At 71.3% G+C, this 57671-nt stretch carries 51 protein-coding genes and 1 riboswitch (1 of these 52 running past the window's edge); of the genes, 25 read left to right on the plus strand and 26 right to left on the minus strand.

Translation table 11 applies throughout. The features are described from left to right. Both F1721_RS17645 and F1721_RS17650 read left to right on the plus strand, forming a co-directional pair. Positions 1–142: the final stretch of a TetR/AcrR family transcriptional regulator gene (locus tag F1721_RS17645; protein WP_150067780.1), read on the plus strand. Its footprint begins 473 nt before the window's first position; the window shows 142 of its 615 coding nt (coding positions 474–615); the start codon falls outside the window, past its left edge; its stop codon occupies positions 140–142. Positions 143–295: 153 nt separating this feature from the next. Further along, the gene (locus F1721_RS17650) at positions 296–1096 is read left to right on the plus strand and encodes a hypothetical protein (RefSeq protein ID WP_150067781.1); all 801 of its coding nucleotides are present in this window, start codon (positions 296–298) and stop codon (positions 1094–1096) included. Between the two features lie 518 nt (positions 1097–1614). Here F1721_RS17650 and F1721_RS17655 read toward each other — a convergent pair. Then, positions 1615–3831, minus strand: a complete 2217-nt coding sequence (locus tag F1721_RS17655) for a 3-hydroxyacyl-CoA dehydrogenase NAD-binding domain-containing protein (protein ID WP_150067782.1) — start codon at positions 3829–3831, stop codon at positions 1615–1617. Positions 3832–3845: 14 nt separating this feature from the next. Then, entirely contained in the window at positions 3846–5060 is a 1215-nt protein-coding gene (locus F1721_RS17660; RefSeq protein WP_150067783.1) for an acetyl-CoA C-acetyltransferase, read from the minus strand. Between the two features lie 422 nt (positions 5061–5482). Here F1721_RS17660 and F1721_RS17665 point away from each other — a divergent pair, with 422 nt between their 5' ends. Next, the gene (locus F1721_RS17665) at positions 5483–6370 is read left to right on the plus strand and encodes a DUF2268 domain-containing putative Zn-dependent protease (protein ID WP_150067784.1); all 888 of its coding nucleotides are present in this window, start codon (positions 5483–5485) and stop codon (positions 6368–6370) included. Between the two features lie 170 nt (positions 6371–6540). Beyond that, entirely contained in the window at positions 6541–6990 is a 450-nt protein-coding gene (locus tag F1721_RS17670) for a hypothetical protein (protein ID WP_150067785.1), read from the plus strand. A 38-nt stretch (positions 6991–7028) separates the two neighbouring features. Here the strand turns inward: F1721_RS17670 and F1721_RS17675 are convergent, their stop codons facing one another. The 8 genes from F1721_RS17675 to F1721_RS17710 form a co-directional block, all read right to left on the minus strand. Further along, a complete protein-coding gene (locus tag F1721_RS17675; protein WP_150067786.1) occupies positions 7029–7499 on the minus strand; it encodes an HIT family protein in 471 nt (156 codons plus the stop codon). A 148-nt stretch (positions 7500–7647) separates the two neighbouring features. Continuing rightward, positions 7648–8967, minus strand: coding sequence for a (Fe-S)-binding protein (locus tag F1721_RS17680; RefSeq protein ID WP_150067787.1), 1320 nt, complete (start codon positions 8965–8967; stop codon positions 7648–7650). Beyond that, positions 8967–10208 (minus strand): FAD-binding oxidoreductase, encoded by a 1242-nt coding sequence (locus F1721_RS17685; RefSeq protein ID WP_150067788.1) that lies wholly within the window; start codon positions 10206–10208, stop codon positions 8967–8969. Before F1721_RS17685 ends, F1721_RS17680 begins: the two co-directional genes overlap by 1 nt. Further along, entirely contained in the window at positions 10208–11695 is a 1488-nt protein-coding gene (locus tag F1721_RS17690; protein WP_150067789.1) for an FAD-linked oxidase C-terminal domain-containing protein, read from the minus strand. Before F1721_RS17690 ends, F1721_RS17685 begins: the two co-directional genes overlap by 1 nt. 366 nt (positions 11696–12061) lie before the next feature. After that, positions 12062–12904, minus strand: a complete 843-nt coding sequence (locus F1721_RS17695) for an oxygenase MpaB family protein (protein ID WP_150067790.1) — start codon at positions 12902–12904, stop codon at positions 12062–12064. A gap of 3 nt (positions 12905–12907) precedes the next feature. Continuing rightward, on the minus strand, positions 12908–14050 hold the full coding sequence (locus tag F1721_RS17700) for an alkaline phosphatase family protein (protein ID WP_150067791.1): 1143 nt from the start codon (positions 14048–14050) through the stop codon (positions 12908–12910). A gap of 60 nt (positions 14051–14110) precedes the next feature. Next, positions 14111–15253, minus strand: a complete 1143-nt coding sequence (locus F1721_RS17705; RefSeq protein ID WP_150067792.1) for an acyl-CoA dehydrogenase family protein — start codon at positions 15251–15253, stop codon at positions 14111–14113. 162 nt (positions 15254–15415) lie between these two features. Then, on the minus strand, positions 15416–16546 hold the full coding sequence (locus F1721_RS17710) for a CaiB/BaiF CoA transferase family protein (RefSeq protein WP_150067793.1): 1131 nt from the start codon (positions 16544–16546) through the stop codon (positions 15416–15418). A 315-nt stretch (positions 16547–16861) separates the two neighbouring features. On the opposite strand from F1721_RS17710, the gene F1721_RS17715 reads away from it, so the two are divergent. Together F1721_RS17715 and F1721_RS17720 are read left to right on the plus strand one after the other, a co-directional pair. Continuing rightward, positions 16862–17578, plus strand: a complete 717-nt coding sequence (locus F1721_RS17715) for a MerR family transcriptional regulator (RefSeq protein WP_150067794.1) — start codon at positions 16862–16864, stop codon at positions 17576–17578. Positions 17579–17693: 115 nt separating this feature from the next. Then, positions 17694–19400, plus strand: a complete 1707-nt coding sequence (locus F1721_RS17720) for an AMP-dependent synthetase/ligase (RefSeq protein ID WP_150067795.1) — start codon at positions 17694–17696, stop codon at positions 19398–19400. A gap of 82 nt (positions 19401–19482) precedes the next feature. Here the strand turns inward: F1721_RS17720 and F1721_RS17725 are convergent, their stop codons facing one another. Further along, positions 19483–20139 carry a class I SAM-dependent methyltransferase gene (locus tag F1721_RS17725; protein ID WP_150067796.1) on the minus strand — a complete coding sequence of 219 codons (657 nt, stop codon included), beginning with the start codon at positions 20137–20139 and terminating at the stop codon, positions 19483–19485. Between the two features lie 230 nt (positions 20140–20369). Here F1721_RS17725 and F1721_RS17730 point away from each other — a divergent pair, with 230 nt between their 5' ends. Next, entirely contained in the window at positions 20370–20726 is a 357-nt protein-coding gene (locus F1721_RS17730) for a VOC family protein (protein WP_150067797.1), read from the plus strand. A 40-nt stretch (positions 20727–20766) separates the two neighbouring features. Here F1721_RS17730 and F1721_RS17735 read toward each other — a convergent pair whose 3' ends face one another. Next, positions 20767–22083 (minus strand): MFS transporter, encoded by a 1317-nt coding sequence (locus F1721_RS17735; protein WP_150067798.1) that lies wholly within the window; start codon positions 22081–22083, stop codon positions 20767–20769. Positions 22084–22383: 300 nt separating this feature from the next. On the opposite strand from F1721_RS17735, the gene F1721_RS17740 reads away from it, so the two are divergent. From F1721_RS17740 to F1721_RS17750, 3 genes are all read left to right on the plus strand, one after another. Beyond that, positions 22384–22794 carry an SSI family serine proteinase inhibitor gene (locus tag F1721_RS17740; protein ID WP_150067799.1) on the plus strand — a complete coding sequence of 137 codons (411 nt, stop codon included), beginning with the start codon at positions 22384–22386 and terminating at the stop codon, positions 22792–22794. A gap of 74 nt (positions 22795–22868) precedes the next feature. Next, positions 22869–23261 (plus strand): YidH family protein, encoded by a 393-nt coding sequence (locus F1721_RS17745; protein ID WP_150067800.1) that lies wholly within the window; start codon positions 22869–22871, stop codon positions 23259–23261. Between the two features lie 2 nt (positions 23262–23263). After that, positions 23264–23596 (plus strand): DUF202 domain-containing protein, encoded by a 333-nt coding sequence (locus tag F1721_RS17750; RefSeq protein ID WP_211840505.1) that lies wholly within the window; start codon positions 23264–23266, stop codon positions 23594–23596. Between the two features lie 2 nt (positions 23597–23598). On the opposite strand, the gene F1721_RS17755 is transcribed toward F1721_RS17750, so the two are convergent. The 4 genes from F1721_RS17755 to gcvH all read right to left on the minus strand — a co-directional run bounded on the left by F1721_RS17755 (position 23599) and on the right by gcvH (position 26498). Further along, positions 23599–24018 (minus strand): organic hydroperoxide resistance protein, encoded by a 420-nt coding sequence (locus F1721_RS17755; protein ID WP_150067801.1) that lies wholly within the window; start codon positions 24016–24018, stop codon positions 23599–23601. Next, positions 24015–24494 (minus strand): MarR family winged helix-turn-helix transcriptional regulator, encoded by a 480-nt coding sequence (locus F1721_RS17760; RefSeq protein WP_150067802.1) that lies wholly within the window; start codon positions 24492–24494, stop codon positions 24015–24017. The genes F1721_RS17755 and F1721_RS17760 overlap by 4 nt, the downstream gene beginning before the upstream one ends. Before the next feature lie 251 nt (positions 24495–24745). Further along, entirely contained in the window at positions 24746–26098 is a 1353-nt protein-coding gene (locus F1721_RS17765; RefSeq protein ID WP_150067803.1) for an L-serine ammonia-lyase, read from the minus strand. A gap of 28 nt (positions 26099–26126) precedes the next feature. After that, entirely contained in the window at positions 26127–26498 is a 372-nt protein-coding gene (gene gcvH, locus F1721_RS17770) for a glycine cleavage system protein GcvH (protein ID WP_150067804.1), read from the minus strand. A 152-nt stretch (positions 26499–26650) separates the two neighbouring features. Continuing rightward, a riboswitch (glycine riboswitch) is annotated at positions 26651–26745 on the minus strand. Between the two features lie 196 nt (positions 26746–26941). On the opposite strand from gcvH, the gene F1721_RS17775 reads away from it, so the two are divergent. From F1721_RS17775 to F1721_RS17810, 9 genes are all read left to right on the plus strand, one after another. Beyond that, the gene (locus F1721_RS17775) at positions 26942–28495 is read left to right on the plus strand and encodes a PucR family transcriptional regulator (protein ID WP_150067805.1); all 1554 of its coding nucleotides are present in this window, start codon (positions 26942–26944) and stop codon (positions 28493–28495) included. A gap of 389 nt (positions 28496–28884) precedes the next feature. Continuing rightward, entirely contained in the window at positions 28885–30000 is a 1116-nt protein-coding gene (gene ald, locus F1721_RS17780) for an alanine dehydrogenase (RefSeq protein WP_150067806.1), read from the plus strand. A gap of 590 nt (positions 30001–30590) precedes the next feature. Next, the gene (locus F1721_RS17785) at positions 30591–31121 is read left to right on the plus strand and encodes a hypothetical protein (protein ID WP_150067807.1); all 531 of its coding nucleotides are present in this window, start codon (positions 30591–30593) and stop codon (positions 31119–31121) included. A gap of 101 nt (positions 31122–31222) precedes the next feature. Next, complete coding sequence (locus tag F1721_RS17790) at positions 31223–32218, plus strand: ABC transporter ATP-binding protein (protein ID WP_150067808.1); 996 nt, start codon at positions 31223–31225, stop codon at positions 32216–32218. After that, on the plus strand, positions 32218–33072 hold the full coding sequence (locus F1721_RS17795; protein ID WP_150067809.1) for an ABC transporter permease subunit: 855 nt from the start codon (positions 32218–32220) through the stop codon (positions 33070–33072). Before F1721_RS17790 ends, F1721_RS17795 begins: the two co-directional genes overlap by 1 nt. Positions 33073–33389: 317 nt before the next feature. Next, positions 33390–37049, plus strand: a complete 3660-nt coding sequence (locus F1721_RS17800) for an ABC transporter ATP-binding protein (protein WP_150067810.1) — start codon at positions 33390–33392, stop codon at positions 37047–37049. Between the two features lie 689 nt (positions 37050–37738). After that, complete coding sequence (locus tag F1721_RS17805) at positions 37739–41353, plus strand: multifunctional oxoglutarate decarboxylase/oxoglutarate dehydrogenase thiamine pyrophosphate-binding subunit/dihydrolipoyllysine-residue succinyltransferase subunit (RefSeq protein WP_246155108.1); 3615 nt, start codon at positions 37739–37741, stop codon at positions 41351–41353. A 171-nt stretch (positions 41354–41524) separates the two neighbouring features. Beyond that, positions 41525–41701, plus strand: coding sequence for a DUF6104 family protein (locus F1721_RS34465; RefSeq protein ID WP_093157878.1), 177 nt, complete (start codon positions 41525–41527; stop codon positions 41699–41701). Positions 41702–41928: 227 nt separating this feature from the next. Further along, positions 41929–42480 (plus strand): dihydrofolate reductase family protein, encoded by a 552-nt coding sequence (locus F1721_RS17810; RefSeq protein ID WP_170301519.1) that lies wholly within the window; start codon positions 41929–41931, stop codon positions 42478–42480. Between the two features lie 183 nt (positions 42481–42663). Here F1721_RS17810 and F1721_RS34470 read toward each other — a convergent pair whose 3' ends face one another. The 3 genes from F1721_RS34470 to F1721_RS17825 form a co-directional block, all read right to left on the minus strand. Continuing rightward, positions 42664–43302: an antibiotic biosynthesis monooxygenase gene (locus tag F1721_RS34470; RefSeq protein WP_170301520.1), complete on the minus strand. Its 639-nt coding sequence runs from the start codon at positions 43300–43302 to the stop codon at positions 42664–42666. An 84-nt stretch (positions 43303–43386) separates the two neighbouring features. Further along, positions 43387–44349 carry a threonine/serine dehydratase gene (locus F1721_RS17820; RefSeq protein WP_150067813.1) on the minus strand — a complete coding sequence of 321 codons (963 nt, stop codon included), beginning with the start codon at positions 44347–44349 and terminating at the stop codon, positions 43387–43389. Between the two features lie 25 nt (positions 44350–44374). Then, positions 44375–45178: a 2OG-Fe(II)-dependent halogenase WelO5 family protein gene (locus F1721_RS17825; protein WP_150067814.1), complete on the minus strand. Its 804-nt coding sequence runs from the start codon at positions 45176–45178 to the stop codon at positions 44375–44377. A gap of 317 nt (positions 45179–45495) precedes the next feature. Here F1721_RS17825 and tdh point away from each other — a divergent pair, with 317 nt between their 5' ends. The 3 genes from tdh to F1721_RS17840 are packed head-to-tail and all read left to right on the plus strand — an operon-like array spanning position 45496 to position 48619. Continuing rightward, on the plus strand, positions 45496–46536 hold the full coding sequence (gene tdh / locus F1721_RS17830) for an L-threonine 3-dehydrogenase (RefSeq protein WP_150067815.1): 1041 nt from the start codon (positions 45496–45498) through the stop codon (positions 46534–46536). Beyond that, positions 46536–47723 (plus strand): glycine C-acetyltransferase, encoded by a 1188-nt coding sequence (locus F1721_RS17835; protein WP_150067816.1) that lies wholly within the window; start codon positions 46536–46538, stop codon positions 47721–47723. The genes tdh and F1721_RS17835 overlap by 1 nt, the downstream gene beginning before the upstream one ends. Beyond that, positions 47720–48619, plus strand: a complete 900-nt coding sequence (locus tag F1721_RS17840; protein ID WP_150067817.1) for a LysR family transcriptional regulator — start codon at positions 47720–47722, stop codon at positions 48617–48619. The genes F1721_RS17835 and F1721_RS17840 overlap by 4 nt, the downstream gene beginning before the upstream one ends. A gap of 1 nt (position 48620) precedes the next feature. On the opposite strand, the gene F1721_RS17845 is transcribed toward F1721_RS17840, so the two are convergent. From F1721_RS17845 to F1721_RS17855, 3 genes are all read right to left on the minus strand, one after another. Continuing rightward, the gene (locus F1721_RS17845; RefSeq protein ID WP_150067818.1) at positions 48621–49304 is read right to left on the minus strand and encodes a DUF1028 domain-containing protein; all 684 of its coding nucleotides are present in this window, start codon (positions 49302–49304) and stop codon (positions 48621–48623) included. Beyond that, a complete protein-coding gene (locus F1721_RS17850) occupies positions 49301–49729 on the minus strand; it encodes a GreA/GreB family elongation factor (RefSeq protein ID WP_150067819.1) in 429 nt (142 codons plus the stop codon). Before F1721_RS17850 ends, F1721_RS17845 begins: the two co-directional genes overlap by 4 nt. Before the next feature lie 400 nt (positions 49730–50129). Next, positions 50130–50474 (minus strand): DoxX family protein, encoded by a 345-nt coding sequence (locus F1721_RS17855; RefSeq protein WP_150067820.1) that lies wholly within the window; start codon positions 50472–50474, stop codon positions 50130–50132. A gap of 81 nt (positions 50475–50555) precedes the next feature. Here F1721_RS17855 and F1721_RS17860 point away from each other — a divergent pair, with 81 nt between their 5' ends. Then, positions 50556–51455, plus strand: coding sequence for a LysR family transcriptional regulator (locus tag F1721_RS17860; RefSeq protein ID WP_150067821.1), 900 nt, complete (start codon positions 50556–50558; stop codon positions 51453–51455). A gap of 155 nt (positions 51456–51610) precedes the next feature. On the opposite strand, the gene F1721_RS17865 is transcribed toward F1721_RS17860, so the two are convergent. The 3 genes from F1721_RS17865 to F1721_RS17875 are packed head-to-tail and all read right to left on the minus strand — an operon-like array spanning position 51611 to position 54599. Then, complete coding sequence (locus F1721_RS17865) at positions 51611–52570, minus strand: zinc-binding dehydrogenase (RefSeq protein WP_150067822.1); 960 nt, start codon at positions 52568–52570, stop codon at positions 51611–51613. Positions 52571–52626: 56 nt separating this feature from the next. Then, positions 52627–53178, minus strand: a complete 552-nt coding sequence (locus F1721_RS17870) for a hypothetical protein (protein WP_150067823.1) — start codon at positions 53176–53178, stop codon at positions 52627–52629. After that, entirely contained in the window at positions 53175–54599 is a 1425-nt protein-coding gene (locus F1721_RS17875) for an FAD-dependent monooxygenase (protein ID WP_150067824.1), read from the minus strand. The genes F1721_RS17870 and F1721_RS17875 overlap by 4 nt, the downstream gene beginning before the upstream one ends. Before the next feature lie 73 nt (positions 54600–54672). On the opposite strand from F1721_RS17875, the gene F1721_RS17880 reads away from it, so the two are divergent. Further along, the gene (locus F1721_RS17880; RefSeq protein WP_150067825.1) at positions 54673–55296 is read left to right on the plus strand and encodes a TetR family transcriptional regulator; all 624 of its coding nucleotides are present in this window, start codon (positions 54673–54675) and stop codon (positions 55294–55296) included. A gap of 155 nt (positions 55297–55451) precedes the next feature. Next, entirely contained in the window at positions 55452–56444 is a 993-nt protein-coding gene (locus tag F1721_RS17885) for a type IV toxin-antitoxin system AbiEi family antitoxin domain-containing protein (protein ID WP_150067826.1), read from the plus strand. A 57-nt stretch (positions 56445–56501) separates the two neighbouring features. Here the strand turns inward: F1721_RS17885 and hutI are convergent, their stop codons facing one another. Next, the gene (gene hutI, locus F1721_RS17890; RefSeq protein WP_150067827.1) at positions 56502–57659 is read right to left on the minus strand and encodes an imidazolonepropionase; all 1158 of its coding nucleotides are present in this window, start codon (positions 57657–57659) and stop codon (positions 56502–56504) included. Positions 57660–57671: the final 12 nt, after the last annotated feature.

Here is a 57671-nt window from a genome sequence, read left to right on the forward strand (position 1 = left end):
GGAGGCCTTCGCGGAGGCGATCATCGGCGCCTGCGAGCGGCTGGCCCTGTGGCGGGAGCAGCGTCCGGAGGTCACCCCGGAGAAGGCAACCGAGCACCTGATGGCGCTGCTCGCGCCGAGCCTGACCCAGAACCTCTGGTGACCACCTGAATTCACTCGTTCAGGTTGTCCCTGGCGCGCCGGGGTCAAGATCTTCTCAGGGTCCTCCGATACCGAGTCAGCCGTACCAACGCATCCGACCCTAGGAGAACAGACCTTGCGCCCCTGGACCACGCGCACAGTACAGGCAGCCGTTGTGGCCGCGGGGTTCGCCGCAGTCGGTACCGGTGCCGCCTCCGCCGCGGAGACCACCGACCTGCCGAAGCCGGACCTGTCGTCGATTCCGGACCAGGTCGGGTTCACCGCCCCGGTCAACGCCTGCCAGGTGCAGAAGGGGGCCGGGTTCAGCCCGGTCAAGGCCCCGTGCGCGGACGCGCAGCTGCACGCGAACTCCCCGAACCTGATCAAGCAGGTCGGCGTGGACATCACCACCACCGGCCACGGGGTGGCCGACGAGCTGCGGGACGGCCGCCCGCTGCTGGCGCCCGGCAAGCCGAACCGGGTGCTGGGCCACGTCTTCGCCGAGGGCAACCGGCTGACCGGGATGACCAAGACCCGCCCGACCATCGGCGCTTCGGCCACCCCCGAGCACCTCGGCGTGCTCCACGAGCGGACCCCGGACGCCACCCTGCTCGACGCCGAGATCGGGCCCCGCAAGCCCGACCACCAGGGCGTCTCCGCGGTGGACACCGCGTTCGACGTGACCGCCGCGCAGGGCTTCGAGGCGGAGCCGGTGGCCAGCCCGGTCGGCGTGGTCGCGCCGACGCTGGCGCGCAACCCGCTCAACGCCCCGGGCCAGCCGATGCCGCTGCCCAAGCCGGAGAAGCTGGTGCCCGCGGTGGGCAAGATCCCGCCGCTGGCCGAGCTCGACAAGGGCCTGGGCGGTGGCGCCGACGAGCTGTCGAACCAGCTCACCAGCCGCGTCCCGGCGAAGCCGGTGCACCAGATCACCGGTGTGCTGCACCCGGCGGTCGAGAAGGTCAAGGACACCCTCTGAGACCGAACCTGCTGCGCGAAGCGGCCCCGGATCTTCGGATCCGGGGCCGCTTTCTTTGTGTCCAGGAGCAATTCCGCGGGCGACGGTTCGGGGTGTCTCGGACTCTCCCGGAAGTTCCGGTGGGGCCGTTTCCGGCGGACGAGATCCGCGATCCCCCGGCTTCCGAACCTTCCGGTGCCCGGCACGGCGCTGACGTGAGGAAGGGAACCTTCCTGTCACCCCACCCGCCTCGCCTCGGGCCGATCGGTGGAGGAAGGGAACCTTCCTGTCAGCCGAAACCCCTCACGGGGCCGGGGGTGAACCGCGGGCTGGGACTTTTCGCGAATGCGGGCAGCCGCGCCACGCGCGTGCACAGCTGCACCACCGCGCTGACCTTCGGCTTCGGCATCCTCGCCGCTGCCGCGCTCATCGCCGCTCCGCTGACGGCTCTCCGCAGCCAGCGACCAGCCCGGCCTTGAGCACCGGCGGAGAACGCCGTGCTCTGCCGGGTGGGCGCCGGAGCGCCCACCCGGCGCAGGTCACGCCGCGGTGGCGGAGACGATCCCCTCGTCCGGCTCGCCGATGTCGAACGGTTCGCCCGCTTCCGCGCGCTTCACCAGGGAGGCGGGCGGGTCGAAGCGGGAGCCGTAGTGCTCGGCCAGCTCCCGGGCGCGGGCCACGAATCCGGCCAGGCCGCCGGGGTATCCGTTCATGTACTGCACGACACCGCCGGTCCAGGCGGGGAAGCCGATGCCGAAGATCGAGCCGATGTTGGCGTCCGGCACCGACCGCAGCACCCCCTCGTCGAAGCACTTGACGGTTTCCAGCGCCTCCACGAACAGCATCCGCTCCCGCAGGTCGGTCAGGTCCACTTCGGACTGGTCGCGGTCGCCGCTGCCGAAGTGCTCGACCAGGCCCGGCCACAGGCCGGTGCGCTTGCCGTCGGCGTAGTCGTAGAAACCAGCGCCGCTGGAACGGCCCTTGCGGTCGAACTCGTCGATCATCCGGTCCAGCACCTGCTCGGCCGGGTGCGGCGTCCAGGTGCCGCCTGCCTCCTCGACCGCGCGCCGCGTCTCGTCGCGGATCTTGCGCGGCAGGGTGAAGGTGAGCTCGTCGAACAGCTGCAGCACCGGTGCCGGGAACCCGGCCTGGGACGAGGCCTGCTCGATCGAGGCCGGGTGGATGCCCTCGGCGAGCATCGACACGCCCTCGTTGAGGAAGGTGCCGATGACCCGGCTGGTGAAGAAGCCGCGGCTGTCGTTGACCACGATCGGCGTCTTCTTGATCTGCTGCACCACGTCGAAGGCGCGGGCCAGCGCCTTGTCGCTGGTGTGCTCGCCGCAGATGATCTCCACCAGCGGCATCTTGTCCACCGGCGAGAAGAAGTGCAGGCCGATGAAGTCCTCGCGGCGGCGCACTCCCTCGGCCAGCCCGGTGATCGGCAGCGTGGAGGTGTTGGAGGCGATCAGCGCGTCGCCGTCGACGATGTCCTGGACCTCGCCGTAGACCTGGTGCTTGAGCTTGGTGTCCTCGAAGACCGCCTCGATCACCAGGTCGCAGCCGGACAGCGGTTCCAGCTGGTCGGTGGGGGTGATGCGGGCCAGCAGCTCGTCGGACTTCTCCCGGGTGGAGCGGCCCTTGGCGATGGCCTTCTCCTCCAGCTTCACCGAGTAGGCCTTGCCCTTCTCCGCCGCTTCGAGGGAGATGTCCTTGAGCACCACCTGCATCCCGGCCTTGGCGCAGACGTAGGCGATGCCTGCGCCCATCATGCCGCCGCCGAGCACCGCGACCTTCTTCGCCCGCCAGGTCGGCTCACCGGACGGGCGGCTGCCGCCGGAGTTGATGTGCTGCAGGTCGAAGAAGAACGCCTTGCTCATGTTCTTGGCGGTCTGCCCGCACACGAGCTCCACGAAGTAGCGGCCCTCGATGGTCAGCGCGGTGTCGAAGTCGACCTGCGCGCCCTCCACCGCGGCGGCCATGATGTTCTTCGGCGCGGGCAGCGGGGCGCCCTTCAGCTGCTTGCGCAGGTTCGCGGGGAACGCGGGGAGGTTGGCGGCGAACTTCGGGTTCGACGGGGTGCCGCCGGGGATCTTGTGGCCGGGCTTGTCCCACGGCTGGGCCGATTCGGGGTTGGCCTTGATCCACTCCTTGGCGCGGGCCAGCAGCTCCTCGGGCGTGTCGACGAGCTCGTCGACGATGCCGACCTGCACGGCCTTCTCCGGGCGCAGCCGCTGCCCCTGCAGCAGCACGTTGAGCAGCGCGTCGGCGATGCCCAGCAGCCGCACCGAGCGGACCACGCCGCCCGCACCGGGCAGCAGTCCGAGGGTGACCTCGGGGAACCCGAAGCGGGCCTTGGGGTCGTTGAGCGCGATGCGGTGGTGGCAGGCCAGCGCGATCTCCAGGCCGCCGCCGAGCGCGGTGCCGTTGAGCGCGGCCACGACGGGTACGCCGAGGGTCTCCAGGCGGCGCAGCTGCTTCTTGACCGCGGTGGTGGTCTCGGTGACCCGCGCGGCGTCGCCCCGGCGTGCCTGGACGAGTTCGCGCAGGTCACCACCGGCGAAGAAGGTGCTCTTCGCGGAGGTGATGACGACCCCGGTGATGTTCTCGCGCTCGTCCTCCAGGCGCTGCAGGGCTTCGTCCATGCTGCGCTGGTAGCGCTCGTTCATGGTGTTGGCCTGCTGCTGCGGGTCGTCCAGGGTCAGCACGACGATGCCGTCGGCGTCGGACTCCCAGCGGATGGTGTTCTGCTCGCTCATGTGTGATGTGTCCTTCAGCCGATGCGTTCCACGATCGTCGCGATCCCCATGCCGCCGCCGATGCACAGCGTGGCCAGGCCGTAGCGCAGGTTGCGGCGCTCCAGCTCGTCGATCAGGGTGCCCAGGATCATCGCCCCGGTGGCGCCCAGCGGGTGCCCCATCGCGATGGCGCCGCCGTTGACGTTGACCTTGTCGTGGCTGACGCCGAACTCCTTCATGAACTTCAGCGGGACGGCGGCGAACGCCTCGTTGATCTCCACCAGGTCGATCTGGTCGATGCTCAGGTCGGCCTTGGCCAGGGCCTTGCGCACGGCCGGGCCGGGGCCGGTCAGCATGATCGTCGGGTCCGCTCCGGAGAGCGCGGCGGAGACGATGCGGGCGCGCGGGCGCAGACCGGTGCGCTCGCCGAGCGCTTCGCCGCCGATCAGGGCCAGGGCCGCGCCGTCGACGATGCCGGAGGAGTTGCCAGCGGTGTGCACGTGGTCGATGCGCTCGACCCAGTGGTACTTCTGCAGCGCCACGGCGTCGAACCCGCCGAGCTCGCCGATGTCGGCGAAGGACGACTTCAGGCCGCCGAGGCTGTCCACCGTGGTGTTCGCGCGGATGTGCTCGTCGCGGTCCAGGACGACCTGGCCGTTGCGGTCGACCACCGGCACCACGGAGCGGGCGAAGCGGCCGTCGGCCCAGGCCTTGGCGGCGCGGGTCTGCGACTCCGCGGCGTAGGTGTCCACAGTGGTCCGGTCGAAGCCCTCGAGGGTGGCGATGAGGTCGGCACCGATGCCCTGCGGCACGAAGGAGGTGTCGAAGTTCGTCTCGGGGTCCATCGCCCAGGCGCCGCCGTCGGAGCCCATCGGCACCCGCGACATGGACTCGACGCCACCGGCCAGCACGGCGTCCTCCCAGCCGGAGCGCACCTTCTGCGCGGCGATGTTGACGGCCTCCAGCCCCGAGGCGCAGAAGCGGTTGAGCTGCACGCCGCTGACCGTCTCCGGCAGCCCGGCGGCCAGCGCGGCGGTCTTGGCGATGTCGCCGCCCTGGTCGGACACCGGCGAGACCACGCCGAGCACGACGTCGTCGATCAGCGCGGGATCCAACTGGGGATGGCGGCGCTGCAGCTCCTGGATGAGGCCCACGACCAGGCTGATCGGTTTGACCCCGTGCAGCGACCCGGTTTTCTTGCCGCGACCGCGCGGTGTGCGGATCGCGTCGTAGACGAACGCCTCGGACATGTGCGGCGTGCCTCCTCGTTGCGGCAGGTACTCCACCCAGAGTGTGACACCAACGCTGTCACAGTCAAGGTGCTCGTGACCTGCCAGTAGGACCCCACTTGCGGGGCAGATGTGGGGCAAACGTGCTCTACCAGCAGCTGAGCAGGTCTCCAGCCGCCTGCATCAAGTCCTACCACCTTGGTGATCCGGTGACCGCTCAGATCCGATCCCGGCCGACGCCCCAGATGAAGCCGCGGTGATCCAGGCCGCGTCGGCGAGCGCGCTGGAGCTCGAACGCTGACCAAGGCTCAGGGGCACGTCCGCGAGCGAGTCCACTGTGGTCGCGCGGGTTCGGTGACAGGAAGGTTCCCATGCTCGCACCGCGCCAGTGACCGCACAGCGGACTTGAGTCTCCAGCCAGGGGAGGCTTTAGCTTCGCGGGCATGACGTTCACCGTTCTCGACACGTACACCGCGATGCGGGAGATCCTGCGGGCACCGGCCGCGGACCGGCCATCGCTGCTGAAGGCGATGCTGGAGCCCGCCGCGGGCATGTACCGGTACTTCCCGGGCGAGGTGGATCTCGTCTCGATGCACCTGATGGCCTCCGGGTTCCCGATCGACCGCGACGAAGACCGGTGCTTGGAGGCGCTGGAGACGTTGCGCGAGGCCGACGCGTGGGGGCGGATCGAGCGGGCGCTCGACGAGGCGCTCGCCGTGCAGCTCGCGGCGACCCCCGACATCGAGGTTCCGGACATCACCGTCCTGTTCACCCTCGGCGACCCCGGGGACGCGCACTTCATGGGGCCGAGCCTGGGCATGACGGCCAACGGCAGCGTGTCCGGGTACCTGGTGGTGAACTTCTGGCCCTTCCCGGAGAACCTGGCCCGGCTGGAGGCGACGGTGGTCCACGAGCTCAACCACAATCTCCGCTACAGCCCTGGTGGCGTCGTGTGGGATCCGGCGACGGTCGCGGTGGGCGAGCAGGTGGTGTCGGAGGGGCTGGCCGACGCGTTCGCCCGCCAGCTCTACGGCGACGAGCTCGGCCGCGCCCGGATCGGTGTTCCGCACCTGCACGACGACGCGGTGTTCGACAAGGTCGTCTCCGGTCTCGAGGTGACCGGCATGGAGAACTTCACCGTGTGGGTGCTCGGTGACGAGATCGCCACCCGGTTCGGGGCGACTCCGGTCGGGCTGCCGACCGGTGCCGGTTACGCCGTCGGCAACCGGCTCGTCGACGCCTACCTGGCCGCCACCGGCCGCACCGCGGCGGAGGCGCTGCTGGCGGACAGCCGGGAGGTCATCGACACCGCGCTTGAGCAGCTCCGGTAGCGGCGGCCGAGCCCGTCGCCGGGTGACAGGAAGGTTCCCATGCTCGCGCGTCGGTGACAGGAAGGTTCCCATGCTCGCACCGGCGTGGACGCGGAGCGGGTCGCGTTCGAGGGCTGGCCGCGGGTGCGGGGTATCGTTCGGGGCGATCCGCCGATCCGGGGAGGTGCGACATGACCAGGGCCAGCTCCCGGAAGCGCGCCTCGTCGAAGTTCTGGTTCGGGGTCCTGATCGTGATCATCGCCGGGTGGCTCACCTTCATCTCGGTGCAGATCTACGCCGACCCGAACAACTTCGACCGCGGCGGGTCCACCCCCGAAGATCTCCGCGACAAGGTGGCCCGGGCGCTCGCCGACTCGGATTCCGAGAAGTTCCTCGCTGCCTTCGCCAAGGGTTCGGACGCGGACGACGAGTACGCGAACGCCTACCTCGGCAAGTGGAAGGCGTTCGAGAAGCGCAGCACCACCGTCGACCTCGTCAGTTCAGGGGACGTGCAGGCCGTCGTCGCGAAGTTCTCCACCGCGGACAACACCGCGCTCTGCTCGGGGTGGAACGTCGTGCGGGATGGTGAGCGGTTCGTCCTGGACCCGGCCCCCGCCATCCTGCCGAGCTCCTGCAGCTGACCCACCGGGCGGTCGAGCACGGGAACCTTCCTGTCACATCAGCAGGCGTCCAGGACGGCTCGGTACCGGTCGCACACCGCCGCCACCGCCGCTTCTCCCGGCCTCTCGCCTTCGGTGAACATCGCCACCTGCAGCGCCGGGCCGTACGCGTTGAAGCGGTCCATCAGCTCGCGGGTGGCGGGCTGAACGACGAAGTGGATGTGCCCCGGCACGCCGCCGGAGTGCGACCACAAGCACGTGTAGACCTGCTCGGGGCGCACGACTTCCTCCACCGCAGCGGTCACCCGCTGCAGGAGCGGCCCGAGCTCGGCGCTCTCCCCCGCGGTCAGGTCCGCGACGTGCAGGACGTGGCGGAACGGCTTGACCAGCAGCGTGCCGATCCCGAGCGGACCGACGCAGTGCTCGACCACCCAGGACCGGGTCTCGTGCACGCGCCCGCCCGGGAGGTGGACCGCGCCGGAGGAAAGGTCGCAGACCAAGCAGCCGGGCTGCCCCTCCTGGTCGGTCAAGGGTCGCTCCTCGTCGCTCGAATCCGCTCCCGCCGCGTGACAGGAAGGTTCCCATGCTCGCACCCGGATGACAGGAAGGTTCCCATGCTCACTTCGGCGCACGCGGCGAAGGCGGGGCCGGTGAGCCGGCCCCGCCTTCGGGGATGGGTCAGTCGCGCAGCAGGGTCTCCACGCCGAGACCGCGGATCGAGGCGTCCAGCACCTGGACCGTGTGCGCCATCGCCATGTGCTCGCCGCGGCGTTCCAGCGCGGTGCGGATTTGCATGGAGCAGCCGGGGTTGGCCGTGACCAGCAGGCGCGCTCCGGTGGCCAGGACGTTGTCCGCCTTGCGGTCGCCCAGCTCTCGGGCCGGTTCCGGCTGGAGCAGGTTGTAGACGCCTGCCGAACCGCAGCACAGTTCGCCGCGGCTGATCTCGCGGAGCTCCAGGCCGGGGATCGCGCGCAGGAGTTCTCGCGGTTGCGAGCGGATGCCCTGGCCGTGCGCGAGGTGGCAGGCGTCGTGGTAGGCCACCTCCACCGGGAGCGGGTGGCGTTCGGCGACCGGGCCGAGCTCGACCAGCAGCTCGGCGATGTCGCGGACCCGAGCCGAGAACTTCTCGGCCTTCGCCGCGTACTCGGGGTCGTCCTGCAGCAGCCGCGGGTACTCCTTCAGCGTCGAGCCGCAGCCCGCCGAGTTGATGACCACGTAGTCCACGCTGGACCGCTCGAACACGTCGAGGAGGTTGCGCGCGAACTTCACCGCTTCGGCCTCCCGGCCGGAGTGCTCGCTGAGCGCGCCGCAGCAGCCCTGCGACTGGGGGATCACGACGTCGCAGCCCTCGGCGGAGAGGATGCGCGCCGTCGCGGCGTTGACGTCGGGGAAGAACGCGCTCTGCACGCAGCCGGTGATCATCCCGACGGTCGCCCGCCGCTTTCCCCGCGCCGGGACGCGGTGACCGAGCTTGGGTGCGCGCTTGATCGGCGGGGCCAGGGATTCCATCGTCTGCAGGCCTTCGGGCAGCTTCGCCATCAGCCCGGACTTCTTCGCCAGCTTGCCGAGGCCGAGCCACTGGTAGAGGGCGAGGGGTCCGCGCAGCGCGTTGAGCCGCCGCGGGTACGGGAACAGCGTGAAGATCGCGGTGCGCATGAGGCGTTCCCAGCGGCTGCGTTCGTGCCGCCGCTCCACCTGGGCGCGCGTTTCGGTGATCAGCGTGCCGTACTGCACACCGGACGGGCAGGCGGTCACGCAGGCCATGCAGCCCAGGCAGGCGTCGAAGTGCCCGACCATGGTGTCGGTCATGGGCTCGCCTTCCAGGCCTTCCTTCATCAGGTAGATGCGCCCGCGCGGCGAGTCCATCTCCTCGCCCCACAGGTCGTAGGTGGGGCAGGTCGGCAGGCAGAACCCGCAGTGCACGCAGTCGTCGACGAGTTCGCGCTGCGGCGGGTGGTGGGCGTCGAAGGCCCCCGGGCGGGACGGGGTCTCGGTCATCAGATTCCTCCCACGAACCGGCCCGGGGCGAGCCGGTGATCCGGGTCGAACTGGTCCTTGGTCCGGCGCATCAGGGTCAGCAGTCCCGGCGCGACCGGCCCCCACGGGTCGATCGCGGCGAGAACGGGTTGCGGTGCGCGCTCCACCACCGCGTACTCGCAGCGGGAGCGCAGCGCGGCGACGAACTCGGCGACCGCGCTCGGATCGCTGTCGCCGGGCAGGCCTGCGTGCAGCACGCCGAGCCCGGCCGCGCCGCGGGTCGTCACCGGAAGTCCGCTGGCGGCTTCGCGGATCGCGGTCAGCAGGTGCGGCAGCTTCGCGGGTTCGGCGGCCACGCGCAGACCGGTTCCGTCCGGTTGGAACGGGTGGCGCCCCCACCACTGCGGTGCCTGTTCCAGGACTTCCGCACCGCGGCCGAGGGTCGCGGCCAGCTCCGCGGCGCGGTCGTGGGTCGCCGCGGGGCGGCCCTCCAGCTGCGCGCACACCGTGATCGGACCGTCCGGTTCGGCGCGGTCCAGCTCGATCGCGGTGGGCACCGCCTGCGAGTGCCGGATCGCGTCAGCCAGGGCACCGGCGGTCGACGGATCGGTGGTGGTGACCGAGATCCAGCGGTGTTCGGCGGCGACCGGGTGGAGGCGGAACACCGCTTCGGTGATCACGCCGAGGGTGCCGAAGGACCCGGTGTAGAGCTTGCCGAGGTCGTAGCCCGCGACGTTCTTGACGACCTTGCCGCCCGCGGTGGTCACGGTGCCGTCGGCGCGCACCACCGTGATGCCGATGAGCAGGTCCCGCACCCCGCCGAAGAGGTGGCGGCACGGACCGGACGTGCCGGTGGCGACCACGCCGCCCACGGTCGCGGTCGGCAGCGGCTGGTCGATCGCGAGCTGCTGACCGGCCGCGCGCACGGTGTCGTTGACCTCGGCGATCGGCGTGCCCGCCAGGGCGTGCACGACGAGGTCGCCCGCCGCGTGCTCGACGATTCCGGTGGCCGCGGAGACGTCGAGCAGCAGGTCCACCGCGGTCGGCGCGGCGCCCCAGTCGAGCTTGCTGCCGGAGCCCTTGGGCACCACCCGCAGCCCGTGCTCGGCGGCGATCTTCATCGCCGTCGACGCGCTTTCCGTGCCGTCCACCTTGGCCACCCACTGTGGACGGACGCCGCACACCGCGTCCGATTCGGCGGCTTCCCGCACGTTCTCCGCGCCCAGCGCGGCGGCCAGTGCTTCCTCGGTCGTAGTGGGCATCAGAACTGCTCCGCCAATCCCGCTTCGGTCAGTGGGTGCACGCCGCGCCGCGGCCCGGGGACCTCGCCGCACAGCCTCGGCGTCGGGAAGACCTTGCCCGGGTTGCAGATCCCGGCCGGGTCGAAGGCGCAGCGCACGCGCTGCATGGTGTCCAGGTCGTCGGCGGTGAACATGCGGCCCATGTACTTGACCTTGTCCGCGCCGACGCCGTGCTCCCCGGTGATCGAACCGCCGTGCTCGATGCACAGGTCGAGGATCGCGCCGGAGACCTGCTCGGCGCGCTCGTTGGCACCGGGCTCGGAGTCGTCGAAGAGCACCAGCGGGTGCAGGTTCCCGTCACCGGCGTGGAAGACGTTGGCCACCCGCACCCCGGATTCCGCCGACAGCCGGGCGATGCGGCCGAGGACCTCCGGCAGCGCGGTCCGCGGGATCACGCCGTCCTGCACGATGTAGTCGGGGCTGATGCGGCCGACCGCGGCGAAGGCGGACTTGCGGCCCTTCCAGATCATCGCCCGCTCGTGGTCATCGGCGGCGACCCGGATCTCGAACGCGCCGTGCGCCCCGCAGTGCCGCTCCACCTCGGCGAAGGTGTGCTCGACCTCTGCCGCCGGGCCGTCCAGCTCGACGACCAGCACCGCGCCCGCGCCCTCCGGGTAGCCGCACTGGACGGCCTGCTCGGCGGCTTCGATGGCCAGCGCGTCCATCATCTCGATCGCGGCCGGGGTGACGCCGTCGGCGATGATCGCCGACACCGCCGCGCCCGCCTCGTCGGTCGACGGGAACCCGGCGAGCAGCGTCTGCACCGACTCGGGTTTGCGCAGCAGCCGCACGGTGATCTTGGTGACCACGCCGAGAGTGCCCTCGCTGCCGATGAACGCGCCGAGCAGGTCGTAACCAGCGGTTTCCCGCGCCGGGCCGCCGAGCTCGACCACGTCGCCGTCGGGGGTGACCACCTCGAGCGCGAGGATGTGGTTGATGGTGAACCCGTACTTCAGGCAGTGCGCGCCGCCGGAGTTCTCCGCGACGTTGCCGCCGACCGAGCAGACCTGCTGGCTGGAGGGGTCCGGGGCGAAGTAGTAGCCCTGGTCGGCGACGGCCCTGGTGACGTCGAGGTTGATCACGCCGGGTTCCACCACGGCGCGCTCGTTGGCCAGGTCGATCTCCAGGATCCGCCGCATCTTCGCGGTCACCACCAGCACGCCGGAGGAGTGCGGCAGCGCCCCGCCGGACAGCCCGGTGCCGGCCCCGCGCGCCACGAACGGAACGCCGTGCTCGGCGCAGGTCCGGACGATCTCGCGGACCTGCTCGGCGGTCTCGGGCAGCACAACGACGGCCGGGACGACCCGGTAGCTGGCCAGACCGTCGCACTCGTAGGTGCGCAGCTGCTGCGGATCGGTGATCACCGAGTTCGGCGGCAGCGCGGCGCGGAACCGCTGCACGACTTGGTCGAGCGCGCGCCGCTCGGGCTCGATGCTGGTCGACTGCATTGCTCAGCCTCCCGAGAGATTCCGTCTTGCGGAAAACCAGTTCCGTTCAAGGCGGAACGATATGTTGTTCACAACATAGATACAAGAGGTGGACAAGATTGTCCGCTCGATCTGATTGTGCCCCCGCGGCACGACCACCGTCCGCCCGAAACCCGCCCCGGCGGGCGTGCTGGATGACAGGAAGGTTCCCATCCCCACCTCACCGCGCGCCCCGGCCGAACACGACGACCTGCTCCGGAACGACCCGCGCCTGCCGGAGGGAAGTGACAGGAAGGTTCCCTTGCTCCAGCTCCGGCCCGCCGGAAGTGACAGGAAGGTTCCCATGCTCACGGCCGCGTGACAGGAAGGTTCCCATGCTCGCGGCCGTCACAGGCCGCTGAGCGCTCCGGCGGAGGGCAGCGCTGCCGCGCCGAGCCGGTGCACCGCGCGCTGCACGTGGTCGCCCGGGTAGCGGAAGCGCAGCTGGTCCGGAACCGCCAGCCCCGCCGCGCGGAACCCGCGCAGCCCGGCCGCGACCACCGGGGGCGGGTACGCCGGGCGGCCGTGGATGCGGCGCGCCCAGTCCGGGAGCACCGAGTACCCCAGGTGCCCGAGCGGCAGGTAGCCGAGGTTCGCCGGGAGCGACCACCACGGCGCGAACGGCCGGTGCAGGAACCGGTAGATCAGGTCCGAGTCATCGGTGCGGCGCAGCTGCGGGCGCACCCGCGCGAAGTAGGCGGCCATCTCCCGGCTCGATCCGGGAACCTCCGCCGGGTCCAGGCCGACCAGCTCCGCCGACCGGCGCTGCTCGTCGAAGTACCGGTCCAGCTGGGCGGTGCTCAGCGGTAACCCGGCGCGGCGCACGACCCCGGCGAAGGACGCGACCTCGGCGCAGTGCACCCACAGCAGCAGCTCGGGCTCGTCGAGCCGGATCTCCGCACCGGTCTCCCGGTCGGTTCCCCGCAGCTTGCGGTGCACGCCGCGAACCCGCGCCGCCGCCTTCTCGGCTTCGGCGGTCGTGCCGTAGGTGGTGGTGGCGACGAAGTCGCCGGTGCGCATCAAGCGGCCCAGCGGGTCGTCCTGGAACCGCGAGTTCTGCACCACGGCGGCGACCGCCCGCGGGTGCAGCGCCTGCAGGAAGAGGCTGCAGATCCCGGCAATCCACATCGTCGGGTCGGCGTGCAGGTGCCAGGTCACGGTCCGCGGTCCGAACAGCCCCTCGTCGCCCATCGGTCACCCGCCCAGCACCAGCAGCGGAACCAGCTGCTCGGCGGCGGTCAGCGAGCCGTGCTGGCCGAGCAGCGCGGCCTCCCCCGGTTCGGCCACCGACCGGACCACCCCGGAGACGCGCATGATCGCCAGCACGTCCCCGATGCGCGGCCGCACCGAATCGGCCACCACCGGGCCGAACCAGCCCTGGTCGATCGCCTGCTCGCCGGTCAGCACCATCCCGTGCTCGCCGATCCGCTCCCGCCACGCCGCGAGCACGTCACCGAGCGCGCCGGGCTCGACGTAGACGTGCCGGGCCCTCACCTCGCCGCCGAGCAGCCGGACCCCGTCCTGCAGCGCGGGATCGGTGTCGGCGTCGAAAGCGGTGGCGGGGTCGACCTCGACCATGCCGTGGTCGGCGATCACCGCCAGCACCGCGCCCGGCGGCAGCCGGTCGGCCAGCGTCACCACCAGCCGGTCGAGCTGGGCCAGCTGGAACCGCCACGGCAGCGAACCAGGTCCGTGCACGTGACCCAGCCAGTCGAGATGACCGTGGTAGCCGTAGCAGAGCCCGGGGCCGTCCCCGTCGAGCGCGGCCAGCAGCTCCGCGGCCAGGTCGCCCAGCGCGCGCTGGCCGCGGAACTCCGCGCCCCGCAACGCGGCTCGGGTCAGGCCGCTGCCTTCGAACTCGGCGGGCACCGCGGTCCGCACGGCGACTCCGGCCGCCGCGGCCCGCTCCAGCACCGTCGCCGTCGGCTGCACCTGCTCCGGCGGCCAGCTCTCCAGCAGGCTCTGCCGATCGGGGCGGGACGACCAGCTCAGCGGGTGCAGCAGGCCGCCGGACGGTTCGGCGAAGGTGTAGCCGACGAGCCCGTGCTCCCCGGCGCACCTGCCGGTGCCCAGCGAGGTGATGCTGGTGACCGTGGTGGTCGGGAACCCGGCGGTCAGCGGTGCCCTGGTCAGCAGGTCCGCCAGGAACGGCGCGTCCGCCGCGTGATCGCGCAGCAGGTCGTGGCCGAGCCCGTCGACCAGCAGCACCGCAGCGCTCCGGCACTCCGGGAGGCCGAGGGTGTCGGTGAACCCCGCCAGCCCCATCGACCCCAGCAGGGACGGCAGGACGTCGGGCAGCGCTCGCCCGTTCCCGTCGGGAGCGACGATCCAGTCCATGGCACCGAACCTCCCACGCGAGTGCGCCCGCGGCTAGACCCGAAGGCGCACTCGCGACCGTCAGAACCCCATGGAACGGCCGATGATCTCCTTCATGATCTCGGTCGTGCCGCCGTAGATGGTCTGGATGCGGGAGTCCAGGAACGCCTTGGCCACCGGGTATTCCGTCATGTAGCCGTAGCCGCCGTGCAGCTGCAGGCAGCGGTCCACCACGCGCTTGTTCATCTCGCTGAGCCACCACTTCGCCATCGCGGCGTGCTCGATGTCGAGCTCGCCGCGCACGTGGTCCTGCACGCAGCGGTCGGTGAACACCCGGCCGATCTCGACCTCGGTGGCCATCTCCGCCAGCTCGAAGCGGATGTGCTGGAACTTGCCGATCGGGCGGCCGAACGCGGTGCGGTCCTTGCAGTACTCCTTGGTGACGCCCAGGATCTTCTCCGCGATGGCCGCCGAGGCGACCGCGATCGACAACCGCTCCTGCGGCAGGTTCTGCATCAGGTAGATGAAGCCCTGCCCCTCCTCGCCGAGCAGGTTGGCGGCCGGTACCCGCACGTCGTTGAAGAACAGCTCCGCGGTGTCCTGCGACTTCTGGCCGATCTTGTCCAGGTTGCGGCCGCGTTCGAAGCCGGGCATGCCGCGCTCCACGACGAGCAGGCTGATGCCCTCGTGCCCGGCGTCGGGGTCGGTGCGGGCCACCACGATCACCAGGTCGGCGAGGATGCCGTTGCTGATGAACGTCTTCTGCCCGTTGAGGATGAAGTCGTCCCCGTCGCGCACCGCGCTGGTGCGGATGCCCTGCAGGTCGCTGCCCGCGCCCGGCTCGGTCATGGCGATCGCGGTGATGATCTCGCCCGAGCAGAAGCCCGGCAGCCAGCGCTGCTTCTGCTCCTCGGTGGCCAGCTTCATCAGGTAGGGCGCGATGATGTCGTTGTGCAGCGGGGAGCCGAACCCGGAGATGCCCGCGTTGACCAGCTCCTCGTCGAAGACGACGTTGAACCGGAAGTCGTCGACGCCCCCGCCGCCGTAGCGCTCGTCGACGGCGAAGCCGAGCAGCCCCTGCGCCCCAGCCGCCAGCCAGGCCTCCCGGCTGACCACCCCGGCGGCCTCCCACTCCTCGACGTGCGGCACGAGCTCCTTGTTCACGAACGTGCGCACCGTCTCCCGGAACGCCTCGTGCTCGGGCTCGAACAACTCCCTGCGCATCGGTTCACGCCTCCATTCGATCCGTGCTGGTCATGCGAGGAAGGGAACCTTCCTGCCACCGAGCCCGCGACGCGGCGCGAGCAAGGGAACCTTCCTGTCATCCGCCGCGCGGCCGGGGGTGAGCATGGGAACCTTCCTGTCACCGCCCGGCCGGGCGCCGGGTCAGCGCTTCGGGCCGAACGCGCCCGAGTCGAGCAGGTCTTGCGGGACCTTCCAGTCCTGCACCACGGCTTCGGTGTGCGAGCCGGGCGTGGCCACCGGTCCCGGCTCGGGGTTGGGGGTGCGGCTGAAGCGGGGCGCCGGGGCCGGTTGCAGCACGCCGTCGCGGCGCACCAGGGTTTCGCGGGCCGACACGTGCGGGTGGGCCTCGGCTTCGGTCATGGACAGCACCGGGGCCACGCACGCGTCGGATCCGTCGAACACCTCGGTCCACTCCTGGCGGGTGCGCTGCCGGAAGGTCTCGGCGAAGATCTCCCGCAGCCGCGGCCAGTTCGCCGGGTCGTCGCGGTCCGGCACCGCACCGGCCAGCCCCAACCGCTCCAGCAGCTCGGCGTAGAACTGCGGCTCCAGCGCGCCGACGGACATGTACTCCCCGTCGGCCGTCTCGTACACGTCGTAGTAGGGGGCCCCGGTGTCGAGCAGGTTCGTGCCGCGCTCGGTCTTCCACCCACCGGTGCCGAGGAATCCGAACAGCATCGCGCCGAGGTGCGCGGCACCGTCCACGATGGCCGCGTCGACGACCTGACCGCGACCGCTCACCCGGGCTTCGAGCAGCGCCGCCAGCACCCCGACGGCCAGGTACATCGCACCGCCGCCGAAGTCGCCCAGCAGGTTCGCCGGAACCTGCGGCGGACCGCCCGCGCGGCCGATCGCGTGCAGCATGCCGGTGAGCGCGATGTAGTCGATGTCGTGGCCAGCGGTCGGCGCCAGCGGCCCCTGCTGACCCCACCCGGTCATCCGCCCGTAGACGAGCTTCGGGTTGACCGCCCAGCACTGCTCCGGTCCCACGCCCAACCGCTCGGTGACGCCGGGCCGCAGACCTTCCAGCAGCACGTCGGCCCGCTCGACCAGGGCGAGCACGGCTTCCGCGCCGCGCTCGTGCTTGAGGTCGACCTGCACGGACCGCTTGCCGCGGTTGAGCAGGTCCCCCTCCCCGCCGGACGCCGTCGGCCGGTCCACCCGCACCACGTCGGCGCCCAGGTCGGCCAGCAGCATCGCGCAGAAGGGCGCCGGACCGATCCCGGCCAGCTCCACGACCTTGACCCCGGCCAGCGGTCCACCTGTTCGCGTCACGCCACACCTCTCCACGGCCTGTGTCGCGCAACACACGCGACGCACTTAGTGTTACATCGCTGGTGTAACAGACGTCAAGGCTTCGACCTGCCCGAAAGAACTGCCGCGGGACTCGGCGCTCGGGCATCCGCCCCGGCCAGCGCGCCCGTTCGGCCAGCCTGGCCCGGAACGGCTCGCATTCGCGACCGGGACGAGCTGGAGCATGCTCCGGATGCCGTCCTCGGCGAGCGCGAAGTTCACGTCGGTGCTGCCCACCGCCGCCCCGCCAATGCGACAGCGTTGGTGTTACAGCAGTTGAGGAGTACCGTTGCCGACATGCTCCGAACTGCGGACGAAGAGCTCACCATCGACGAACTGGCCGCCCGCGCCGGAGTCACCGTGCGGACCGTGCGGTTCTATTCCTCGCGCGGCCTGCTGCCGCCGCCCCGGCTGCGCGGGCGGCTCGGCCTCTACGGCGGCGATCACCTCGCCCGGCTCGACCTGATCCGGGAGCTGCAGGCGCTCGGGTTCACGCTGTCGGCGATCGAGCGCCACCTGGCGCGACTGCCCGAGGACGCCTCGCCGGACGAACTCGCGCTGCAGCGCGCGCTCATCGCGCCGTGGACCGACGAGCACGCCGAGGACCTCGACCGCCACGAGCTCGACCGCCGCACCGGGCGGCACCTGGACGACGAGCTGATCGACCGGCTGGTCGACCTCGACATCCTGCAGCGCATTCCGGGGTCCACCAAGCTGCGGGTGCCCAGCCCGGCGATGCTCGGGGTCGGGCTGCAGATCCTCGACCTGGACCTGCCGTCGGAGATGCTGGTGCAGGCGAAGGCGATCGTGGAGCAGCACACCGCGCAGATCGCCGCCGAGCTGCGCGAGCTGTTCGCCGCGAACGTGCTGCGGCCCTACGTCGAGCGCGGCCGTCCGCAGGACGAGCGGGACCGGGTCCGCGCGGCGACCGACCAGTTGCGGCCGCTGACCATCCAGGTGCTGGTCAACGGGTTCCAGCGGGCGGTCAACGACGTCATCCGCGACCACGTCTGATTCGGCCTGCCGGGCGATAGCGGGCCCGGCCGCTGGCCAACCCGACGCCGGGTGCGGTTTCATCGCGTGACGGCGATCACGTCGTACTGGGCACGTCGAGGGGAGCTCAGCCGCGATGACCGAGTCGGAAGCGTGGGCGGCCGCCGCGCTGGAAACGACAGTCCTGCAACTGTTCTCGCGCAACGTCGCACAGTTCCCGCAGCAGCCCGCGCTGGCCGACGGCGATCGCACGCTGACCTGGGAGCAGGTGCGGCACGAGGTCCAGGTGGTGGCCGCCGGGCTCGCCGCGCTCGGCCTGCAGCTCGGCCAGGCGATGCTGATCATGGCGCCGAACCGGGTCGAGCACTGGCTGGTCGACGTCGCGGCCGCGCACCTGGGTGCGGTGCCCAGCACCCTCTACCCCACGCTCAGCCAGGACCAGGTGCACTACGCCGCCCACCACAGCCGCGCCAAGGTCGTGGTGCTCGACAGCGCTGACCAGCTGCGCCGCTGGTCGAAGGTGCTGCGCAACGCCTCCGACGTGCAGCACGTCGTGGTGCTCGACGAGCAGGCGATGGTCTCGGCCGACGAGCGGTTCCGGACCTGGGACCGGCTGCGGGAGCTCGGCGAGCAGCGGCTGCGGGAGGATCCCGAGCTGGTGCAGCGGGCGTCGACGGCGATCGGCCCGGCGGACCCCGCCGCGATCATCTACACCTCCGGCACCACCGGCGAGCAGAAGGGCGTGGTGCTGACCCACCGCAACATCTGCTTCGCGGCCGCCGCGCTGCACCAGGCCACGCAGGCCGAACGGCACGCGCCGCGGATCTGCTACCTGCCGCTGGCGCACATCGCCGAACGGATGGTGAGCATCTACGCGGCCATCCACGACGTCGCCCACGTGCACTTCTGCGCCGACCAGAAGCAGCTGCCCGCGGTGCTGGCCCGCGCCCGGCCGTCGCTGTTCTTCGCCGTCCCGAGGGTCTGGGAGAAGCTCGCCGCGGCGCTCCGCGACATCCCGGCCGACCAGCGCACCCCGCAAGCGGCGCGGCGGCTGCGGTCCCGGCTCGGCCTGGACCGGGCCACCTGGCCTGCCAGCGGTGCCGCACCGATCGACCGCGAGCTGGTGGAGCTGTTCAGCACCATCGGCGTGGACATCTTCGAGCTGTGGGGCATGACCGAGACGACCGGCTGCGCGACCACCAACCGGGCGGGCGCGAACCGGCCCGGAACGGTGGGCCGCCCGGTGCCGGGCGTGGAGGTGCGGACCAGCGACGACGGCGAGGTGCTGGTGCGCGGCCCGCTGGTGTGCGCGGGCTACCTGGAACCGGACGGCGCGATCCGCCCGGCGACCGACGCCGACGGGTGGCTGCGCACCGGCGACGTCGGGACCGTCGACGCCGACGGGTACCTGAGCATCACCGACCGCAAGAAGGAACTGATCATCACCGACGGCGGCAAGAACATCGCGCCCACCCTGGTGGAGAGCGCGCTGCGGGCGCACCCGCTGCTCGGGCACGCGCTGGTGTTCGGCGACCGCCGCCCCTACCTGGTCGCGCTGCTGGTCCTCGACGAGGACGCGGCCCCGAAGTGGGCGCGCGAACGCGGCATCGCCTTCGGCTCGCTGCGCGAGCTGGCCGAGCACCCGGCGGTCCAGTCCGAAGTGGCCGCTGCGGTGGCGGCGGCCAACGACCGGCTGAACCGGCCGGAGCAGGTCAAGCGGTACCGGGTGCTCGCCCACTCGTGGGGCGTCGAGGGCGGCGAGCTGACGCCGACCCTGAAGCTCAAGCGCCGCGTGATCCACGAGAAGTACGCCGACGTCATCGACCAGCTCTACAGCACCTGAGGTGAGGAAGGGAACCTTCCTGCCATCCGCACGCCCGGTGGCGCGAGCATGGGAACCTTCCTGTCATCAGGTGCGGGCCGCGTCAGGTGTTCGCGCGCTGACCGGCTCCCCAGTAGAACGGCCCCGATGTCCGGTGGACCTCGACGTCCCAGCCGATCCGGCGGAGCGCCCGGGCGAGTTCCTCGGGCTGGTGCGGGACTTTGACGATCCGGTGAGCGGTCCCGTCCGAGAGGCGGCGCTGCACGACCTGGGACTGCTCGCCCTCGATCAGCTCCTCGGCGGCGCGGTACCGGTCGTCGACGAAGAGGACCCGCCCATCCGGTTCGAGGCAATCGTCCACCAGGGACCAGAAGGACTCGAAGCGCTCGACCGGCACGTGCGACAGCCAGAACCCGAAGAACACCACGTCGTAGCGGCGATCCGGCCGGTAGCTGAACAGGTCCGCCTGCACGAAGCGCACCCGCTCATCACCCACCCTGGTCGAGGCGATGGCGAGCATCTCCGGTGACGAATCCACTGCGGTGACGCCCGTTGCGCGGCGGAGCAGTCGCGGGGTCCACGTGCCAGGGCCGCAGGCGAGCTCCAGCACGCTGCCCGACGGCTGGAACTCCTCGATGGCGGCGACCAGTTCGGCTCCCCCGGAAAACGGCAGGGCGTGGTCGTCGTACTCCGCGGCGGCGGCCCGGTAGTGGCCGATCTGCTCGGCGAGCAACTGCTCTGTGCGCGCATCAGCATTCATGCGACGAGCGTCCGCGTTGCCCCTGGGCGAAGGTCAACACCCGGAATTCGCGCCGCTGATGCGAGCAAGGGAACCTTCCTGTCACTCCCGGCGCGCCGAAGCTGGAGCATGGGAACCTTCCTGTCACCGGCAGCGCGGGCGGGCACCGATGAGTTCCGGCCGGGGTGCTGGTCGAACGGGTGGAAGGACTGTTCGCGGGTCGCGGCCCGCGCGAGCTGGAAGGACCCCCCATGACCGTCCAACCGATCATCGTCACGCCGGACCTGGATCGTTTGCAGCGCTTCTACCGGGAGGTGCTCGGCGCGGAGGAGGTCGCGCGCGAACCTGCCGAAGGGCCCGCCTTCTTCGTCGGCCTGGAGGTCCTCGGCACCCCGCTCGGGATGGTCCACGACAAGGACGTGCGGCCCGGCGAACCGAGCCGGGTCCTGCTCAGCTGCACCGTCGACAACGTCGACGCAACTCTCGAACGGGTGGAACCCGCGGGCGGCAAGGTGCTGGGCCCGCCCAACGACATGCCCTGGGGCGAACGCGTCGCGCACACCCAGGACCCGGACGGCAACACCGTGAACCTCACCCAACCGATCTGACGGCGTTCCGGGGGCGGGCGCGAAGCCGCCCCCGGAGCGCTCACGCCCGAGCGGGCTCGGTCTCCTCGGGCTCGGCCCACCTGGTGGGTTCGCCGGTGATCACCAGGCAGACCACGGTGACCAGCGCACCGGCCACCAGGTAGGCGGCGATGGGCCAGGACTCCCCGCCGGAGAAGCTCAGCAGCGCCGTCGCCACGACCGGCGACAACCCGCCGCCGAGCACCGAACCGCTCTGGTAGCCCAGGGACACGCCGGTGTAGCGGACCTTGGTGGCGAACAGCTCGGCGCAGAACGCCGCCATCGGCCCGAAGACCGCCGCCGATCCCGCGTAGCCCAGGGTCATGGCCAGCACGATGAGCGCCGGGTCGGCGGTGTCCAGCAGCCAGAACATCGGGAACGCGTACACCGCGAGGAAGATCCCGCCGCCGAGCATCACCCGGGTCCGGCCGAGGCGGTCCGAGAGGTGGGAGAACAGCAGGATTCCGGCGATCTGCGCCGCCGAACCGCACAGGCTGCCCAGCAGCATCACGTCGCGGGTCGCCCCCAGCTCCTCGGTGCCGTAGGTCAGCAGGAACGTGGTCAGGATGAAGATGAACGTGTTGAAGCCCAGGTTCACCCCGGCCGAGAGCAGGATCTGCCGCCAGGACCGCGCGAACGCCTCGGCTACCGGCAGCCTGGCGCGCTCGCCGCGCTGCCGGATCTTCGCGAACTCCGGGCTCTCGGCCAGCCGCAGCCGCACGTACAGGCCCACGCCGACCAGCACCAGGCTCACCAGGAACGGCAGTCGCCAGCCCCAGGTGAGGAACTGGTCCCCGGAGATCGCGGTGGCCCCGGCGAACGCGCCGGTGGCCAGGAACATCCCGGTCGGCGACCCCAGGAAGGTCCACCCGCCGTACCAGCCGTGCCGGTGCGGCGGGGCGTGCTCCACCGCCATCAGCACCGCGCCGCCCTGCTCCCCGCCGAGGAAGAAGCCCTGCACCAGGCGCAGCGCCACCAGCAGCAGCGGCGCCCACACCCCGACCTGCTGGTAGGTGGGCAGCAGCCCGATCAGCGCGGTGCACACGCCGGTCACGCTCAACGTGATCACCAGCATCCGCTTGCGGCCCACCAGGTCGCCGAAGTGCCCGATGACCGCGGCACCCAGCGGCCGGGCGAGGAACCCGGCGCCGAACGTGGCGAACGCCAGCAGCGCGCCCACCCACGGGTCACCGGAGGGGAAGAACAGCTTGTTGAACACCACGGCCGCCGCGGTGCCGTAGATCAGGAAGTCGTAGAGCTCGATCGTGTTGCCCACCGCGCTGGCGAACGCGGCCTTGCGCACCGCGACGCGGTCCGGGCCCGCGGGTGCCGATGCCATCTGGTCTCCTGTCCATCGCGAAAGCGCCCCGGAAGCTCCTCGCCGCGAGGCGCGACGAGCCGGGTCCGGGCATCACAATGACCAGTGATCAGCGAAAGGTCCACCACCATTTCGCGCATCGCCCCTCGGACGAGCTATGTCGAACCCGATCGAAATGTCCCTTTTGGTGACCGTTCGTGCAGCAAACCTGCTCAGGTGAACCCCTTTCCGGTGGTCCGGGGGCGCGAAGTGCGGCGCTTCGGAGAGCCGCGGCGATAAAGGGAAGCGGAATGTCTCTCCAAACCCAGGAGGATTGACGAGATGGTTGAAACACGGCTCACCGGCCGCATCTTCCTCGCCGCAGCGACCCTCGCGGGCACCGCACTCGTCCCGGCGCTGGCCAACGCGGAACCCGCGGCCGACGTGAACTGGAGCACGCTGAACCTCACCGTCAGCACCGAGAACCGCGGCGAGGCGCCGCGAACCGCGGTGCTGAGCTGTCATCCGGTGGGTGGCTCGCACCCGCACGCCAAGTCCGCGTGCCAGACGCTCTCCGCGGTCGACGGCGACCTCAACCTGCTCGGCGAAGGGCAGGCCATGTGCACCCTCATCCACCAGCCGGTGACCTACACCGCGCGCGGCTACTGGCAGGGACGGCCGGTCGCCTTCGAGAAGACCTACTCGAACAAGTGCATCGCGGAGGCCTCCACCGGCAAGGTGTTCGCCTTCTGACCAGCGCGTCGGGCCCCGCGCCGCGCGGGGCCCGACGCTGCCGTCACGCTCCGCACCCGGGTTACCGTGGGCGCATGGCAACCGACCGGGAAGATCGCGATCCGCGCTGGCCCAAGCAGCTCTACGCGCAGGGCGAGGAACCCGACCCCCGGTTCACCCTCGCCAACGAACGCACCTTCCTGGCCTGGATCCGCACCGCGCTCGCGCTGATGGCGGGCGGCGTCGGGATCGAAGCGCTCAACGCGGTCACCGGCCACCCGAATCCACTCCGGACAGCGCTGGCGGTGGCGCTGCTGCTCGCCGGAGTGCTGTGCAGCGCAACGGCTTTCACCCGGTGGATGACCACCGAACGCGCCTTGCGGAAGGGACGCCCACTGCCCGCGCCGCGCCTGGCCCCGGTGCTCGGGTACGGGCTGGGCGTGATCGGGGTGGCGGCCTGCGTCCTGCTGTTCGTCACCGGGATCTGATCATGTCGGAGCGGCCCGACGGCCCGTGGGATCCGGGCCTGCAGATCGAGCGCACCACCCTGGCATGGTTGCGGACGACGCTCGCGTTCGTCGTGGGGCTGCTGGTTCTCCTGCGCCTCATCGGCCACGAGAGCGCCCTGGCCGCGCTGATCTGCGCGCTGCTCACGCTGCCGCTCGGCCTCGCCATCAGCTGGCTGGTCTGGCGCCGCCACCTCCACAGCGAACGCCGCCTGCGCGAACGCGCGCCCCTCCCCGGCGCCGCGCTGCCAGCCGCGGTGACCGCGTTGGCGGTGCTGGCAGGCGGCGCAGGCCTGGCCTACGTGCTGTTCTCCTGAGCTCAGGCCACCCGCAGGTCGATTTCGACGTTGCCGCGCACCGCGTTCGAGTACGGGCAGACCTCGTCGGCCGCCGCGGCCAGTTCCTGAGCCCGCTCCCCCGGCACGCCGGGCAGGTCGACGACAAGGCCGACGCTGAGGCCGTAACCGCCGTTGCCATTGGGGCCGATGCCGACCTGGGCGGTCACCTGCGAACCGGTGATGTCGACCTTCGCGCGACGGGCGACGAGCTGCAGCGCGCTGTGGAAGCACGCCGCGTACCCGGCGGCGAACAGCTGCTCGGGGTTGGTCGCGGCACCACCCGGCCCGCCCAACTCCTTCGGCACTGCGAGGTCCAGGTCTAGGACACCGTCCGAAGACCGGGTGTGCCCGTCACGCCCAGCACCGGTTGCTGTCGCTTCCGCCGTGTAGAGAACTGTCATCGCTGCGACTCCTGCTTCGATTCGGCATGCGCTTCCGCCGCCGCGTCCAGCGCGGCGGTCAACTGCTCCAATGTGGACCGCAGCTCGACGACTCCGTCGAGCTCCAGACCGGTCGCGGCGAGCATCCGCCCCGGGATCTCCCGGGCGCGCTCCTTCAGATCTCGTCCTTCGCCGGTCAACGCGACGAACACGGACCGCTCGTCGTCCGAACTGCGCTCCCGCACGACCAACCCCCGCGCCTCCAGCCGCTTCAGCAGCGGGGACAACGTGCCGGAATCCAGCCGCAGCGCCGCGCCCAGCTCCTTGACGGCGAGCGACTCGCGCTCCCACAGCACCAACATCACCAGGTACTGCGGATAGGTGAGCCCGAGCTCACCCAGGAACGGCCGGTAGAGGTTGGTGAAAGCGCGCGAAGCGCTGTAGAGCGCGAAGCATAACTGCCGGTCCAACGTCAACCGCGCCTCCGAGTCAGCCATACCCGAGACAGTAGCCCACAACTAAGTTGTGCACAACTCAATCGGGCGCAATCCAGATGTGGCACGGGACACGGCACCCCGCACATCGGACCGGCATCGGCGTTCTGCAGGGTTGCCCGCCCGCCGGTGGTGGCAGGAAGGTTCCCTTCCTCACCTCAGCACGCACGTGGCTGACAGGAAGGTTCCCTTCCTCACGTCAGCGGCGCGGGCGGTGACAGGAAGGTTCCCCTCCTCGCACCGCCCGCGCCGGGTCAGCACTCGATGACGTTGACCGCGAGCCCGCCGCGGGCGGTCTCCTTGTACTTGACCTTCATGTCGCGGCCGGTCTCCCGCATCGTCTTGATCACCTTGTCCAGCGAGACGAAGTGGTTGCCGTCGCCGCGCAGCGCCATCCGCGCCGCGGTGATCGCCTTGACCGAGGCCACCGCGTTCCGCTCGATGCACGGGATCTGCACCAGCCCGCCGATCGGGTCGCAGGTGAGCCCGAGGTTGTGCTCCATCGCGATCTCGGCGGCGTTCTCCACCTGGCGCGGCGTCCCGCCGAGCACCTCGGCCAGCCCTGCCGCGGCCATCGAGCACGCCGAACCGACCTCGCCCTGGCAGCCGACCTCGGCGCCGGAGATCGAGGCGTTCTCCTTGAACAACACCCCGACCGCCCCCGCCGCGAGCAGGAACCGCACCACGCCGTCGTCGTCGGCACCGGGCACGAAACGGGTGTAGTAGTGCAGTACCGCCGGGACGATGCCCGCCGCCCCGTTGGTCGGGGCCGTCACCACCCGCCCACCGGCCGCGTTCTCCTCGTTGACCGCGAGCGCGAACAAGGTGACCCACTCCAGCGGATCGTCCTGCCCGGTCAGCGACGCGGCCAGCTCCGCCGCGCGCCGCTTGACCTTCAGCCCGCCGGGCAGTTCACCGGTGTTGCGGCAGCCGTTGTCCACGCACTCCCGCATCACCTGCCAGATCTCCAGCAGCTCCTTGCGGACCGCGTCCTCGCCGCGCCAGGACAGCTCGTTGGCCAGCATGACGCCGCTGATGGACAGCCCGGACTCCGCGGTGCGGTCGAGCAGTTCCGCGCCGGTGCGGAACGGGAACCGCAGCTCGGTCTCGTCCGGCTTGATCCGGTCGGCCCCGGTCGCGTCCTCGTCGACGACGAAACCACCGCCCACCGAGTAGTACTCGGCGCTGTCCAGGACGACGTCCCCGGCGAACGCGGTGAACCGCATCCCGTTCGGGTGCACCGGCAGCGACCTGCGGCGGTGCATCACCAGGTCGCGGTCCGAGCTGAACCGGATCTCGTGCGTCCCGTCCAGGCGCAACCGGCCCGTCGCGCCGATCTCGGAGACCCGGTCCGCGACCGCGGCCGGATCGACGACCTCCGGGCTGTGGCCCTCCAGGCCCAGCAGCACCGCCTTCGGGCTGCCGTGCCCGTGCCCGGTCGCCCCCAACGAACCGAACAGCTCCGCCTTGACCCGCGTGACCTGCGGCAACCGGCCCGCGTCGCGCAGTCGCCGCGCGAATCGCTTGGCCGCCCGCATCGGGCCCACGGTGTGCGAACTGGACGGTCCGATGCCCACTGAGAACAGGTCGAAGACACTGATCGCCATTGATCGCCTCCGCTGCTGCCCGGCTCCGCTACTGCTCGATCAGTCCGGCGTACTGCTCGGCGGTGAGCACAGCACCGGTCGCGGTGGCGCGCACCTCCAGCAGCCAGCCCCCGGCGAACGGCTCGGCGTTGACCAGCGCCGGGTCGTCCACGACGGACTCGTTGACCGCGACGACCTCACCCGTGACCGGCGCGAACAGGTCGCTGACGGACTTGGTGGACTCCAGCTCACCGCAGGTCTGACCGGCCTCGATCTGCTCGCCGACCTCGGGCAGCTGCACGAAGACGATGTCGCCCAGCGCGTCCGCGGCGTGCTGGGTGATGCCGATGCGGACCACGTCGTCGCGGTCCTCGATCCACTCGTGCTCTTCGGTGTAGCGCAGGTTCTCGGGCAGGGACATGGTGGGAGGCTCCAAAGCGGTCTGGAGGGCGCGGGCGCGCCCGGAATGTGCTGGGCCTCCCCCTCTGTTTCGGGACCTGAGAGCTTCGCCGCAGCTCAGCGGCTTGCACCGTGGGTGGCGCGTCAACGCTGGCGCGCGCTTTCCAGAGTTGCCTAGCCCGAACGGTCATGGGTGCCTGAGAGTTTGTGGGGAGTCTTGCTCCTTCGGCGCCCCGCAGCTGGTGCGAGGTCTCTCCCGCACGGGGTCGACGGCCGGTATGCGATTGTCTACGTGCCCAGCAACGATAAACGGGCCCGCTCTGGTGCCACAATGCCCTCCCCCGGTCCGCGGCCAGGCGGCCTCATGCTCTCGGAGCCCGTCCGGCCGAGGCGTCCCGCGCGGCAGCGGAACCTCGGCGCCAGCGCGCGACGAAGACGGAAGAACGAGTTCTCAGGAGGCCGGTGATGCTGGACGTCCGGGCGCTGGTCGACCGGGTCGGACCGACCCTGCTGCGCGCGGTGGTCGTCCCGGAGTCGCCCGCGTGCGTCGGCGACGTCGTCATCGCCGAACCCGACCAGCACCCGACGGTGGTCGACGGCGACCTCGTGCTGGGCGTCGCGGTCGCGGACCGCGAGCAGGCGGCGGCGCTGGTGCGCATCTGCGGCGACCAGGGTGCGGCGGCGGTGCTGCTGAAACCGCCGGTCTCCGCCGACGAGCGCATCACCGCGGCGGCCGAGGAGTCTGGCGTCGCCCTGGTCGAGGTCCGGCCGGAGACCGCTTGGGCGCAGCTGGTCTGGTTGATCCGGGCGGCGCTGGCCCGGACCGGCATCGACGAGGCGGACGCGCGCAGCACCGGGGTCGGCGACCTGTTCCGGCTCGCCGATGCGGTGGCCGACGTGGTGGACGCGCCGGTCACCATCGAGGACGCGCACTCCCAGGTGCTCGCCTACTCGGCCCGGCAGGACCTCACCGATCCCGCGCGGGTCTCGACGATCATGGGCCGCAGGCAGCCCGACGACGTGCTCGCCAAGTTCCGGGCGCGCGGCACGTTCCGCAAGCTCAGCAAGGGCAGCTCGGCGATCTTCGTGCCCGCCCAGCAGGACGGCACCCTGCCGCGGCTGGTGGTGCCGATCAGGATGGGCGGAGAACTGCTCGGCTCGATGTGGGCGGTGGTGCCCGACCAGGTCTCCGAGGAACGCGCGACGGCGTTCGCCGACACCGCTCCCCTCGTCGCGCTGCAGCTGCTCCGGTGGCGTGCAGTCGCGGACGCCGAGCGGCGGCACAGCGCGGAGCAGGTGCGGCTGCTGCTCGAAGGCGGCGAGGGCTGGCGGGTCGCGGCCAACGAACTGGCGGTGCCGAACGAGCCGCACCGGGTGATCGCGATCGAGATGCCCGCCTCGGCCGGTCCCGCCGAGGGGCACCGGCTGGCGCTGTGGGAGTGGATCACGCGCGGGATCGGACGCCGACCGCTGGTCACCGAGATCGGCGCCATGCTCTACGCGGTGGTGCCGGACCGCGACCGCGGCGGCTGGCTGGAACTGCGCACCGCGCTCGCCTCGCACGACATGTCGCCGCGCCCGCTGATCGCGGTGGGCACGGCGGTGGCGGTCGCCGAACTGCACCAGTCGCGCTCGCAGGCCGAAGAGCTGGTGAGCCTGCTGCGCACCGGACGCCTGCAGGAGCGGGTGGCGGTCTACGAGGACTACTGGCACCTGCTGGTGCTCAGCCGCATGGCGGGCGCAGCGACCGACGCGGGGATCGGCTCGCTGGGACCGCTGGCGCTCCTGCGCGAGCACGACCGCACCCAGGGCACCGAATACCTCGCGACGCTGCGCGCCTGGCTGCGCCACCCCGGCGACCCGCGGCAGGCGAGCCGGGAGCTGCGCGTGCACCCGAACACCTTCCGGTACCGGATGAAGCGGCTCACCCAGCTCGTCGACATCGACCTCGACGACCCGGACGTCCGCTCCGCCCTCCTCGTCCAACTGCTCGCCGAGAGCTGGGCCCAGCACGGCTGACAGCAGGGGAACCTTCCTGTCACCGACTGCCGGACCTGAGGAAGGGAACCTTCCTGTCATCCCGCCGCCCCCGTCGGCCCAGCCCACGCGAGCAAGGGAACCTTCCTGTCACTCCGGCGCACTCCGTCAGCGCAGGCCACGCGAGGAAGGGAACCTTCCTGTCACCTCATCGCACTCCGTCAGCGCAGCCCGTGCGAGCAAGGGAACCTTCCTGTCATCACCGGCGCGGATCGGGCTGCGAGGGCGCTCCGTCACCCGGCTCCGCGGCAGGGGCCGCGTTGTGCTGCGAGCACAAACGGGGCGGGGCAATCTCATCGCGTGGGAATGATGCGCCCCCGGCATCGGCGGCGGATCGTTGTGCGCAACGCAGGAGACGAAAGGATTCCGCCGTGAAGATCGCCGTGCCGCGCGAGATCAAGAACAACGAGTACCGGGTCGCGATCACCCCCGCCGGTGTGCACGAGCTCAGCAGCCGCGGGCACGACGTCTTCGTCGAGGCCAACGCGGGTGCGGGCTCCTCGATCCCGGACGAGGACTACCTCGCCGCGGGCGCGAAGGTCCTGCCCAGCGCCGACGACGTGTGGGCCGAGGGCCAGCTGGTGCTCAAGGTCAAGGAGCCGATCGCCGAGGAGTACCCGCGGCTGCGCCGCGACCAGGTGCTGTTCACCTACCTGCACCTGGCAGCCTCCGCGGAGCTCACCGACGCGATGCTGGACTCCGGCATCACCGGCATCGCTTACGAGACGGTGCAGACGGCCAACGGCAGCCTGCCGCTGCTCGCGCCGATGAGCGAGGTCGCGGGTCGGCTCGCGCCGCAGGTCGGGGCCTACTCGCTGATGCGCCCCAGCGGCGGCCGCGGCGTGCTGCCGGGCGGTGTTCCCGGTGTGCACCCGGCGCGGGTCGTGGTGATCGGCGGCGGTGTCGCGGGCCTCAACGCCGCGCGCGTCGCGATGGGCATGGGCGCCGACGTGGAGCTGCTGGACACCAACGTGGACAAGCTCCGCGAGATCGACCGCGACTTCCACGGCCAGATCCGCACCGTGACCTCCAACCGCTACAGCGTCGAGCAGGCGGTGCGCGCCGCCGACCTGGTGATCGGCGCGGTGCTGATCCCGGGTGCGAAGGCGCCGAAGCTGGTGTCCAACCACCTGGTGTCGGAGATGAAGCCGGGCAGCGTGCTGGTGGACATCGCGATCGACCAGGGCGGCTGCTTCGCCGACTCGCGCCCGACCACGCACGACGACCCGACCTACCGCGTGCACGACTCGGTCTTCTACTGCGTGGCGAACATGCCGGGCGCGGTCCCCAACACCTCGACCCACGCGCTCACCAACGTCACGCTGCCCTACGTCCTGCGGATCGCCGACCAGGGCTGGCAGCAGGCCTGCCGGGCGGACGCGGCGCTGGCGGCCGGGCTCAACACCCACGACGGCAAGCTGGTCAACGCCCCGGTCGCCGAGGCCCACGGCCGCACCAGCACCCCGATCAGCGACGTCCTGTCCTGAGGACCCGCTCCCCCGAACGAACCCCGCTGCCGCTCGTCGGCGGCGGGGTTCGTCGCATCTCGGGCGGCCACCGCGCGACAGGAAAGTTCCCGTGCTCGCACCCCGGTGACAGGAAGGTTCCCTTCCTCGCGTGATCAGGGGCGCGGATGACAGGAAGGTTCCCTTCCTCAGGTCAGCAGGGCCGCGTTGTGACAGGAAGGTTCCCTTGCTCGCGTCGCATGCGGGCGCGCGGAGACGGCCCGGGCTGGTTGGTCCAGTCGGGTGCAGGTGATCACGGGAAATGGCGCACGCGGTGGGCGGCGAATGCGAAGAGGCCTCAAACAGCCGAACGGGGCGGCCCGCTCAACCAGCCTGGGGGTCACCGGGAGCAGGCCGCCACCGTCAGTGTAGGCCACGATCGCCCATTTGCCGACGACGCGAGCACCCACTCGGCGGGCATTTTCGAGCCGAATCGATAACCACCCGATGGAGTGAGCGCGGTGCCCTGCCCGTGCAGGCGTGGCCCCCTCCTGCCGATGTCACCCGTTAGGACCAGCCCGCTGGCCCCGTCCGGCGGGCTGCGCAACGCAACTGCGACGGGAGGCGAAGTGGTGGACACGGCATTGCGCAAGGCCGTTCTCGACCGGCTCGACAACCTGGATCGGGTGGTGGCCGACGACGCACCCGAAGTGCTCCTGCCCGTCGCCCGCGCCGAGCTCTACCGGCTCACCTCCGGGTTGAAGGCGCTGCTCGACGAGCACCAGCCCGGCGAGGACGGCCGGTGCCCGTCGTGCCAGGGGACGCTGCGCAGCCGCCCGTGGCCGTGCACGGTGTGGTTGACCGCGCACCGCCAGCTCATCGGCGACCACTCCGGCAAACCGGCCCGCACCACGCGGCTGGACGCGCTGCGGCGGAAGGTGCGCCGCAAACCGGTCCAGGCGGAAGCCGACGTCGAGGTCATCCCGCACCCGATCGTCTCCTCGGCGGGCAACGGCCCCAGCGACTGGGACACCGACGAGTTCATCCGCCCGGACCTGACCGGCGGCCCGCCCGGCGAACCGCCCGTCGGCGGGCACCTCGAAACCGATCACCGCAAGATCCACCGCGCCTCGGTGGTCGACCGCGGGATCCAGTGGCCGTAGCCGCTGTGCGCTGGGATCGAAAACGACCACTCCGCACCTGCGCCCCGTCCCCGTCCGGCAGGATGGGCGGCGACGGGTGAACAGGTGGAGTTGGAGGGCGTGTGCACGACGGCAGCGGCCGGATCACCGTGCAAGGTCTCAGCAAGAGCTACGGGCCGGTGACCGCGGTCCAGAACCTTGATTTCACGGTGCGGCCAGGCACGGTTACCGGGTTCCTCGGGCCCAACGGGTCCGGGAAGACCACGACGTTGCGCATGATCCTCGGCCTGGTCACGCCCACCGCGGGCACCGCCACGATCAACGGTCTGCCGTTCCAGCAGCTGCCCAACCCGGCCTCGGTGATCGGCGCCGTCCTCGACGCGCAGAGCTTCCACCCGGGCCGCAGCGCGCAGAACCACCTGCGCTGCTACGCGGCGGCCATGAACGTGCCGGACGAGCAGGCCGACCGGGCGCTCGAGCTGGTCGGGCTGGCACCGGCGGCGAAGCGCAAGCCCGGCGGGTTCTCGCTGGGCATGCGGCAGCGGTTGGCGCTGGCCACGGCGCTGCTCGGCGATCCGCAGGTGCTCGTGCTGGACGAACCGGCCAACGGGCTCGACCCGGAGGGCATCGCCTGGTTGCGCAACTTCCTGAAGGCCTTCGCCGCGAGCGGCCGCACCGTGCTCATGTCCAGCCACTTCCTCCGGGAGATCGAGCACACCGTGGACCAGCTGGTGGTCATCAGCCGCGGCCGGTGCGTCTACGACGGCAGCATCGAGGAGCTGCGCGCCGCCCAGCAGTCCCGCGCCCTGGTGCAGGCCGCGGACCCCGGTGCGCTCGCCGCGAAGCTGCAGGAAGCCGGTTACCGCGTCGAGTACCTGCCGGACGGCCGGGTCGCGGTGCTGGACGCGGATTCCCGCACCGTCGCCGACCTCGCGCTGGAGGCCGGGATCGCGCTCTACGGCATGCAGGACGAGCGGATCGGTCTGGAGCAGCTGTTCTTCCAGCTCACCAACGGCCAGTACACCGGCGTCCCGCAGGCGGGGCCGGGTGCCCAGGCGTGGGCGCGGCCGGTCGGGCCGCAGCACGGTGACCAGCGCGGACTCGGGGGGAACGGGTGATGGGCGCGCTGATCAGGGCGGAGTTCCGCAAGACCTTCACGACCAACCTGTGGTGGGCGCTGCTCATCCCGGTGGCGGTGATCGGCTTCGGCGCCGGGTGGATGGGCACCACCTTCGTCGGGATCATCAACAGCGTCCAGCAGCTGGACCGGCCGGTGCCGCTGGCCCTGCTGTCGGTGGCCATGTCGGCGAACTTCAGCACCATCTTCGGCGCCCTGTTCGGGGCGCTGTCCGTGGCCGGGGAGTACCGGAACAGGACCATCACGACCAGCTTCCTGACCAGCAACCCGCGCAGCGCCGTGCTCGTCGCGAAGCTGATCGCGGCAGCGGCCATCGGGGCCGGGTACGGGCTGGTCAACGTGCTGTGCGCGAGCCTCGGCGGACTGCTCGGCGCCAGCCAGGACCTCGGGAACTTCGGTGACATCGGCGACTGGTTGAGCGTCGGCGGCACCTGCGTGCTCGCGATGGTGCTGTGGACGCTGCTCGGCGTCGGGTTCGGCGCGCTCGTCGCGAACGCCGTGCTGGCGATCATCCTGCCGCTGGTCTACAAGTTCGTCGTCGAGTTCATCTTCTCGATGGCGCTGGTGGGCTCCAACGTCCCCGGCATCGGCCCGTACCTGCCGGGCGCGGCGGGCAACGGGATCGTGTCCAACCTCGCGGTGCCGCTGTTCATCACGGCGGTGGCCGGACCGGACGAGCCCGACGTGCCGCGGGTGGCCTTCGAGGTCCTGCACGTGTTCTTCGGCGGCCACTACGGGCACCCCTGGTGGGCGAGCCTGCTGACCTTCCTGGCCTACACCGCGGTGTTCGTCGCCGGTGGCTGGTGGGCGAACCAGCGGCGCGACATCGCCTGACCCCGACCTGCGGAAGGGAACCTTCCTGTCATGCGCGTGCGCGCTGACGTGAGGAAGGGAACCTTCCTGTCACCCACGTGCCCGCTGACGTGAGGAAGGGAACCTTCCTGTCAACCGCCGACGGCTCCGATGACAGGAAGGTTCCCCTGCTCCACTGGTCGGACGTCACACCGGGGGTTCGGGCGGGCTGCGCGGTCGGTGGGGCGGCATAACCTGGCGGTGTGAGCGACTCCGGTAATCCCCGCCCGTCATCCGGTGGTTGGATCCGTCGCCTCTTCGCCGCTTGTCGACGGCACCCGGTCGCCCTAGCGCTGGCGATGGGTGCGTCGGTCACCGCTGTCGGCCTGGAGGCCCTGGTTCCGCTGTTGACCAAGCTCGCGGTGGACGACGCCATCGCGCACACCACCGACCGGTTGTGGTGGATCGTGGTCGCGCTGCTGGTGCTCGGCGCGTTCCGCTTCGGCGCGGCGTTCGTCCGCCGCTACAGCGCGGGGCGGTTGGCGCTGGACGTGCAGCACGACCTGCGCCGAGCGGTGTTCGCCGCGATGCAGCGGTTGGACGGGGGCAAGCAGGACGCGCTGCGCACCGGGCAGGTGGTGTCGCGGTCGATCAGCGACCTGCAGCTGGTGAACTCGCTGCTGTCGATGCTGCCGCTGGCCGCCGGGACCGCGGTGCTCGCGCTGTTCGCGATCATCGCGATGCTGTGGCTGTCGCCGCTGCTCACCGTGGTGTCGCTGGTCGTGGCGCCACTGATCGCGGTGGTCTCCGCGCGCAGCAAGAAGCGGTTGTTCCCGGCGACCTGGTCGGCGCAGCAGCGCGCCGCCGACATCGCGCAGCACGTCGAGGAGACGGTCACCGGCGTTCGGGTGGTCAAGGGCTTCGGGCAGGAGGACCGCGAGGTCGGCCGGTTGGAGACCCGGGCCCGGCGGTTGTTCGGCGAGCGGCTGCGCGCCGCCCGCATGACCTCCACCCCGGCGGCGAGCCTGGCCGCGCTGCCCTCCGCCGGGCAGGTCGGGGTGCTCGGGCTCGGCGGCTGGATGGTGCTGCAGGAGCAGGTGAGCCTGGGCACGTTCGTGGCCTTCGCCGGCTACGTGGCGATGCTGGCCGGTCCGGCCCGGATGTTGTCGAGCGTGGTGATCCAGGCGCAGCTCGCCCGCGCCGGTGTGGAGCGGATCCACGAGCTGATCGACTCGCAGCCCGAGGTGCAGGAGAAGCCGGATGCGGTGCGGCTGCCGGACGGCCCGCTGGAGGTCCGGTTCGACGGCGTGACGTTCGGCTACACCCGGGACCAACCCGTGCTCTCCGACGCCTCGCTGCTGGTGCGGCCTGGTGAGACGGTGGCGCTGGTGGGCCCGGCGGGCTCGGGCAAGTCGACGGTTTCGCTGCTGCTGCCGCGCTTCTACGACGTGCACTCGGGCAGCATCGCGATCCGGCCCGCCGAGGACGGTGCCGCCGCCCACGACATCCGCGACCTGCGGTTGGACTCGCTGCGCAGCGCCGTGGGCGTGGTGTTCGAGGAGGCGTTCCTGTTCTCCGACACCATCCGCGGCAACATCGCCTACGGCCGTCCGGACGCGTCGGAGGCCGACGTGATCGCCGCGGCCAAGGCCGCCGAGGCGCACGAGTTCATCACCTCGCTCCCCGACGGCTACGACACCGAGGTCGGCGAACGCGGCCTCACCCTCTCCGGTGGTCAGCGGCAGCGCGTCGCGCTCGCCCGGGCGCTGCTGTCGAACCCGCGGATCCTGGTGCTCGACGACGCCACGTCCGCCGTCGACCCGGCGACCGAGGCCGCGATCCACGACACCCTGAGCTCGGTGACGGCCCAGCGCACGACGCTGCTGATCGCGCACCGCCGCTCGACGCTCGCGCTGGCCGACCGGATCGCCGTGCTGGACGAGGGCCGGGTGGTCGACGTCGGCACCGAGGAGGAGCTGGCGCAGCGCTGCGAGCTGTTCCGTTCGCTGCTGGCCGGTCCCGGGGAGTCCATCGACAACCGGCGCGACGGACAGCTCACCTCGAACGGCACCGGCATCACCCCCGAGCTGTGGCCGGAGCCGGAGGAGCCGGAGCCCGTCGCCGCTGCGGTCAGCGGATCGCGCGGCATGGGGACCATGTCGATGCCGCCGACCCCGGAACTGGTCGAGGGCATCCGGAAGCTGCCACCGGCGACCGACGAGCCGGAGCTGCGCGGAGAGGACCCCAGCGCGCCCGACCCGGACTTCAAGCTGTCGCGGCTGCTGCGGCCGATCCGCTGGGGCCTGCTGCTGACCGTGCTGCTGGTCGCGGGGGACGCGCTGACCTCGATCGCGCTGCCGTCGCTGGTGCGCCAAGGCATCGACGGCGGTGTCGGCACCAGGCACGTCGACGTGCTGTGGTGGGCGACCGCGCTGGCCGCGGTGATCGTCTGCGTCGGGTGGCTGGTGGTCAAGCTGCAGACCGTCGTCACGGCCCGGACCGGCGAGACCCTGCTCTACCTGCTGCGAATGCGCAGCTTCGCGCACCTGCAGCGGCTCGGGCTGGACTTCTACGAGCGCGAGCTGGCCGGTCGGATCATGACGCGGATGACCACCGACGTCGACGCGCTGTCGACGTTCCTGCAGACCGGGCTGGCGACGTTCGTGGTGAGCGTGCTCACGCTGTTCGGCATCGCGGGCGCGCTGCTGGTCACCGACGCTTCGCTGGCCCTGGTCGCGATGGCGGTGCTGCCGGTGCTGCTGGTCGCGACGGTGATCTTCCGCAGGGTCTCGTCGATCGCCTACGCCGAGGCGCGCGAGCGGGTCAGCACGGTCAACGCCGACCTGCAGGAGAACGTCTCGGGGATGCGGGTGGCGCAGGCGCACCGGCGCGAGGGGCACGCCGCGAAGGTGTTCGCGCAGCGCAGCGACGCCTACCGCCGTTCGCGGCTGCGCGCCCAGCGCTACATCGCCACCTACTTCCCGTTCGTCGCGCTGCTGTCCGAGGTCGCCCAGGCCGCGGTGCTCGGCGTCGGTGCCGCGCGGGTCGCCTCCGGTGACCTGACCCCCGGGGTGCTGGTCGCGTTCCTGCTCTACCTCGGGCTGTTCTTCGCTCCCGTGCAGCAGCTGTCCGGCGTCTTCGACGGCTACCAGCAGGCGAAGGTCGGGTTGCGGCGCATCGGCGACCTGCTGCGCACCCCGACCTCCGTGCCCGCGCCGAGCGACCCGACGCCGGTGCCCGAGCGGCTCAGCGGTGCGGTCGAGCTGCGGTCGGTGTCGTTCCGCTACCCCGGCACCGAGCAGTACGCGCTGCGCGACGTCTCGCTGCGGGTGCGCCCCGGTGAGACCGTCGCGCTGGTCGGCGCCACCGGCGCGGGCAAGTCGACGCTGATCAAGCTGATCGCGCGGTTCTACGACGTCAGCGACGGCGCGGTGCTGATCGACGGGGTGGACGTGCGCCGCTACGACCTGGCCGCGTTCCACCGCCGCCTGGCGGTGGTGCCGCAGGAGGGGCACCTGTTCACCGGGGACGTCGCGGACAACATCGCCTACGCGCGGCCGGACGCCGCCCCCGCCGAGGTGGAGGGCGCGGCGCGGGCGGTCGGCGCGCTGCCGGGGATCGCGATGCTGACCAGCGGATTCCGCCAGCAGGTCGGCGAGCGCGGCCGAGGCCTGTCCGCCGGTCAGCGGCAGCTGGTCGCGCTGGCCCGCGCCGAGCTGGTCGACCCCGACGTCCTGCTGCTCGACGAGGCGACCGCGGCGCTGGACCCGGCCACCGAGTCGATGGTGATCGCAGCCAGTGACCAGCTCGCCGCAAAGCGCACCACGTTCGTGGTCGCGCACCGGTTGGCGACCGCCGCCCGCGCGGACCGCATCGTGGTCGTCGACGACGGCCGGATCGTCGAGCAGGGCCCGCACGCCGAGCTCCTCGCCGCGAACGGCCACTACGCGCGCCTCTGGCGAGCGGCCGACGCGACCGGCACCCGGCACGAGACCGCTGGCACGTCCAACATCGCCTGACGGCGAGGTGAGGATGGGAACCTTCCTGTCACCCCGCCCCCAGCAGCACCCGGCTGTCCGGCGAGGAAGGGAACCTTCCTGTCATCCACGCGCCCGGTGACAGGAGGAAGGGAACCTTCCTGCCACCCCGGCGGCGTGAGGAAGGGAACCTTCCTGTCATGGGCGCGGCCGGGCGGCGGGCCGCGAGCATGGGAACCTTCCTGTCACACCCGGTGCCCGGACGTGGGGATGGGAACCTTCCTGCCACGCTCCGCGACGGAGCGGGCACCGCGAGGAGTGGCCGTCGTGGCTGGTGGGGCGCACGATGCGATGCGTTCCGGGGTTCGGGAGAGTTGGCCACGGGTCGGGAACACAGCGTGTCGTTGAAACGTCATACTGGTGACGGGCGACAACCCAGATGGAGTACTAGCAAGCGACGCCAACCGCAAGTGAGGCATGCTACGTGCGGCCGTTGATCGTTCGCGTGAGCCGAACCGGGCTTAACCCCCGCAAGCTGGGCTTTCCTGATCGATTTTGTGACCGAGGTCGTCAGCCGAACGGCCGTCCTGTGTGTCAACCTCGCGAATCGGACCGCTAGCCTGGTACCCGAGTGTGTCTGTAAATCACGAGCATATGGATCGAGGCGAACGCCAGCCGTGTCCAGCAGCCCTGCGTCACAGTTCGGCCCCAATGAGTGGTTGATCGAGGAGATGTACGAGCAGTACCTCCAAGATCCCACTTCCGTAGACTCGGCGTGGCACGAATTCTTCGCCGACTACAAGCCGGGTCAGGCAGCCACCGACAACACCGCTGCTGCGGCCGCCGCTGCAGCGGCCCCGACCACCACGGCCACCGCGACGCGCGGCGCGGCCAACGGTCAGGTCACGCCAGCCGCACCCCCGGCGAGCAAGCCGACCGCCGCGCCCAAGCCGTCCCCGCAGCAGGCCGCGAAGGCCGCTCCGGTCAAGGAGCCGCAGGCCGCGGGCGAGGTCAAGACGCTGCGCGGTGCGGCGGCTGCGATCGCCAAGAACATGGACCAGTCGCTGACCGTGCCGACCGCGACGAGCGTGCGCGCGGTCCCGGCCAAGCTGCTGTTCGACAACCGCATCGTCATCAACAACCACCTGAAGCGGAACAAGGGCGGGAAGATCTCCTTCACCCACCTGATCGGCTACGCGCTGGTCCGGGCGATCAAGGACTTCCCGAACATGAACCGCCACTACGGCGAGGACGCCAAGGGCAAGCCCGCGGCCGTCACGCCGGAGCACGTCAACCTGGGCCTGGCCATCGACCTGCCGGGCAAGGACGGGTCGCGCAACCTCGTGGTCGCCTCCATCAAGGGCTGCGAGGAGATGACCTTCTACCAGTTCTGGCAGGCCTACGAGGACATCATCCGCAAGGCGCGCAGCAACTCGCTGACCGCGGACGACTTCGCGGGCACCACGATCTCGCTGACCAACCCCGGCCCGTCGGGCACCAACCACTCGGTGCCGCGGCTGACCAAGGGGCAGAGCGCGATCATCGGCGTCGGGGCGATGGACTACCCGGCCGAGTTCCAGGGCGCCAGCGAGAAGACCCTGGTCGACATGGGCATCAGCAAGATCGTGACGCTGACGTCCACCTACGACCACCGGGTCATCCAGGGCGCGGAGTCCGGTGACTTCCTGCGCAAGGTCCACCAGCTGCTGCTGGGCGAGGACGGCTTCTTCGACGACATCTTCGCGTCGCTGCGCATCCCGTACGAGCCGGTGCGCTGGACGCAGGACATCCCGGAGGGCGCGGTCGACAAGACCGCCCGGGTGCTGGAGCTGATCGACGCCTACCGCACCCGCGGTCACCTGATGGCCGACATCGACCCGCTGAACTACCGGCAGCGGCGGCACGAGGACCTCGACGTCCTGTCGCACAGCCTGACGCTGTGGGACCTGGACCGGGAGTTCGCCGTCGGCGGGTTCGCCGGCAAGGAGCACATGAAGCTCCGCGACGTGCTGGGCGTGCTGCGCGACTCCTACTGCCGCACCGTCGGCGTGGAGTACATGCACATCCTGGAGCCCGACGAGCGCGAGTGGCTGCAGCAGCGGGTCGAGAAGCCGCACACCAAGCCGGACCCGACCGAGCAGAAGTACATCCTGTCGAAGCTCAACGCGGCCGAGGCGTTCGAGACGTTCCTGCAGACCAAGTACGTCGGGCAGAAGCGGTTCTCGCTGGAGGGCGCGGAGACCGTGGTGCCGCTGCTGGACGCGGTGCTGGACACCTCCGCGGCGCACGGGCTCGACGAGGTCGTCATCGGCATGCCGCACCGCGGTCGGCTCAACGTGCTGGCCAACATCGTCGGCAAGCCGATCTCGCAGATCTTCCGGGAGTTCGAGGGCAACCTGGACCCGGGCCAGGCGCACGGCTCCGGTGACGTGAAGTACCACCTCGGCGCCGAGGGCAAGTACTTCCGGATGTTCGGCGACGGCGAGACCAAGGTGTCGCTGACCTCCAACCCGTCGCACCTGGAGGCCGTGGACCCGGTGCTGGAGGGCATCGTCCGCGCCAAGCAGGACATCCTGGACAAGGGCCAGGAGGGCTTCACCGTCCTGCCGGTGCTGCTGCACGGCGACGCCGCCTTCGCCGGTCAGGGCGTGGTGGCCGAGACGCTGAACCTGTCGCTGCTGCGGGGCTACCGCACCGGCGGCACGGTGCACGTGATCGTCAACAACCAGGTCGGCTACACCACCGCGCCGGAGCACTCGCGCTCCAGCAAGTACTGCACCGACGTGGCGAAGATGATCGGCGCCCCGGTGTTCCACGTCAACGGCGACGACCCTGAGGCCTGCGTGTGGGTCGCGAAGCTGGCCGTGGAGTACCGCCAGGCGTTCGGCAAGGACGTCGTGATCGACATGGTCTGCTACCGGCGCCGCGGTCACAACGAGGGCGACGACCCGTCGATGACCCAGCCGAAGATGTACGACGCGATCGACAAGATGCGCAGCGTCCGCAAGGTCTACACCGAGTCCCTGATCGGCCGCGGTGACATGACCGTCGAGGAGGCCGAGAAGGCGCTGAAGGACTACGCGGCGCAGCTGGAGCACGTGTTCAACGAGGTCCGCGAGCTGGAGAAGCACCCGCCGGCGCCGAGCCCGTCGGTGGAGTCCGAGCAGCAGGTGCCGCGCGGCCTGGCGACCGCGATCTCCCGGGAGACCGTGGAGCGCATCGCCGAGGCGCAGATCAACCTGCCCGAGGGCTTCACCCCGCACCCGCGGGTCAAGCCGGTGCTGGAGCGCCGCGCCAAGATGGGCCGCGAGGGCGGCATCGACTGGGCGTTCGGCGAGCTGCTGGCGTTCGGCTCGCTGGTGATGGAGGGCCGCCCGGTCCGCCTGACCGGTCAGGACAGCCGCCGCGGCACCTTCGGCCAGCGGCACTCGGTGCTGATCGACCGCAAGAACAACACCGAGTACACCCCGCTGCAGAACCTGTCGGAGGACCAGGCGAAGTACCTGGTGTACGACTCGGCGCTGTCGGAGTTCGCGGCGCTGGGCTTCGAGTACGGCTACTCGGTGGCCAACCCGGACGCCCTGGTGCTGTGGGAGGCGCAGTTCGGCGACTTCTTCAACGGCGCGCAGTCGATCATCGACGAGTTCATCTCGTCCGGTGAGGCCAAGTGGGGCCAGCGCTCCGACGTGGTCATGCTGCTGCCGCACGGCCACGAGGGCCAGGGCCCGGACCACACCTCCGGTCGCATCGAGCGCTGGCTGCAGCTGTGCGCCGAGGGCTCGATGACGGTGGCGATGCCGTCGACCCCGGCGAACTACTTCCACCTGCTGCGGCGGCACGCGCTGGACGGCATCCACCGCCCGCTGGTGGTGTTCACGCCGAAGTCGATGCTGCGGTTGAAGGCCGCGACCAGCCCGGTCGAGGACTTCACCGAGGGCAAGTTCACCTCGGTGATCGACGACCCGACGCAGCCGGACCCGGCCAACGTCCGCAAGCTCGTGCTGTGCACCGGCAAGCTCTACTACGAGCTGGCCGCGCACCGCGACAAGGAGGGCATCACCGACACCGCGATCGTCCGGCTGGAGCAGCTGTACCCGCTGCCGCACCGCAAGCTGGGCGCGCTGCTGGAGCGGTACCCGAACGCCACCGACATCCGGTGGACCCAGGAGGAGCCGGCCAACCAGGGTGCCTGGCCGTTCCTGGGCCTGGCGCTGCCGGAGCTGTTCCCGCAGCTGGTCGGCAAGCTCAAGCGGGTCTCGCGTCGTCCGATGGCCGCCCCGGCCACCGGTCTGGCCAAGGTCCACGAGGTCGAGCAGGCCGAGGTCGTGCGCAACGCCTTCGCCTGATCTGATCCACCCTTGAAGCGGGCCGTCGGTTCCCCGGAACCGGCGGCCCGCTTTCTCGTGCCGGGGGCGACGCGGTTCCCCCGCACTGCGCCGGGATCGCGTTTCGTACTCTTCTGTTCTGGCCAACCCTGATCCCACCGGCCAGAACGTGAAACCCCCTAGGAGGAAGCGGTGTACTTCACCGACCGCGGCATCGAGGAGCTGGAAGACCGTCGCGGTGACGACTCGGTCACCCTGTCGTGGGTAGCCGATCGGATGCGCGCCTTCGTCGACCAGAACCCCGAGTTCGAGGACGCCACCGAACGGCTGGCCACGTTCCTCGCCCGCGACGACGCCGACGACGAGTAGACGGCGCCAGCCGCTGTCGGATGAGCCCTGACCTGACCACGCGAGTGGGCGGCAGGGCTCTTTCCGCATCAGCGGGGCTTCGCGGTTCCCGCCCCGCGTCCGGCCGCTGCCGAGCGCTTCGCGAGATCGATTGCACAACGCGCGCGATCGTTGCTCCCGACCGATTGTGGTTTGCAATCAGTCGAACTCGGCTCCGCGGGCCGACGCGCAGCAGGAGACCGCCTCGCATGCGCAAGCTCGTCTCGTTCACCGGGATCAGCCTCGACGGCTACTACAAGCGCACCACCGGGGAGTTTGACTTCCCGCACGTCGACCAGAAGTTCTTCAACTTCTCCAACCGGCAGGACGCCTACATCGACACGCTGGTGTTCGGGCGCGAGACCTACGAGCACATGGCCGCGCACTGGCCGAACGCGACCGAGGGCGACCCCGAGGTCATCGAGTTCATGAACAGCGTGCCCAAGATCGCGGTGTCGTCGCCCCTGGAGCGGGCCGACTGGAACAACACGACGCTGGTCCGCCGCGACGACCTCGCCGCGACGCTCGGTGAGCTGAAGCACCGGCCGGGCAAGGAGATCGCGCTGTTCGGCAGCGTGCAGCTGACCGCGAGCCTGCTCGAGCTCGGGCTGGTGGACGAGCTGCGCGTGATCGTGTTCCCGGTCCTCCTCGGCGAAGGCGTCTCGGCGTTCCCGACGCTGGGCGGCCAGGTTCAGCTCGAACTCCTGCGGACCACGACCTTCCGGTCCGGCAACGTCCTGCTGGTCTACCGGCCTGCCTGACCGGGCCCGGCTCCGGTGACAGGAAGGTTCCCATGCTCACGACCCGGGACCACCGGTCCGCGGCAGCGGTGACAGGAAGGTTCCCTTCCTCGCGTGGCCGCCGAGATGGCAGGAAGGTGCCCTTCCTCGCCGACGGCTCGGCGCCGCAGGCCCGGCGGTGACAGGAAGGTTCCCTTCCTCACGTCACAGGTGGTGGCGGGTGAGGCTGCGGCGGAGCCGGTAGAGGTTGCCGGTGGGCTCGCCCGGGCCGTGGTTGGGGCTGGTGGCCGCGCTGCGCTCGTCGGCCCACTCCTCGTAGATCAGCACCCGGCTGCCGTCGGTGCTGATGTGGAAGTGCGCCGCCCGCAGGCCCGGCAGGAGGTCCGGCGGGGTTCCGAGCCGGGCCCGCGCCTCGGTCACCAGCCGCTCCGCGTGCTCGAACCCGTCGGTGTCCCGGGCGAACACCGCGATGATCTCGCCCTCCGGCCGGTCCGTGGCGGCGGTGCTGGCGCGCAGGCGGTACCTGACCAGTCCCGGCCGTTCGATGCCCGGGACCGCCTCGTCGATGCCGCGCACCAGGGTCGGCCGGTAGGTGCGCACGAACTCGCGGTGCGCTTCGTCGTCGGTCCACTGCGCGTAGTTCAGGACCGCCTCGCCGTCCAGGCTCACGAAGCAGTTCAGCGACAGGAAGGCGTCCGGCCGGGGCGCGACCTTCCACTCCTCGATCGTCGCGTCCACCGCGGCGCGCTGCCGCTCCGGCGTGCCCACCAGCCACGGGCTCACCAGGATCGTGCCGACGTCGGTTCGGGTGATGTCCGGCAACACGATGTGATCAGGGTTCATCGGGGGCTCCACGTGGTCGGCGACTGGTCGCGCCATCAGCTTCGAACCTCGACCTAGGTGGAGGTCAAGTCCGGCGGCGCCCGCTCAGCGCGCAGCGGCCAGGCCGGTGGGGTCTGTGTTGGCCCCGCACAGCACCACGCAGACCTTCTCGTCACCGCTGGGGCGATATCCGCGGTTGCGCGCGGTGCTCGTGAGCCCGGCCAGGGCCGTGGCGGCTCCGTGCTCAACGACGATGCGGTAGTGATCCCACAGCGCTTGGCGGGCGCGGATGATCTCGCTGTCCTCGACGAGCGCGGAACGCGCGTTGCTCTGCTGAGCGGCGTGCAGCGCCATTTCCGAGGTTCGCCGGGCGCCCAGGGCATCCGCGGCGATCGAGTCCACGGGGACGTCGACCGGGCAGCCTGCCTCCAGCGCGGCGTTCAGCGCCCGGCAGTTCTCCGGCTCGATCGCCACGGCCCGGATGCCGTGCTGCTGGGCGGCGGTGGCCACCCCGGCGAACAGACCACCGCCGCCCACCGCGACCACCGCGGTGTCCAGGTCCGGGAGCTGCCGGTGGATCTCCTCCAGCAACGTCCCCGCGCCCGCGGCGATCAGCGGGTGGTCGTAGGCGTGCGAGGCGAGGGCACCGGTCTCGGCGGCGAACTCCCGGCAAGCGGCGAGCGCTTCGGCGTAGTCCGCTCCGACCAGGCGCACATCTGCGCCGAACGAGCGCAGCTTCGCCACTTTCACCGCGGGCGCGTTCTCCGGGAGGAAGACCGTGGCCGTGATGCCCTGCTGCCGGGCGGCCCAGGAGCACGCCAGCCCGGCGTTCCCGCCGGAGGCGATCGTCACCCCGGCCTCGGGGAGGGCGTCGGCGTCGCGGTGCGCCTGGATGAAGTTCTGGGCACCGCGGGCCTTGAAGGAACCGGTGTGCTGCATGTGCTCCAGCGCCAGCCACAGCTCGCCGGGCCGCGCGGGCCAGTCGACCGCGGCGACGACGACGCGTCGGACGCGCCCGGCGATCCGCTCGGTGGCAGCTTCGACGTCGCCGTAGCTCAGGTGCCGCACCGGGGACCTCCCCTGCCGGAGGCGGTCATGACCAGGCGATGAGCTGACCGGTCGTGGTCAGGCCGAGGAAGAACGCGAAAGCCACGCGTCGCCCACCGGCGTTCGGCTCGACCGCGTGGAAGTGCGCCGGGTTGAACAGCAGGCCGTCGCCGATCTCCGGGCGCAGGCTCACGCGCTGGCAGTGCGCGACGGTCTCCGGTCCGTACCCGTACGCGTCGCGGTGCTCCTCGTCGGCCGGTTCCCAGCGGTGCCGCCACACCGTGGTCGCCCCGCCCTCCTCCGGGACCGCCACCCACGCGTTGAACGCGAGCTGGGCAACGATCTCCTGGTCGAACAGGCCGGTCGGGAACTCGCGGTTCAGGTCGTCGTAGTGGATCAGCGCACCGGTGTTGATCTCCCGGACGGTGCCGCCGAACACCGCCCGGCCACCGATCGCGGCCGGGGACACCGCAGCTCCCCAGACCTCGCCGAGCCGGGCGAGCGAGATCGCGATCGGGTCCGGGCGCACCCCCGCCCGGTGCCAGAGCGCTCGGGCGGCCTCCGCGTCGTGCCAGTACCGCTGGGCGTCCAGCGCACCGGCGTCGTCGCGGTAGTCGTTGAGCGCCGGGCCGAACCGGACGATCGGGGTGGCCACCCGGTCGGGGTCGTACTCGCCGGTGGGGAGCCGGTCCAGCACCCGGAGCGCCGTTCGACAGGTCTGGGCGTCGAGGAACCCGGGAACGCGGACGGCGGCGAGCGTGCCTGCGGCGAGGTTCGCCAGATGCCGATCGGTGAGGACCGCGGTGTTCACGACGGTGAACAGCGGGTCGAGCGCAGTGGTGCGGGTCATGTCGCCTCCGTGCGCAATCGCTTGCTGCCGCTGCGACAGCGGTACCCGCCCGCCGGGCGCACGACGCCCGAACGAATCGCCGAACGGCGCCGGTGACAGGAAGGTTCCCTTCCTCGCACCACCCCGCCGTCGCGGTGACAGGAAGGTTCCCTTCCTCGCACCACCCCGCCACCCCGGTGGCAGAAAGGTTCCCTTCCGCACCCCGTCCGGGTGGTTGTGCAGCGCTGCTAACCAGCCAGTGCAGAAAGTCGAGATGGACGGCCCGCCGGGGCCGGGCCAGACTCCGAGCTGATGCAGCCATCGAGAGCGGAGGAACCGTGCGCGCACTGGTGAAGACCTCGCCCGCGCCCGGCTTGGAGCTGGCGGACGTCCCGGACCCGACCCCGGGTCCCAACGACGTCGTGGTGCGCGTGCTGCGCACCGGGATCTGCGGAACGGACCTGCACATCGCGTCGTGGGACGAGTGGGCCGCGCGCACCGTGCCGACGCCGCTGGTGGTCGGGCACGAGTTCGCCGGGGAGGTGGTGGCCACCGGCAGCGCCGTCACCCGGGCCGCCGTCGGCGACTTCGTCAGCGGCGAGGGCCACCTGGTGTGCGGGAAGTGCCGCAACTGCCTGGCCGGGCGGCGGCACCTGTGCGCGAACACCAAGGGGCTCGGCGTGCACCACAACGGGGCGTTCGCCGAGTTCGCGGTGCTGCCCGAGCAGAACGTGTGGGTGCACCGCAGCGAGATCGACCCCGACGTGGCGGCGATCTTCGACCCGTTCGGCAACGCGGTGCACACCGCGCTCAGCTTCCCGGTGGTCGGCGAGGACGTGCTGATCACCGGTGCCGGGCCGATCGGGCTGATGGCCGCGAGCGTGGCCAAGCACGCGGGCGCCCGGCACGTGGTCATCACCGACGTCAGCGAGCACCGGCTGGAGCTGGCCCGGCGGATCGGCGTGGACCTGGCGGTGGACGTGTCCACCACGCGGCTCGCCGACGCGCAGCAGCAGCTGGACATGAGCGAGGGCTTCGACGTCGCGATGGAGGTGTCCGGCCAGCCCGACGCGCTGCGGGAGACCGTGGCGAACATGGCGCACGGCGGCCGGATCGCGATGCTCGGGCTGCCCGCCGCCGAGTTTCCGGTGGACTGGAGCGCGGTGGTGCTGAAGATGCTCACCGTCAAGGGCATCTACGGCCGCGAGATGTTCGAGACCTGGTACTCGATGTCGGTGCTGCTGGAGTCCGGGCTGGACCTGAGCCCGGTGATCACGCACCGCTTCCCGTACACCGAGCACGCCGAGGCGTTCGAGACGGCCCGCAGCGGGCGCTGCGGCAAGATCATCCTGGACTGGACAGCGAAAGGTTCCGCCTGATGTACACGATCGCCGAGGGGCTGCGCGCCGAGCTGGACGAGATCCGCGCCGCGGGCCTGTACAAGGACGAGCGGGTGCTGGAGTCGCCGCAGAAGGCCCGGGTGGGGGTCGCCGACGCGGAGGTGCTGAACTTCTGCGCGAACAACTACCTGGGGCTGGCCGACCACCCGGCGCTGCTGGCGGCCGCGGAGCAGGCGCTGTCGAAGTGGGGCTTCGGGATGGCCTCGGTGCGGTTCATCTGCGGCACGCAAGCCCCGCACAAGGAGCTGGAGCAGCGGCTGTCGCAGTTCCTGGGCACCGACGACACGATCCTGTACAGCTCGTGCTTCGACGCCAACGGCGGGCTGTTCGAGACGCTGCTGGACGAGCGGGACGCGGTGATCTCCGACGAGCTCAACCACGCGAGCATCATCGACGGGATCCGGCTGTGCAAGGCCCGCCGCGGCCGCTACCGCAACCGGGACATGGCCGACCTGGAGCGGCTGCTGGAGGAGCACGCCGACGCGCGGCGCAAGCTGATCGTCACCGACGGCGTGTTCTCGATGGACGGCTACCTGGCGCCGCTGGACGAGATCTGCGCGCTCGCCGAGAAGCACCAGGCGCTGGTCGTGGTGGACGACTCGCACGCGGTCGGCTTCACCGGTCCGACCGGCGCGGGCACACCCGAGCTGTTCGGGGTGACCGACAAGGTGGACGTGGTGACCGGCACGCTGGGCAAGGCGCTCGGCGGTGCCAGCGGCGGCTACGTGTCCGGGCGGGCGGAGATCGTGGAGCTGCTGCGGCAGCGGTCGCGCCCGTACCTGTTCTCGAACTCGCTGGCCCCGTCGATCGTGGCGGCGTCGCTGGCCGCGCTGGACCTGGTGGCCTCGCAGCCGGAGCTGCGGCAGCAGCTGCAGGACAACAGCGCCCTGTTCCGGCGGCGGATGACCGAGGAGGGCTTCGACCTGCTGCCCGGCGAGCACCCGATCATCCCGGTGATGATCGGCGACGCGGCCGAGGCGGCCCGGATGGCGGACCTGCTGCTGGACGAGGGCGTGTACGTGATCGGGTTCTCCTACCCGGTGGTGCCCAAGGGCAAGGCGCGCATCCGCACCCAGATGTCGGCGGCGCACACCCCCGCTGACGTGGAGCGGGCGGTGGCGGCGTTCGTCGCGGCCCGCGACCGGATGGTTAGCATCGACGGGTGATAGACCCGCGGCGGCTGCTGATCCTCCGCGCGCTCGCCGACCACGGCACGGTGCGCGCGGCGGCGGAGGCGCTCTACCTGACGCCGTCGGCGGTGTCGCAGCAGCTCACCGCGCTGGAGAACGAGGTCGGGCAGCCGCTGCTGGTGCGCCAGGGGCGGCGGGTCCGGCTGACCGCCGCCGGTGAGCTGCTGGTGGAGCACGCCAAGGCGGTGCTGGCCGAGCTGGAGCGGGCCGAGGCCAGCCTCGCGGCGTGCGCGGCGGGGACCGTGGGCACCGTGGAGGTGGCGTCGTTCGCCTCGGCCATCACGCAGGTGGTGGCCCCGGCGATCGTGTCGCTGCGCCGCCGCGCCCCGGACGTGCGGGTGCTGGTGCGCGACGCCGAGGCGCACAACAGCCTGATGATGCTGCTGGCCGGGGAGATCGACATCGCGATCTCGATGGAGTACACCTCCACGCTGCAGGCCGACGCGCGGCGGGTGACCCGCTTCCCGCTCTACGCCGAGCCGTTCGACGTCGTGCTCCCCCGCGATCACGCGCTCGCGGACGCGCCGGAGGTGGCGTTGGGCGAGCTGCGGGACGCGGAGTGGATAGCGCCGCTGCCGGGCAACCCGTGCCGCGCGGTGGCCCAGGTGTGCTGCGAGAACGCGGGTTTCGTGCCGACCATCACGCACACCTCCGACGACTTCCGCGCGGTCGAGGCGCTGGTGGCGGCGGGCACCGGGGTGGCTCTGGTGCCGCGCACCGCGATCTCCGGCGACCTCGGCGCGGTGTCGCGGCCGGTCGCGGGCAAGGCGCCCACCCGCCGCGTCTTCGCTGCCGTCCAGTGCGGGCGGGACGAGCACCCGCTGGTGCGCGTGGTGCTGGACGCGCTGCTGGAGCACCCCGGACCGGGGTGAGTCAGCCGAGCAGCTCGTCGAACCTGCCCAGCGGGTCGTCCCTGGTCGGCAGGGCCGCCACGAACGGCAGCAGCTCGCGCTTCGCGACCTCGTGGATCCGGCGCAGCTCGGCGACCGGTTCGGGGTGGTCGTCCACCCGCAGGTCCAGGTAGGGGTGCGGGGCGCCGTTGTTGACGTGCAGCGCGGCGCTCTGCTTCCCGCGCCGGTCGCCACCGGCCCGCTGACCGGCTTCGAGCGAGGCCAGCAGCCGTTCGTGCAGCGGTTCGCCCGCGGTCGCCTCGAACTGCTCGGCCATGACGTCCACCGTTCGCGCGTCGACGAGCATGTTGCCCGCGACGACGTAACCGCGCCCGACCCGGTGACCCCGCCACGGGTGGGTTTCCGGACCGGTGTGCGCGGCGGCGCGCCCGCGCCGGTCCACGACGATCACCTGGCGGGCGTCCGCCCCGGGATCCGCGGTGAGGAGCTCGCGGAGCGTCTCGTCGGCCGAGCGCGTCCGGAGCAGTTCCAGGCCGTCGATGCCGAGCAGCGGGTTGATCAGCGCTTGGGTCGCGATGGCACCGGCATCCGCGCGCACGTGCACGGCCAGCGATCCGATCGCGGGCATCCGGGTGCTGATCGCGACACCGGCGCCGTCGGCGTCGCACGCGGCGATCGAGAACGTGCCCGCGTACGGGCCTGTCACCGGCGGTGCTGCCCGTGGGGCACGGCCCGCACGAGCGTCACCTGCGCGGTGCCGCCGTTCGGGACGGTGTAGGTCCGCATCTCGCCCTGCTTGGCCCCGGACAGCGCCGCCCCGAGCGGTGATTCCGGCGAGTAGACGTCGAGGTCGTCGTCGGCGCCGCCGCGCGCACCGAGCAGGAACGTCTCGGTCTCGCCGTCGTCGAAGCGGACGGTGAGGACCATGCCGGGTTCGGCGATCCCGTCGTCCGGCGGGGTTTCGCCGACCACCGCGTCGCGCAGCAGCTCCTGGATCTCGCGGATGCGGGCGCGCCGCTGCCCGTCCTCGTCGCCCTCTCCCCCGGCGCGGCGGGCGAGCAGCTCGTCGAGCTCCGCGCGCAACCGGTCGTGGGCCTCCTGGGTCAGCCAGCGGGGTTGAGCAGTGGTCATCGGTTTCCTCGTGTTTCGATCGTTCGGTCGCAGGTCCTGCACGCGCTCGACTTCGCGTTTCGGGGGAATGGCGGGAATCCGCCGCTGCGGGATGCGCGGTCGGTGGCCGCGGGGCCGGGCGGGCGCTCAGCGGGAGGCGGTCTTCGCGTTCCGCGAGCTGCAGCGCATCGGCCGGGAGGTGCCGGACGGCCCTCTTCCGGGTACGAGCCGGTCACGACGAGCATGTGCGGTATCGCCGACCACGACCAGCCCTCCCGTGCCTCGACTCCGGCGTTCCAGACCGAGGATGGCCGAGGCGCGAGGTGCGCCCATTGTCGCGGCCGAACAAAAACCTGATCGAATTTGTCCGTTCCACCCAGCTGCCACCGCGCCGGATTGTGCTTTCGCGCGCGCGAGCGCCTCAGAGCGCGAGGACCAGCGTTGCGACGGCGAAGGCCAGGAACAGCCCGGGACCGACGATCGTGAGGTACTCGCCGACGCGCACGTGGGCGATGACGGCACCGATGAAGAACAGCACGAGCCCGACCGCCGCGGCCACCCCGATGAGCGGGACGCCCAGCAGCCCGAGCAGGAGCCCCAGCGCCCCGGCGGCTTTGAGCGAGCCGAGCACCGGCAGCCACGACTCGGGGACCTGCACCGCCGCCGAGTTGGCGAGCACGAACTTCGCCTTGGCCAGGTCCGCGACCGCGATTCCGGCGTTGAGCAGGATCGTGGTGGACGTGACGAGCACGTGAGCGGTGAGCACGGGACCCCCTCCTCCTTGACGTCAACCAGCCTTGCCCCGCTCCCACCTTGTGTCCAATATCTGCATCTATAACCTGACGGCATGGATGTCGACACGCGGCTGCTGCGCTACTTCGCGGCGGTGGCGGAGGCGGGCAGCCTGACCCGCGCCGCGGAGCTCCTGTACGTCTCGCAGCCCGCGTTGACCAAGCAGATCAAGCAGCTGGAGGCGCTGCTCGGCGTCCAGCTGTTCACGCGCTCCCGCACCGGCATGGCGCTCACCGAACCTGGGCGCGCGCTGGCCGCTCGGGTGCCCGGACTGCTGGCCGAGTGGGACGAAGCGCTGCGCGAAACCCGGAGCACGGCCAGCAGAGCCGCGCGCGTGCTGCGCGTCGGGTTCCTCGCCAGCGCCGCCAACGAGGCGACGCAGGAGATCGTCGCAGCCTTCGGGCGGCTGCGCCCCGGCTGGCGGGTCGACATGCGGCAGGCGTCCTGGTCGAACCCGACCGCCGGACTCGCCGACGGCGACGTCGACGTGGGCCTGCTGCGGCTGCCGTTCCCCGGCCAGGAGGCGCTGCGGGTCGCGGTCCTGCTCACCGAACCCCGCTGGGTGGCGCTGCCCTCGACGCACCCGCTCGCCTCGCGCGAGGTGATCGCGTTCGACGACCTGCGGGACGAGCCGTTCGTGGCCGCCCCCGAGGAAACCGGCTGGTGGCGGGACCACTGGCTGGCCGTCGAGGAGCGCGGCGGCCACCCGGTCCGCATCGGCGCGGTCACCGACCAGCCGGACGCCTGGCTCAGCGCGATCGCCAACGGCTACGGCGTGGCGCTCGCCCCGGAGTCCTCCGCCCGCTTCTACGCGCGCCCCGGCGTCACCTACCGTCCGGTCACCGGCGTCGGCCCGAGCCAGGTCGGCGTCGCCTGGGCACCGGCCGACGACACCAACCCGGTCGTCCAGGACTTCGTCCGCTGCTGCCTCGACCACACCCCCGGAGCGGCCTGAGCCGGTGACGTGTGGAAGGGAACCTTCCTACCACCAGCCCCCTGCGCCACGCACCCGAACCGAGTTGGGCCGCCCGCCACCTCGAAGCAAGGGAACCTTCCTGTCACCGGCACCGCGACGTGACCATGGGAACCTTCCTGCCACCCGCGCTTCGGTCAGGCGAGCAGCAGGGTTCGGCCTGGGGTGGTGCGGGCTTCGACTGCGGCGTGGGCGTCGGCCGCGCGCTCCAGCGGGAAGGTCTGGCCGATGGTCGGGGTGATTCGTCCGGCCGCGGCGGCCGCCAGGATCCGTTCGGTCAGCGGTCGCTTCTGCTCCGGCGTCGGTTGCGCGTCGAGCCCGATCACGGTCAGCTCGCGCCGCTGCGCGTCCGCTCGGTCGTGCTCGGCGAACCCGCCGCTGGCCGCGCCGAAGGTGAAGATCCGGGCGCGGTCGTCGACGATGTCGAAAGCGGCGCTGCCGACCGGCCCGCCCACGCCGTCGAGGACGACGTCGAACCCACCGGTCAGCTCGTGCGCTCGCCCGGCCCAGCCCGGGTCGGTGGGGTCCAGCGCGTCCGCGCCGAAGGACCGCACCAGGTCCAGCTTCGCCGCACCCCGCGCGAGGCCGACGACGCGGGCCCCGGCGGCCCGCGCGAGCTGCACCAGCAGCGATCCCGCTCCCCCGGCAGCGCTGGTGATCAGCACCTGTTCGCCAGGCCGGATCCGAGCGGTTTCGGCCAGCCACAGCGCGGTGGTGCCGTCGTGCAGCAGCGACGCCGCTTCCGGCAGGCCCAACCCGTCCGGCACCACGACGAGCGCCTCAGCATCGACGACGACCAGTTCGGCGCAGGTCCCGCCCGAGGTGTGCGCGGCGGCGACCCGCCTCCCCCTCCAGGACGGGTCGACGTCCGCACCGACGGCGACGACCTCACCCGCCACCCCGTCCCCCGGCACGTAAGGCGGCGCGGTCCCGAAGAACTCCGCACCCCAGCCCTGGCGCAGCTGGGTGTCCAGGAACAGGACGTCCACCGCCGACGTCCGGACCAGCACCTGGCCAGGCCCCGGCGAGGGGTCGGCGGTCTCGACCACCGACAGCACCTCCGGTCCGCCGAACTCCGTCACTTCGACCGCGCGCATCGCGAATCCTCCTCAGCAGGTTGGGAATCACCCTCCGATCTCGACTTAACTCGAAGTCAAGCACCGGCGCGGAACCGGATCGCCATGCGTTGCGCGTACCAGCGGGTGAACGCCGCGGGCACGGCGAATCCGGCGATCTTGATCGCCAGCACCCAGCCGGTCGCGGTCGGCGCGTCGTGCAGGAGGACCGCGAGAGCGACAGCGGCGAGCGCGAACGCCGCCGCCCACACCGCGGTCAGCACCACGTTCGCGCGGTGGAACTCCGGCCGGTCCCACACCTGCGACGGAGCGCGCCGCCGCGCGATGGCCAGCGTGAACGGGTGGCCGACCAGGAGCGATCCGCCTGCGGTCAGCGCCAGCCAGGCGTCGACCAGGACCGGGCCGCAGCGCACCGCCGGATTCCCCGCGAATACCGGGGAGAACCCGGCGGCCAACGCGAAGAACACCACCGCGCTGGCCGGGATCACCAACTCGCCCCAAGCCCGCCCCGCGCGGCGCTCCACGAACAGCACAGCAGCGGCGATCAGCAGGCCGACGAGCGCCCCGCAGTGCCAGGCGGAGCTCGTCGCGACCAAGGCGTAGCCGATCCAGGGCAGGAATCCGATCATCGCGCGCTCCTCGCAACCGGGGCGGGAGCGCCGAACTGCTCGCGGAGCACGTCGGCCAGCGCGCCGTCGCCGAACCAGCAGGCCGTCGCGTCCGGCCGGAGCAGCAGCGAAGGATAGTCCACTTCGGACTTCGCGCGGACCACGTCGACGCGGTCGGCCCAGCCCTCGGGGACTTCCAGCGAGCCGGTCAGGTCCAGCAGGAGCCCGCGGCCGGAGCGCAGCAGTTCGGCCAGCCGCACCGGGCCCTCGTCGGTGACCAGGTCGAGGTCGGGCACCCTCCCCGCGGCGTCCAGGCCGGACATCATGCCCGCGAGGTGGCGGTTGGTGTCGGGCAGTCTCATCAGGTCGGTGAAGATCTCGCGCAGCGCCACCACGTCCTCGCTCGCACGCACGTCGGCCAGCACCCGCTGCGCCGAGGTGTGGTGCAGCACGCGGGCAGCCGCCGGGTGCCGCTCGGCGTGGTAGCTGTCGAGCAATCCCTCGGGCGCCCAACCGGCCACGGTCGCGGCGAGCTTCCACCCGAGGTTGATCGCGTCCTGCATGCCCAGGTTCAGGCCCTGCCCGCCGAGCGGCGGATGGATGTGCGCGGCATCGCCCGCGAACAGCACGCGCCCGGACCGGTACTGCTCCACCTGCCGGGTCGCGTCGCTGAACCGCGAGGACGTCAGCACTTCCGCGAGCCGGGTGGGCGGGTCGTAGATCGCGGTCAGCGCGCGCTGCACGCCTTCCGGGCTCGGATCGGCCTCTTCCGCGCTGCCGCAGGTGAACCGGTACCGGTCACCGCCGAGCGGCACGAGCACCCCCCAGAAGCCACCGCCCTCCCGAGTCATGCTGCTGAAGTGCCCGATGGTGGAGGGCACCGAATCCGATGCGGCGGAAAGCCGGATCTCCGCCAGCACCGCCCGATAGCTGCCGGGGCGCCCGGGGAAGGGAACGCCGAGCAGCTTCCGCACGGTGCTGTGCGCGCCGTCGCAGGCGACGACGTACTGAGCTCTCAACGTTGCGCTGCCAGCGATCACCGTCACCCCGGTCTCGTCGGGCTCGATCCCGGTCACCGGGTGGCCGCGCAACACCTGCGCGCCTTTCGCCACCGCCGCGTCCTCCAGCACCTCTTCGAACTCCCACTGCGGGATCGGGATCGGATGCGGGGTTCTGGTGCGCCAGGGCGTGCAGTCCAGCGGGACCGGCAAGGTCGCGAAGTGGCCGCCGACCTCGGCCCGCGGCAGGGCCCTCGCCAGCACGGCGTCCAGCAGGCCCCGGGCGTCCAGCAGTTCGGCCGTGCGGGGTTGCACGGTTCCACCTTTGGTCTGCTCGATGCGTTTGGACCGCTCCTCCACGACCGCGGTCCGCACCCCGGCCAGGGCCAGCTCGTGCGCGAGCGCCAATCCGGTCGGGCCCGCTCCGACGACCAGGACGTCCATGAAGTCCTCCTCAGTGCAAAAGTAGACTGAGTGCAATATAGGCCTGAGTGCAAGAGCGGTCTAGACTGCGGGGGTGGACCAGCACCTCGGGCTCCGCGAGCGGAAGAAGCAGCGCACTCGCGAGACCATCTCGAACACGGCGATCGCGCTGTTCATCGAGCACGGCTTCGACCCGGTGTCGATCACGCAGGTCGCGGACGCCGCCGAGGTCTCGCGCCGCACCCTGTTCAGCTACTTCCCCGCCAAGGAAGACCTCGTGGTGCACCGCTTCGCCGACCACGAGGACGAGAGCGCCCGCGTGGTGCGCGCCCGCCCTGCCGACCAAACCCCGCTGGACGCGCTGCGCGCGAACTTCCTGGACGGGCTGCGCCGCCACGACCCGATCACGGGGATCAGCGACAACCCCGAGGTCATCGCGATCTACGAGCTGATCCTGGACACGCCCGCGCTCTACGCACGGATCGTCAGGTTCTTCGAGAACAGCGAACGCATGCTGGTGGCCGCCCTGCGCGAGACCGACGACCTGCCCGAGCTGACCGCCCGGCTCATCGCGGCCCAGATCAGCGCCGTGCAGCGAACCCTCGCGCTGGACAACTTCCGCCGCGCGGTCGCAGGCACGACCGCGGCCGACGCCTACCCGGACGCGCTCGCCGCCGCCGAACTCGGCTTCAACCAGCTGCGCGACGGCCTGGGCTGACGCTCGTGAGCGGCGATGGTCGTTCTTAGCTCCATCGCCGCTCACGAGTTCTGATCCCACGTCCGAGTCAGCACAGTTGTCCACAGTGGGCACGGTTGTCCACAGATTCCCCCGAACCCCTGGCACCAACGGCATTTCGCCTGAACCTTGGGGTCATGTCGAAGAATCCGAAGTGGTCCGTCCAGAGCATCAGCACGCACGAGGACCGCGAGAGGTGGCGGAAGCTCATCGATGCGCAGTCCGGAGTGGTGAGCACCTCCCAACTCGCCGATCTCGGCGTGTCCCGAAGTGCGCTCCGGGCCCAACTAGCCGCTCAGCGGTGGCAACGCGTCCTACCCGCCGTGTACGCAGTCTTCACCGGCCCGCTGCCGAGGTCGGCCTTGATCTCGGCCGCGCTGCTGTACGGCGGGCCGTGGGCGGTGCTCAGCCACCGCACCGCAGCTGAGGAGTGGGGAATGCTCCCGATCGGTGCGGATCCCCCGGTGCACATCACGGTGCCGTACGGCTGTTCTGCGGTCTCGCAGCCGCCGATCGTCCAGGTCCACCGCTCGCGCGCGTACAAGTACCTGGTCGCACCGTCGGACCCGCCCCGCACGAATCGCGAGGACACCGTCATCGACGTGGCAGCGGGCGAGGCATCGCCGGAGCAAGCGCGCAACACGTTCATCCAGCTCGTCGGCTCGAACCGGATCCCGATCTCGCGAGTGCACGACCAGCTCGAGCGCAGACCGCCGTTCCGCCACGGAAAGGTGTTGAAGAACGCGTTGGACATGATGCTCGGAGGCGCGGTCTCAGCGCTGGAGGCCGAGTACCTGCTCCAGGTCGAGCGTGCGCACTGCCTGCCCACCGGGCTGCGCCAGGTGCCGTTCGACGTCGACGGGATCGTGCTCTGGGAGGACGTGGCGTACGACTCGGCGGGAGCGCGGCTCACCGTTCGCCTCGACGGCCGCGAGTTCCACGCCACGAACCGGATCGCCTTCCGGGACCGGCGTCGGGACAACGCCGCCGAGCTGGCGGGTCGCGCGCGGCTGGTCTACGGCTGGCAGGAGGTCCACGGCGCCCCGTGCGATGTCGCGGCAGAGGTGGCCGAGGTCCTCCGGCGCGAAGGCTGGCGCGGCAGAGCCGAATCCTGCCCCCGCTGCGGGTAACCGCCCTCGTGAGCGGCGATGGCCGTGCTTACCGCCATCGCCGCTCACGAGTTCTGATCAGCGGATTCGCTCGCCCTTCCGCCAGACGGCCCGGGTGAGCGGGACTCCCGGGCGGTAGGCGAGCCAGGTGGTGCTCGGCGCTTCCAGGACGTGGACGTCCGCGCGGGCTCCTTCGCGGAGGACGCCGACCGCGCCTTCGCCGGAGTCGCGGCGCAGGGCCTTGGCTCCGCCCAGGGTGGCCGCGCGGACCGCTTCCTCGACGGTCATCCGCATCTGCAGGACCGCCGTGGTCACGCAGAAGGCCATGGACGAGGTGTAGGACGAGCCGGGGTTGCAGTTGGCGGCCAGGGCGACCGTCGCACCCGCGTCGAGCAGCGCCCGGGCGTCCGGGAGCGGTTGGCGGGTCGAGAGATCGCAGGCGGGCAGGAGGGTCGCGACCGTGTCCGAGCCCGCCAGCGCGTCCACATCGGACTCGTCCAGGTAGGTGCAGTGGTCCACGCTGGCCGCGCCGAGCTCGACGGCCAGCTGCACGCCGGGCCCCTGCTGGAGCTGGTTGCCGTGCACCCGCAGGCCGAGGCCGCGCGCCTTCGCCGCCTCCAGGACACGCCGGGACTGGTCGGCGTCGAACGCGCCGTGCTCGCAGAAGACGTCGCACCAGCCCACGTGCGGGGCCACCGCGTCGAGCATCTCCCCGCACACCAGGTCCACGTAGCTGTCCGCGTCCTCGCCCGGCGGCACCAGGTGCGCGCCGAGGAAGGTGACCTCGTCGGCCGCGGCGGCGACCTTCGCCGAGCGCAGCTCGTCGGCGACCGTCAGGCCGTAGCCGGTCTTGGTCTCCATGCAGGTGGTGCCCTGGGCGGCGGCTTCGTCGAGGTGGGCGCGCAGGTTCGCGGCCAGCTCCTCGTCGGTGGCCGCGCGGGTGGCGCCGACGGTGACCGCGATCCCGCCCGCCTGGTAGGGCTTTCCGGCCATGCGGGCGGCGAACTCGGCCGTGCGGTCCCCGGCGAACACCAGGTGGCTGTGGCTGTCGACCCAGCCGGGCAGGACCGCGCGGCCTTCGACGTCGACCCGCTCGTCGGCGGCCGGGGCGTCCGATGCGGACCCGACCCAGGCGATCCGGTCGCCGTCCAGGACCAGGGCGGCGTCGGTGAGCGTGCCCAGCGCGTCGTCGTTGGTGGTCAGCTCGCCGATCCCGGTAATAACAGTGGTTGCCATCGCTTGCTGGTC

Source organism: Saccharopolyspora hirsuta, assembly GCF_008630535.1.
GTDB lineage: Bacteria > Actinomycetota > Actinomycetes > Mycobacteriales > Pseudonocardiaceae > Saccharopolyspora > Saccharopolyspora hirsuta.

Coding starts and splice junctions, on each gene's coding strand:
- F1721_RS17685 (WP_150067788.1), bottom strand. CDS start 10,208: ATGCCCACTACGACCGAGGAAGCACTGGCCGCCGCGCTGGGCGCGGAG.
- F1721_RS17715 (WP_150067794.1), top strand. CDS start 16,862: ATGCTCCGAACTGCGGACGAAGAGCTCACCATCGACGAACTGGCCGCC.
- hutI (WP_150067827.1), bottom strand. CDS start 57,659: ATGGCAACCACTGTTATTACCGGGATCGGCGAGCTGACCACCAACGAC.
- F1721_RS17850 (WP_150067819.1), bottom strand. CDS start 49,729: ATGACCACTGCTCAACCCCGCTGGCTGACCCAGGAGGCCCACGACCGG.
- F1721_RS17795 (WP_150067809.1), top strand. CDS start 32,218: ATGGGCGCGCTGATCAGGGCGGAGTTCCGCAAGACCTTCACGACCAAC.
- F1721_RS17700 (WP_150067791.1), bottom strand. CDS start 14,050: ATGGACTGGATCGTCGCTCCCGACGGGAACGGGCGAGCGCTGCCCGAC.
- F1721_RS17735 (WP_150067798.1), bottom strand. CDS start 22,083: ATGGCATCGGCACCCGCGGGCCCGGACCGCGTCGCGGTGCGCAAGGCC.
- F1721_RS17740 (WP_150067799.1), top strand. CDS start 22,384: ATGGTTGAAACACGGCTCACCGGCCGCATCTTCCTCGCCGCAGCGACC.
- F1721_RS17875 (WP_150067824.1), bottom strand. CDS start 54,599: ATGGACGTCCTGGTCGTCGGAGCGGGCCCGACCGGATTGGCGCTCGCG.
- F1721_RS17885 (WP_150067826.1), top strand. CDS start 55,452: ATGTCGAAGAATCCGAAGTGGTCCGTCCAGAGCATCAGCACGCACGAG.
- F1721_RS17665 (WP_150067784.1), top strand. CDS start 5,483: ATGACGTTCACCGTTCTCGACACGTACACCGCGATGCGGGAGATCCTG.
- F1721_RS17810 (WP_170301519.1), top strand. CDS start 41,929: ATGCGCAAGCTCGTCTCGTTCACCGGGATCAGCCTCGACGGCTACTAC.
- F1721_RS17695 (WP_150067790.1), bottom strand. CDS start 12,904: ATGGGCGACGAGGGGCTGTTCGGACCGCGGACCGTGACCTGGCACCTG.
- F1721_RS17765 (WP_150067803.1), bottom strand. CDS start 26,098: ATGGCGATCAGTGTCTTCGACCTGTTCTCAGTGGGCATCGGACCGTCC.
- F1721_RS17825 (WP_150067814.1), bottom strand. CDS start 45,178: ATGACCCGCACCACTGCGCTCGACCCGCTGTTCACCGTCGTGAACACC.
- F1721_RS17805 (WP_246155108.1), top strand. CDS start 37,739: ATGTACGAGCAGTACCTCCAAGATCCCACTTCCGTAGACTCGGCGTGG.
- F1721_RS17760 (WP_150067802.1), bottom strand. CDS start 24,494: ATGGCTGACTCGGAGGCGCGGTTGACGTTGGACCGGCAGTTATGCTTC.
- F1721_RS17755 (WP_150067801.1), bottom strand. CDS start 24,018: ATGACAGTTCTCTACACGGCGGAAGCGACAGCAACCGGTGCTGGGCGT.
- F1721_RS17670 (WP_150067785.1), top strand. CDS start 6,541: ATGACCAGGGCCAGCTCCCGGAAGCGCGCCTCGTCGAAGTTCTGGTTC.
- F1721_RS17775 (WP_150067805.1), top strand. CDS start 26,942: ATGCTGGACGTCCGGGCGCTGGTCGACCGGGTCGGACCGACCCTGCTG.
- F1721_RS17720 (WP_150067795.1), top strand. CDS start 17,694: ATGACCGAGTCGGAAGCGTGGGCGGCCGCCGCGCTGGAAACGACAGTC.
- F1721_RS17725 (WP_150067796.1), bottom strand. CDS start 20,139: ATGAATGCTGATGCGCGCACAGAGCAGTTGCTCGCCGAGCAGATCGGC.
- F1721_RS17705 (WP_150067792.1), bottom strand. CDS start 15,253: ATGCGCAGGGAGTTGTTCGAGCCCGAGCACGAGGCGTTCCGGGAGACG.
- F1721_RS17865 (WP_150067822.1), bottom strand. CDS start 52,570: ATGCGCGCGGTCGAAGTGACGGAGTTCGGCGGACCGGAGGTGCTGTCG.
- F1721_RS17750 (WP_211840505.1), top strand. CDS start 23,264: ATGTCGGAGCGGCCCGACGGCCCGTGGGATCCGGGCCTGCAGATCGAG.
- F1721_RS17730 (WP_150067797.1), top strand. CDS start 20,370: ATGACCGTCCAACCGATCATCGTCACGCCGGACCTGGATCGTTTGCAG.
- F1721_RS17655 (WP_150067782.1), bottom strand. CDS start 3,831: ATGAGCGAGCAGAACACCATCCGCTGGGAGTCCGACGCCGACGGCATC.
- F1721_RS17680 (WP_150067787.1), bottom strand. CDS start 8,967: ATGACCGAGACCCCGTCCCGCCCGGGGGCCTTCGACGCCCACCACCCG.
- F1721_RS17690 (WP_150067789.1), bottom strand. CDS start 11,695: ATGCAGTCGACCAGCATCGAGCCCGAGCGGCGCGCGCTCGACCAAGTC.
- F1721_RS17660 (WP_150067783.1), bottom strand. CDS start 5,060: ATGTCCGAGGCGTTCGTCTACGACGCGATCCGCACACCGCGCGGTCGC.
- F1721_RS17870 (WP_150067823.1), bottom strand. CDS start 53,178: ATGATCGGATTCCTGCCCTGGATCGGCTACGCCTTGGTCGCGACGAGC.
- F1721_RS34470 (WP_170301520.1), bottom strand. CDS start 43,302: ATGAACCCTGATCACATCGTGTTGCCGGACATCACCCGAACCGACGTC.
- F1721_RS17745 (WP_150067800.1), top strand. CDS start 22,869: ATGGCAACCGACCGGGAAGATCGCGATCCGCGCTGGCCCAAGCAGCTC.
- F1721_RS17835 (WP_150067816.1), top strand. CDS start 46,536: ATGTACACGATCGCCGAGGGGCTGCGCGCCGAGCTGGACGAGATCCGC.
- F1721_RS17800 (WP_150067810.1), top strand. CDS start 33,390: ATGGGTGCGTCGGTCACCGCTGTCGGCCTGGAGGCCCTGGTTCCGCTG.
- gcvH (WP_150067804.1), bottom strand. CDS start 26,498: ATGTCCCTGCCCGAGAACCTGCGCTACACCGAAGAGCACGAGTGGATC.
- F1721_RS17860 (WP_150067821.1), top strand. CDS start 50,556: ATGGATGTCGACACGCGGCTGCTGCGCTACTTCGCGGCGGTGGCGGAG.